The 56,763-nt window shown below is 71.8% G+C and carries 52 protein-coding genes (1 of these 52 running past the window's edge); 25 read left to right on the top strand and 27 right to left on the bottom strand.

All coding sequences use genetic code 11. The annotated features are described in order from the left end of the window. The first annotated feature begins 21 nt into the window (after positions 1–21). Positions 22–387 (top strand): VOC family protein, encoded by a 366-nt coding sequence (locus AB0M02_RS38890; RefSeq protein WP_364236612.1) that lies wholly within the window; start codon positions 22–24, stop codon positions 385–387. Position 388: 1 nt separating this feature from the next. Here AB0M02_RS38890 and AB0M02_RS38885 read toward each other — a convergent pair whose 3' ends face one another. Genes AB0M02_RS38885 through AB0M02_RS38875 form a run of 3 tightly spaced genes read right to left on the bottom strand, consistent with a single transcriptional unit; the run spans position 389 to position 1,737 of the window. After that, positions 389–1,012: a hypothetical protein gene (locus AB0M02_RS38885; RefSeq protein WP_364236611.1), complete on the bottom strand. Its 624-nt coding sequence runs from the start codon at positions 1,010–1,012 to the stop codon at positions 389–391. Continuing rightward, positions 1,009–1,554 (bottom strand): aminoglycoside adenylyltransferase domain-containing protein, encoded by a 546-nt coding sequence (locus tag AB0M02_RS38880; protein ID WP_364236609.1) that lies wholly within the window; start codon positions 1,552–1,554, stop codon positions 1,009–1,011. The genes AB0M02_RS38885 and AB0M02_RS38880 overlap by 4 nt, the downstream gene beginning before the upstream one ends. Before the next feature lie 12 nt (positions 1,555–1,566). After that, a complete protein-coding gene (locus AB0M02_RS38875) occupies positions 1,567–1,737 on the bottom strand; it encodes a nucleotidyltransferase domain-containing protein (RefSeq protein ID WP_364236606.1) in 171 nt (56 codons plus the stop codon). Between the two features lie 110 nt (positions 1,738–1,847). On the opposite strand from AB0M02_RS38875, the gene AB0M02_RS38870 reads away from it, so the two are divergent. After that, complete coding sequence (locus AB0M02_RS38870) at positions 1,848–2,273, top strand: DUF1801 domain-containing protein (RefSeq protein ID WP_364236603.1); 426 nt, start codon at positions 1,848–1,850, stop codon at positions 2,271–2,273. Here AB0M02_RS38870 and AB0M02_RS38865 read toward each other — a convergent pair. Together AB0M02_RS38865 and AB0M02_RS38860 are read right to left on the bottom strand one after the other, a co-directional pair. Beyond that, on the bottom strand, positions 2,254–5,946 hold the full coding sequence (locus tag AB0M02_RS38865; RefSeq protein WP_364236601.1) for a PAS domain S-box protein: 3,693 nt from the start codon (positions 5,944–5,946) through the stop codon (positions 2,254–2,256). The two genes, AB0M02_RS38870 and AB0M02_RS38865, sit on opposite strands and share 20 nt — an antisense overlap. A gap of 6 nt (positions 5,947–5,952) precedes the next feature. Continuing rightward, on the bottom strand, positions 5,953–7,089 hold the full coding sequence (locus tag AB0M02_RS38860) for an NAD(P)/FAD-dependent oxidoreductase (RefSeq protein WP_364236599.1): 1,137 nt from the start codon (positions 7,087–7,089) through the stop codon (positions 5,953–5,955). Positions 7,090–7,209: 120 nt separating this feature from the next. Here AB0M02_RS38860 and AB0M02_RS38855 point away from each other — a divergent pair, with 120 nt between their 5' ends. Then, positions 7,210–9,147 carry a GMC family oxidoreductase N-terminal domain-containing protein gene (locus AB0M02_RS38855; RefSeq protein ID WP_364236597.1) on the top strand — a complete coding sequence of 646 codons (1,938 nt, stop codon included), beginning with the start codon at positions 7,210–7,212 and terminating at the stop codon, positions 9,145–9,147. A 26-nt stretch (positions 9,148–9,173) separates the two neighbouring features. Here AB0M02_RS38855 and AB0M02_RS38850 read toward each other — a convergent pair whose 3' ends face one another. Together AB0M02_RS38850 and AB0M02_RS38845 are read right to left on the bottom strand one after the other, a co-directional pair. Then, entirely contained in the window at positions 9,174–11,168 is a 1,995-nt protein-coding gene (locus tag AB0M02_RS38850; RefSeq protein WP_364236595.1) for a tetratricopeptide repeat protein, read from the bottom strand. A gap of 29 nt (positions 11,169–11,197) precedes the next feature. Then, positions 11,198–12,379, bottom strand: a complete 1,182-nt coding sequence (locus AB0M02_RS38845; protein ID WP_364236593.1) for an MFS transporter — start codon at positions 12,377–12,379, stop codon at positions 11,198–11,200. Between the two features lie 78 nt (positions 12,380–12,457). On the opposite strand from AB0M02_RS38845, the gene AB0M02_RS38840 reads away from it, so the two are divergent. Next, positions 12,458–13,201, top strand: a complete 744-nt coding sequence (locus tag AB0M02_RS38840; protein ID WP_364236592.1) for a class I SAM-dependent methyltransferase — start codon at positions 12,458–12,460, stop codon at positions 13,199–13,201. On the opposite strand, the gene AB0M02_RS38835 is transcribed toward AB0M02_RS38840, so the two are convergent. Then, positions 13,111–13,707: a hypothetical protein gene (locus tag AB0M02_RS38835; RefSeq protein ID WP_364236590.1), complete on the bottom strand. Its 597-nt coding sequence runs from the start codon at positions 13,705–13,707 to the stop codon at positions 13,111–13,113. The two genes, AB0M02_RS38840 and AB0M02_RS38835, sit on opposite strands and share 91 nt — an antisense overlap. 239 nt (positions 13,708–13,946) lie before the next feature. Here AB0M02_RS38835 and AB0M02_RS38830 point away from each other — a divergent pair, with 239 nt between their 5' ends. After that, complete coding sequence (locus AB0M02_RS38830; RefSeq protein ID WP_364236589.1) at positions 13,947–14,615, top strand: GntR family transcriptional regulator; 669 nt, start codon at positions 13,947–13,949, stop codon at positions 14,613–14,615. Here the strand turns inward: AB0M02_RS38830 and AB0M02_RS38825 are convergent. From AB0M02_RS38825 to AB0M02_RS38815, 3 genes are read right to left on the bottom strand one after another with little or no spacing between them, the layout of a single operon-like run. Continuing rightward, complete coding sequence (locus AB0M02_RS38825; protein ID WP_364236587.1) at positions 14,581–16,527, bottom strand: PAS domain S-box protein; 1,947 nt, start codon at positions 16,525–16,527, stop codon at positions 14,581–14,583. The genes AB0M02_RS38830 and AB0M02_RS38825 overlap by 35 nt on opposite strands. Positions 16,528–16,558: 31 nt before the next feature. Next, positions 16,559–18,022 (bottom strand): diguanylate cyclase, encoded by a 1,464-nt coding sequence (locus AB0M02_RS38820; protein WP_364236586.1) that lies wholly within the window; start codon positions 18,020–18,022, stop codon positions 16,559–16,561. Positions 18,023–18,041: 19 nt separating this feature from the next. Next, entirely contained in the window at positions 18,042–19,061 is a 1,020-nt protein-coding gene (locus AB0M02_RS38815; protein WP_364236585.1) for a LacI family DNA-binding transcriptional regulator, read from the bottom strand. Positions 19,062–19,269: 208 nt separating this feature from the next. On the opposite strand from AB0M02_RS38815, the gene AB0M02_RS38810 reads away from it, so the two are divergent. From AB0M02_RS38810 to AB0M02_RS38800, 3 genes are all read left to right on the top strand, one after another. Continuing rightward, positions 19,270–19,947 (top strand): DivIVA domain-containing protein, encoded by a 678-nt coding sequence (locus AB0M02_RS38810; protein ID WP_364236583.1) that lies wholly within the window; start codon positions 19,270–19,272, stop codon positions 19,945–19,947. A 62-nt stretch (positions 19,948–20,009) separates the two neighbouring features. After that, a complete protein-coding gene (locus AB0M02_RS38805) occupies positions 20,010–21,254 on the top strand; it encodes a DUF1800 domain-containing protein (protein WP_364236581.1) in 1,245 nt (414 codons plus the stop codon). A 10-nt stretch (positions 21,255–21,264) separates the two neighbouring features. Beyond that, complete coding sequence (locus AB0M02_RS38800; RefSeq protein WP_364236579.1) at positions 21,265–22,476, top strand: DUF1501 domain-containing protein; 1,212 nt, start codon at positions 21,265–21,267, stop codon at positions 22,474–22,476. On the opposite strand, the gene AB0M02_RS38795 is transcribed toward AB0M02_RS38800, so the two are convergent. From AB0M02_RS38795 to AB0M02_RS38765, 7 genes are all read right to left on the bottom strand, one after another. Beyond that, positions 22,473–22,877 carry an SHOCT domain-containing protein gene (locus AB0M02_RS38795; RefSeq protein ID WP_364236578.1) on the bottom strand — a complete coding sequence of 135 codons (405 nt, stop codon included), beginning with the start codon at positions 22,875–22,877 and terminating at the stop codon, positions 22,473–22,475. The two genes, AB0M02_RS38800 and AB0M02_RS38795, sit on opposite strands and share 4 nt — an antisense overlap. Before the next feature lie 82 nt (positions 22,878–22,959). Further along, entirely contained in the window at positions 22,960–24,267 is a 1,308-nt protein-coding gene (locus tag AB0M02_RS38790; RefSeq protein WP_364236576.1) for a hypothetical protein, read from the bottom strand. 54 nt (positions 24,268–24,321) lie between these two features. Further along, a complete protein-coding gene (locus AB0M02_RS38785) occupies positions 24,322–25,284 on the bottom strand; it encodes a zinc-binding dehydrogenase (protein WP_364236574.1) in 963 nt (320 codons plus the stop codon). Continuing rightward, the gene (locus AB0M02_RS38780; RefSeq protein WP_364236571.1) at positions 25,281–25,643 is read right to left on the bottom strand and encodes a hypothetical protein; all 363 of its coding nucleotides are present in this window, start codon (positions 25,641–25,643) and stop codon (positions 25,281–25,283) included. Before AB0M02_RS38780 ends, AB0M02_RS38785 begins: the two co-directional genes overlap by 4 nt. Beyond that, the gene (locus tag AB0M02_RS38775) at positions 25,640–26,503 is read right to left on the bottom strand and encodes an extradiol ring-cleavage dioxygenase (RefSeq protein ID WP_364236569.1); all 864 of its coding nucleotides are present in this window, start codon (positions 26,501–26,503) and stop codon (positions 25,640–25,642) included. The genes AB0M02_RS38780 and AB0M02_RS38775 overlap by 4 nt, the downstream gene beginning before the upstream one ends. A gap of 18 nt (positions 26,504–26,521) precedes the next feature. Further along, a complete protein-coding gene (locus AB0M02_RS38770; protein WP_364236567.1) occupies positions 26,522–27,292 on the bottom strand; it encodes a citryl-CoA lyase in 771 nt (256 codons plus the stop codon). Beyond that, the gene (locus AB0M02_RS38765) at positions 27,277–28,410 is read right to left on the bottom strand and encodes a CoA transferase (RefSeq protein ID WP_364236565.1); all 1,134 of its coding nucleotides are present in this window, start codon (positions 28,408–28,410) and stop codon (positions 27,277–27,279) included. The genes AB0M02_RS38770 and AB0M02_RS38765 overlap by 16 nt, the downstream gene beginning before the upstream one ends. 153 nt (positions 28,411–28,563) lie before the next feature. Between AB0M02_RS38765 and AB0M02_RS38760 the strand changes: the two genes are divergently transcribed. From AB0M02_RS38760 to AB0M02_RS38750, 3 genes are read left to right on the top strand one after another with little or no spacing between them, the layout of a single operon-like run. After that, entirely contained in the window at positions 28,564–30,000 is a 1,437-nt protein-coding gene (locus tag AB0M02_RS38760; RefSeq protein ID WP_364236562.1) for an amidohydrolase family protein, read from the top strand. A gap of 4 nt (positions 30,001–30,004) precedes the next feature. Continuing rightward, positions 30,005–30,808 (top strand): IclR family transcriptional regulator C-terminal domain-containing protein, encoded by an 804-nt coding sequence (locus AB0M02_RS38755; protein ID WP_364236559.1) that lies wholly within the window; start codon positions 30,005–30,007, stop codon positions 30,806–30,808. 43 nt (positions 30,809–30,851) lie between these two features. After that, positions 30,852–31,544 (top strand): hypothetical protein, encoded by a 693-nt coding sequence (locus AB0M02_RS38750; RefSeq protein ID WP_364236557.1) that lies wholly within the window; start codon positions 30,852–30,854, stop codon positions 31,542–31,544. Here the strand turns inward: AB0M02_RS38750 and AB0M02_RS38745 are convergent. After that, a complete protein-coding gene (locus AB0M02_RS38745) occupies positions 31,508–31,855 on the bottom strand; it encodes a CU044_2847 family protein (protein WP_364236554.1) in 348 nt (115 codons plus the stop codon). The two genes, AB0M02_RS38750 and AB0M02_RS38745, sit on opposite strands and share 37 nt — an antisense overlap. 116 nt (positions 31,856–31,971) lie before the next feature. Here AB0M02_RS38745 and AB0M02_RS38740 point away from each other — a divergent pair, with 116 nt between their 5' ends. From AB0M02_RS38740 to AB0M02_RS38730, 3 genes are read left to right on the top strand one after another with little or no spacing between them, the layout of a single operon-like run. Next, the gene (locus AB0M02_RS38740; RefSeq protein WP_364236551.1) at positions 31,972–32,256 is read left to right on the top strand and encodes an antibiotic biosynthesis monooxygenase; all 285 of its coding nucleotides are present in this window, start codon (positions 31,972–31,974) and stop codon (positions 32,254–32,256) included. A 10-nt stretch (positions 32,257–32,266) separates the two neighbouring features. Next, entirely contained in the window at positions 32,267–32,851 is a 585-nt protein-coding gene (locus AB0M02_RS38735; RefSeq protein WP_364236550.1) for an HAD family phosphatase, read from the top strand. Next, positions 32,851–35,133 (top strand): SDR family NAD(P)-dependent oxidoreductase, encoded by a 2,283-nt coding sequence (locus AB0M02_RS38730; protein WP_364236548.1) that lies wholly within the window; start codon positions 32,851–32,853, stop codon positions 35,131–35,133. The genes AB0M02_RS38735 and AB0M02_RS38730 overlap by 1 nt, the downstream gene beginning before the upstream one ends. A 384-nt stretch (positions 35,134–35,517) precedes the next feature. Here AB0M02_RS38730 and AB0M02_RS38725 read toward each other — a convergent pair whose 3' ends face one another. From AB0M02_RS38725 to AB0M02_RS38705, 5 genes are all read right to left on the bottom strand, one after another. Further along, the gene (locus AB0M02_RS38725) at positions 35,518–36,483 is read right to left on the bottom strand and encodes a hypothetical protein (protein ID WP_364236545.1); all 966 of its coding nucleotides are present in this window, start codon (positions 36,481–36,483) and stop codon (positions 35,518–35,520) included. A gap of 2 nt (positions 36,484–36,485) precedes the next feature. Next, a complete protein-coding gene (locus AB0M02_RS38720; RefSeq protein WP_364236543.1) occupies positions 36,486–37,226 on the bottom strand; it encodes a VOC family protein in 741 nt (246 codons plus the stop codon). Between the two features lie 13 nt (positions 37,227–37,239). Continuing rightward, a complete protein-coding gene (locus tag AB0M02_RS38715; RefSeq protein ID WP_364236540.1) occupies positions 37,240–37,746 on the bottom strand; it encodes a GerMN domain-containing protein in 507 nt (168 codons plus the stop codon). 75 nt (positions 37,747–37,821) lie between these two features. Next, positions 37,822–39,162, bottom strand: a complete 1,341-nt coding sequence (locus AB0M02_RS38710; RefSeq protein ID WP_364236538.1) for a HAMP domain-containing sensor histidine kinase — start codon at positions 39,160–39,162, stop codon at positions 37,822–37,824. Then, the gene (locus AB0M02_RS38705; protein WP_364236535.1) at positions 39,159–39,842 is read right to left on the bottom strand and encodes a response regulator transcription factor; all 684 of its coding nucleotides are present in this window, start codon (positions 39,840–39,842) and stop codon (positions 39,159–39,161) included. Before AB0M02_RS38705 ends, AB0M02_RS38710 begins: the two co-directional genes overlap by 4 nt. Before the next feature lie 132 nt (positions 39,843–39,974). Here AB0M02_RS38705 and AB0M02_RS38700 point away from each other — a divergent pair, with 132 nt between their 5' ends. From AB0M02_RS38700 to AB0M02_RS38660, 9 genes are all read left to right on the top strand, one after another. Beyond that, complete coding sequence (locus AB0M02_RS38700; protein ID WP_364236533.1) at positions 39,975–40,244, top strand: GlsB/YeaQ/YmgE family stress response membrane protein; 270 nt, start codon at positions 39,975–39,977, stop codon at positions 40,242–40,244. Continuing rightward, positions 40,241–40,561 (top strand): STAS domain-containing protein, encoded by a 321-nt coding sequence (locus AB0M02_RS38695; protein WP_364236531.1) that lies wholly within the window; start codon positions 40,241–40,243, stop codon positions 40,559–40,561. Before AB0M02_RS38700 ends, AB0M02_RS38695 begins: the two co-directional genes overlap by 4 nt. Before the next feature lie 213 nt (positions 40,562–40,774). Further along, on the top strand, positions 40,775–41,644 hold the full coding sequence (locus AB0M02_RS38690) for a hypothetical protein (RefSeq protein ID WP_364236528.1): 870 nt from the start codon (positions 40,775–40,777) through the stop codon (positions 41,642–41,644). Then, positions 41,641–42,186: a DUF4129 domain-containing protein gene (locus AB0M02_RS38685; protein WP_364236526.1), complete on the top strand. Its 546-nt coding sequence runs from the start codon at positions 41,641–41,643 to the stop codon at positions 42,184–42,186. The genes AB0M02_RS38690 and AB0M02_RS38685 overlap by 4 nt, the downstream gene beginning before the upstream one ends. Beyond that, positions 42,183–43,460: a DUF4350 domain-containing protein gene (locus AB0M02_RS38680; RefSeq protein ID WP_364236524.1), complete on the top strand. Its 1,278-nt coding sequence runs from the start codon at positions 42,183–42,185 to the stop codon at positions 43,458–43,460. The genes AB0M02_RS38685 and AB0M02_RS38680 overlap by 4 nt, the downstream gene beginning before the upstream one ends. Next, entirely contained in the window at positions 43,457–44,419 is a 963-nt protein-coding gene (locus AB0M02_RS38675) for a MoxR family ATPase (RefSeq protein WP_364236522.1), read from the top strand. Before AB0M02_RS38680 ends, AB0M02_RS38675 begins: the two co-directional genes overlap by 4 nt. Before the next feature lies 1 nt (position 44,420). Next, positions 44,421–45,737, top strand: coding sequence for a DUF58 domain-containing protein (locus AB0M02_RS38670; RefSeq protein ID WP_364236520.1), 1,317 nt, complete (start codon positions 44,421–44,423; stop codon positions 45,735–45,737). A gap of 212 nt (positions 45,738–45,949) precedes the next feature. Next, on the top strand, positions 45,950–46,738 hold the full coding sequence (locus AB0M02_RS38665) for a hypothetical protein (RefSeq protein WP_364236518.1): 789 nt from the start codon (positions 45,950–45,952) through the stop codon (positions 46,736–46,738). Then, positions 46,735–47,790: a hypothetical protein gene (locus tag AB0M02_RS38660; RefSeq protein WP_364236516.1), complete on the top strand. Its 1,056-nt coding sequence runs from the start codon at positions 46,735–46,737 to the stop codon at positions 47,788–47,790. The genes AB0M02_RS38665 and AB0M02_RS38660 overlap by 4 nt, the downstream gene beginning before the upstream one ends. Here AB0M02_RS38660 and AB0M02_RS38655 read toward each other — a convergent pair. Then, positions 47,751–48,734, bottom strand: a complete 984-nt coding sequence (locus tag AB0M02_RS38655; protein ID WP_364236513.1) for a stage II sporulation protein M — start codon at positions 48,732–48,734, stop codon at positions 47,751–47,753. The two genes, AB0M02_RS38660 and AB0M02_RS38655, sit on opposite strands and share 40 nt — an antisense overlap. A gap of 63 nt (positions 48,735–48,797) precedes the next feature. Here AB0M02_RS38655 and AB0M02_RS38650 point away from each other — a divergent pair, with 63 nt between their 5' ends. Further along, positions 48,798–49,595: an RDD family protein gene (locus AB0M02_RS38650; protein ID WP_364236511.1), complete on the top strand. Its 798-nt coding sequence runs from the start codon at positions 48,798–48,800 to the stop codon at positions 49,593–49,595. Here the strand turns inward: AB0M02_RS38650 and AB0M02_RS38645 are convergent. Further along, a complete protein-coding gene (locus tag AB0M02_RS38645) occupies positions 49,592–49,993 on the bottom strand; it encodes a lamin tail domain-containing protein (RefSeq protein ID WP_364236508.1) in 402 nt (133 codons plus the stop codon). The genes AB0M02_RS38650 and AB0M02_RS38645 overlap by 4 nt on opposite strands. Positions 49,994–50,128: 135 nt before the next feature. On the opposite strand from AB0M02_RS38645, the gene AB0M02_RS38640 reads away from it, so the two are divergent. Further along, on the top strand, positions 50,129–51,733 hold the full coding sequence (locus AB0M02_RS38640) for a methyl-accepting chemotaxis protein (RefSeq protein ID WP_364236506.1): 1,605 nt from the start codon (positions 50,129–50,131) through the stop codon (positions 51,731–51,733). 231 nt (positions 51,734–51,964) lie between these two features. On the opposite strand, the gene AB0M02_RS38635 is transcribed toward AB0M02_RS38640, so the two are convergent. Then, positions 51,965–56,763: the 3' portion of a family 43 glycosylhydrolase gene (locus AB0M02_RS38635; protein ID WP_364236504.1), read on the bottom strand. It continues 91 nt past the right edge of the window; the window shows 4,799 of its 4,890 coding nt (coding positions 92–4,890); the start codon falls outside the window, past its right edge — the gene reads right to left on this strand; its stop codon occupies positions 51,965–51,967.

The following is a 56,763-nucleotide window of genomic DNA, read 5'->3' as shown; positions in this document are numbered from 1 at the left end:
TCGGCATGACACTCTGGGGGTATGAGCTTTGAGTCGGTGTCGCCCGTGCTGCCTGTCGGTGATCTGGACGCGGCTCTCGACCGCTACCGGCGGCTCGGGTTTCAGGTGCGCGCGTTCGACGGCCCGGAGCGGTACGGGTTCGCCGACCGTGACGGCGTGTCGCTGCACCTGTCCGAGTCGGACGGGCACGACCCGCTGAGCACCGCGGCCATGGTGTACCTGTACGTCTCCGACGCCGACGAGGTGCACCGGGAGTGGTTGCGGGCCGAGGTCGGCGGCCGGCTGCGCGAGCCCTGGGACACCGGTTACGGGCTGCGCGAGTTCTCCTACGTGGACCCCGACGGCACACTGCACCGGGTGGGCTCGCCGCTGCCCGGCCGAGGCTAGCTCAGCCTTCCGTGGGCCAGAGCTCCACCGCCCGCGCTGCCGCGTCGCGGATCAGCTGCCCGTCCACCTCGGCGGTCGCCTCGGTGATGCCGTGCGCCGGCCACTGGCACACGAAGGTGACCGGCCCGGCCGGGGGAAGCGGCCACACCCAGTAGCTCATGTCGTAGCGCCGGCCGCCCCCGCCACCGCCGTCCCGGGTCAGGATCGGCCCGGTCCGTTCCTCCTCCGGAAAGTCGGACGGAAAGTCGGACGGAAAGCCGGACGGAGAGTCGAACGGGTGGTCGCCGAAGTTGGCGGCGGCGCTCCCGTCGGCGAACTGCACACCCAGCCGCAGGAACTCCGGCCCGGGTGACTCCTCGTCGAGAAGCTCGGGGTGGAAGGCGAGGTGGAACAGCCGTCCCCGCCGGTCCTCCTCCCGCATCAGCATCGTGAGCGTGAGGCAGAACCCGTTCGGGTACGCGATGATCCCGCCCAGCCCCACCGCGGTCGTCTCGCTGCGGGCCAGCAGGACCTCCGCGGGCACCGCCGCCCCGAGCGTCGTCTCCGGCTTCATCCACCGGGGGCGCGTGTGCGCCGGGGCGGGCTCGGGCGTCCTCGGCGGCGGAAATCGATCGAAGAAGTTCACGCCCGGAAGCCTGCCACCCCGGTCTCCCGCAGCGCCAGGGCCAGCAGGTCCGCCAGCCCGCGCTCGTCCACCTCGTCCCCGGCCACCGCCTGCCGCACGACGTCCAGCGACGGCTCCCGCCGGAGCGCCCACGCCGCCGCCTCGCCCTTGGAGCAGTGCACGCCCTCGACCGCGAACCGCCACATCCGGCACGCCGTGACGACCATGAAGACGGCGTGCTCACGGTCGTCGGTGAGCCCCTGCCACACGGTCAGCCAGTGCCGTCCCCGCTCGGCGACCCACTCGTGCGGCACCGGCCCGATCACCCCGGCGGGGTCCGCTCCTCGCAGCGCGCGCCCCTGCGCCCGCGCCATGGACAGCTCGGCGAGCAGGTCCGGCTCGGCCGGGACCGACCGCGAGACCTCGAAGTCATGCGAGGCGCCGTCGTGCCGTCCGATGTGCAGCTCAAGGGCGGGCGCGCGGCCCGGCGTGCGAGCCACCTCGGCCGTCACCACGTGCAGGTCGATGGCGGCCGCCTCGCCGGGGTCCGCCTCCCGGACCACCCGCGCCAGGGACTAGGCCTGGTCGTCGTCGATGCCGCCGTCGACCACGACGAGCAGGTCGATGTCACTGGACCCGGGCCGGAACCCACCGGCGGCGAGGGACCCGTGCAGGATCACCGCCCGGGTCCGCGCGCCGAGCACCCCGGCGATCCGGTCCGCGAGCCGCTCAGCCGCCTCGATCACCCGGCAAGGCTATCCGTGGCCGGTTCCGTGGTGAGCACGGATGTGGTCCGTACCGCGGATCGGCGACGCTGGAGCGGCAACCGGGAACGACCGCGAGAGAGGGAACCGAGATGACCGACACGAACTTCACCGCTGAGGAACGCGCCGCCATGAAGGAGCGCGCCAAGGAGGTCCGGTCCGCCCGGCGCGGTGCGAAGGCCGGTGACGGTGAGGCCGAGATCCTGGCGAAGATCGCCGAGATGGCCGAGCCGGACCGGGCGATCGCCGAGCGGATCCACGCTCTCGTCAAGGAGAACGCGCCGGGTCTGACGTTCCGCCTCTGGTACGGGATGCCCGCGTACGCCGGCAAGGGCGGCAAGGTCGTCTGCTTCCTCCAGCCCGCCGGGAAGTTCAAGGCCCGGTACGCCACGCTCGGCTTCAACGACGACGCGCAGCTCGACGAGGGCACCGTGTGGCCCACCGCGTACGCGATCACGCGCCTCACCGCCGACGACGAGGCCCGGCTCGCCGAGGTGATCAGGAAGGCGGCGGGCTGACCGTCTCCTCGACGTCGAGCACGAACCGCGACCCGCCCGCCGGGCCGGGCTCGTGGTGGATGTCGGCCCGGTTGGCCTGGGCGAGCCCGCGCACGATGTACAGCCCGAGACCGGTGCCCTTCACGGTCCCGGCGTCCCGGTCGGCGCGGGCCAGGCGCTCGAACAGCCGGTCCCGGAACTCCTCGGGCACGCCTGGGCCGCCGTCCTCGACGGTGATCTGCACCCGGCCGCCGTCGCAGGTCACGTGGATCGCGGTCGCCCCGCCGCCGTACTTGGCCGCGTTGGAGAGCAGGTTGACCAGGATCTGCTGGAGGTGGCCGGGGTGGAACAGGATCGTGGCGTCCGGCCCGTACACCGGCAGGGTCTCGCGGTCCACCGCGGCGAGCGCGTTGAGGATCTCGTCCCGGACGGCCAGCTCCCGCCGTTCGGCGCCGGTCAGCCCGGCGTCGATGGTCACCATCGCCAGGACCTCGCGGACGATCTCGTCGAGCCGCCCGGCCTGCCGGACGATCGCGTCGACCACCCGCGTGCGGTGGTTGTCACTGAGCGCCGTCCAGTCCTCGGCCAGGATCTCCGCGTTGCCCTGGATGGTGGTCAGCGGGTTGCCGATCTCGTGGCCGAGCATCCCGATGATGTCGAGTTTGAGCTGGTTGGCCGCCTCCAGCTCGCGGTTGCGGTCGGTAAGGGCGGCCGACACGGCGTCCCGGGCGCGCTCGGCCGCCCGCCGCGCGGAGATGTCGGAGGTCACCACGATCAGGTGCCGGGGCCGGTCCTCGCTGTCGCGCACCAGCGAGACGGTGGCCTCGATGTCGAGCCAGTGCCCGTCGGCGTGCTGCACCCGTGCCTCGTGCAGGTACGACTCGGCGTCACCGGCAAACAGCGCGGCCACCAGGTGCCGGCTCCCGGCCAGTTCGGCGGAGGAGGGCAGCGCGGTGAGCTCGGTGACGGTGCGGCCGACCATCCGGGCGTACGCCGGGTTGGCGTCGATGATGCGCCCGTCCAGGGCGCAGACCAGCTGGCCGACCGCGGAGTTGACGAACTGGGCGCGGAACCGCTGCTCGCTCTCGGCCAGGGCGATCTCGGCGGCCCGGGCCGCGGTCACGTCCGTGTTGATCTCCAGGACCCGGGCCTCGCCGGGCTCGGTGTGGTGCAGCACCTGGCGGCTGAGCACGCTGACGGTACGGCCGCCGGCGGTGAGGTGCCGCAGCCGCCCGCTCCAGTGGCCCTCGCGGATCAGGGCGTCGCGCTGGTCCGCGCTGGTCGTGCTGTCCGGGAACCCGGTGGCGAACAACCGATGGGTGATCTTGCCGAGTGCGGCGTCCAGCGGCCAGCCGTACAGGTCGCCGGCGCCGCGGTTCCACCACAGGATGGTGCCGCACAGGTCCCGGACGATGACCGCGGCCGGGATCAGCTCGAGCAGCCGGGCCTGCTGGCGCAGCTGTGCCTCGGCTGCCCGGCGCGCGGTGATGTCCTCGACCTGGTTGACCGCGTACCGGGCGGCGCCGCCCTGATCGCGGACCACGGCGACGCGCACCGCCACCCAGATCAGGTGGCCGTCCTTGTGCCGGTAGCGGCGCTCCGCGCTCACCGTGTCCCGGTCACCGGCGATCACCTGCTTGATGTACCCGGCCGTGGACGCGCTGTCGTCCGGATGCTGCAGGTCCGCGAACGTCATCGAGGTCAGCTCGTCGGCGCTGTACCCGGTGATCGCGGTCATCGCCGGGTTGGCCTGCAGGTACCGGCCGACGTCGCCGGGTTTGAGGCTGAGCAGCGTCACGCCCAGCGGCGAGTTCTCGAACGTGAGCCGGAACCGGTTCTCGCTGTTCTCCAGCGCGGCCAGGGCACGGGTGGTCTGATCCAGCAGGCCGGCCATGTCCGCCGCGTCGTCGGCGTGCCGCAGCGCCGAGCTCAGGCTGTCGGCGAGCAGCGCGAGCTGCTGCTCATCGATCTCGTCGAAGCTGTCCGGCTCGGCGGCGGAGATCTTCAAAACGCCGATCACCGTACGCTCGGCGTGCAGCGGCGCCACCATCATCGCGCCGATCCCGAGCCGCCGGCACAGCGCGTTGTCCACCCGCGGGTCGGTACGGGTGTCGGTGCAGTGCGCGGCCTTGTCCTGGCGCAGGACCAGCCCGGACAGTGTCCCGTCCAGCGGCAGCCGGGTGCCGAGCGCCTCCTCCAGCCGGCCCGCCGAGGCGACGTACAGAAGGTGGCCGTCGTCGAGCATCTCCACCGCCGCGCCGTCAGCCGCAGGGAACAGCTCCACCGCACGCCGGGCGACCACCCGCAGGGCGGCGTCGCGGTCGGCCGCCGCCGCGGTCACCTCCCGCTGGACGGCCAGGGTCCCCTTGAGCCGGTCCAGCTCCCGCGCCGCGGCCGCCTGTGCCTTGCGTTCGGCGGTCATGTCGAGCAGCTGGACGATCGCGGTGGCCGGGCCCTGCTCGTCGGCGACGACCGAGGTCTGTGACAGCGCGATGACGTGCGTGCCGTCCGCCCGTATCAGCGTCGACTCGCGGACCGCGCGGGGGTGCTCCCCGCCGGCCAGCACGGCCAGGCTCTCCTCGATCTCCGCCACCGGCCGGGTGTTGATGTCGCGGATCGTCAGGTCCGGCCCGCGCTCCGTGTCGTACCCGAGCAGCTGGTGGAACGCCGGATTGGCCATCAGGACCCGGCCCCGGTCCGCGCCGCGCAGCCCGACGACGATCTTCGCGATCGGGCTGTGGTCGAACACCTCGGCGAACCGGCGCTCGCTGGAGGCCAGCTGGTCGACGTCCTCGGCGTGCCGCAGCGCTCCGCTCAGCGCGTCGGCCAGCAGCGTGAGCAGGGCCTCGTCGCCGGCGTCGAACGCGAACCGGTCCGCGCTGCCGACCATGAGCGCGCCGAACGGGGTGCCGCCGGGTGCCCGCAGCGGTGCGATGACGAGCGAACCCGTACCCGTGCTCTCCGCCAGCCGCCGGCTGATCCGGGCGTCGTTGCCGGTGTCGACGCAGCGCAGCGTCGTGTTGGCCGCGACCGCGGCACCGGCGAGCGTGCCCGCCAGCGGGATCGCCGCGGTGGTCATGTCGTGCAACCGCCCGGTCTGGGACGCCACCCGCAGCGCTCCGGCCTCGACGTCGATCAGCAGCACCGTGACACGGTCGCCGGCCGGCAGCACCTGCAGGGTGCGCTCGGCCATCAGCCGCAGCACCGCGGCCCGGTCGCCGGCCACCGCGGTGATCTCCCGCTGCACCGCGATCGTGGTACGCAGCCGTTCGGACTCGCGGGCCAGCACGGGCAGCGACAGCGAGGCCGTCCCGGCGCCGGTGCTGTCCAGGATCTCGCCGACCAGGTACGCCCCGCCGTGCTCGTCGCGCACGACGGCGTTGCGGGTGGAGACCCACAGCCGCGTCCCGCCGCGGGACAGCAGCACCCGCTCGGCGGCCGCCTCCTGGATCTCTCCGCGGATCAGCGCGTCGATCAGTTCGGCCGCCGCGGGCCGGTCGTCGTCGGTGAACACCTGCGAGCACCGGCGCCCGATCAGCTCCGCCCGGTCGTACCCCAGCAGGGCGCAGAACGCGTCGTTGACCTCGGCCACCTCACCCGGCCCGCCGGGTACCACCCGCACCACGATCTTCGGCACCGGGCTGCTGGTGAACGCGTGCGCGATCAGCGCCAGCGGGCGGAGCTGGAGGCCCATCACACCTCACCGTTCGGCGGGAAGCCCGGCGATGTGAGCTACATGCGTGACGTCGGGGAACGACCCGTCGCCGAACAGGACGCGCGCGGCCAGAGCTCGCCCGGCCCGGCCGCGCAGCAGTGCCACCGCCGCCTCGGTCGCGGCCACCGACCGCAGCCCGCCGAACGCGCGCCGCATCGCGAGCCGCCCGCGGAACCGCGCCCGCAGGGCCCCGCCGTCATAGCCGCGCAGGACGTCCTGATCGCCGGTACGCAGGTATTCGACGGTCACCGACGCCGCGAGTGCGGACAGCCGCAGGCAGGGATCCAGGCCGCCGGCGGTCAGCGGTGACACCGCGCCGGCCGCGTCGCCGACCAGCAGGCCGTCGGGGCAGGCCAGCCGCCGCAGCACCCCACCGACCGGGATCGGGCCGCCGCGCCGCTCGAGGGGTCCGGCGGCCGCTGTGCGCCCCGGTGCGTCCACCGCGAACCGGTCCAGCAGGTGCCGCACACCGGAACGCATGGCACCCTCGGTGCCGGCGACGCCGACATGGGCGTGCCGGCCGTCATCGATCACCCAGCCCAGATAGCCGGGAGCCACCCGCGGATCGAGCACACAGTGGAACGCGGGAGGTTCGCTGTCCGGCGTGACCGGGTGGACGATCTCCGCGCCGATCAGGAGCCGCCGGTTCACCCCGAGGCCCAGGTCGCGGGCCACCGTCGAGCGGGCGCCGTCCGCGCCGACGACGAAGCGCGTTCTCACCGGTTCGGCGCCGGCAAGACGGAGGAGACCTTTGGTGAAGTGCTCATACCGTACGCCTAAACGCACTTGCGCCCCCGCAGCCGCCGCCGCGTCGCTCGCATGGAGATAGACGGCCGCCATGTCCGCCACCCGGAACTCGTCGCGATCGCTCCGCAGGTGGATCGGCGCCCTGCGCGACGGCGGATACAACAGCACATCCCGGACACCCGGGCCCAGCAGGTGTTCCGGCAGATCGAAGTCGTCCAGCGTGCGCCGCACGAAGATCCCGGTCGTCCGGATCCCCGCCGTCAGGGTCCGCCGGCGGTCCACCACCAGCACGTTCAGGTCCCGCTCGGCCAGCAGGCGAGCCGTGTGCAGCCCGGACAGGCCCGCACCCACCACCACGACGTCGAAACTCCGCATGCCCGCCGACGCTAGGTGCTGATCACGCCGGGAGCGCCGCCGTGCACCGGACCTGCTCGGTACCTGCACACTTCGGCCTTACATTGATGGTTCCACCCCTCCGTCGAAGCAGGGGGAACCGTGACCGAGATCCTCACCCCCGACCAGACACAGACACTGCGGCTGCTCTGCGACACCGTCGTGCCCTCGCTGTCGCACCCGGACGACACCGACGGCTTCTGGGCCCGCCGCGCCACCGACGTCGGAGCCGACCACGGCGTGCTCGCCCTGCTCGCCGGCCTGCCCGGCGACCAGCGCGCGGCGATCGGCGGGCTGCTCGACGTCCTCGCCGCGCAGGGCTTCGGCCCGCGGGCGACCCAGGCGACCCGTGAACAGATCCTCAACGCCCTCTCGATCGCCTCCGAGGACGCCGCGGCCGGAATCGCGGCGCTGACCGGGCTCGTCCTGCTGATGACGTACGGCATCACCGACGAGAGCGGCAGCAATCCGAACTGGGCACGCCTCGGCTATCCCGGCCCGGTCACGCCCGCACCCGAGCCGGACCCGCCGCTGATCACGCCGCTGCGCCCGGACGGCGATCTCACCCTGCACGCCGACGCCGTGGTGATCGGCTCGGGGGCCGGCGGTGGCCTGATCGCCGGGCGCCTCGCCGCCCGCGGCGCGCGTGTCGTGGTCCTGGAGGCCGGGCGCTACCGCACCGAGGAGGACTTCCACCAGCTCGAGCTGGCGGCGTACCGCAACTCCTACTGGCGCGGCGGCCCGACACCGACCGGCGACCACAACCTGACGCTGATGGCCGGCGCCGGGCTCGGCGGCGGCACGGTCATCAACTGGACCAACTGCCTGCGCACCAGGGACCGGGTACGCCACGAGTGGGCCACCGAGCACGGCCTGACCGACGTGGACACGCCCGCCTTCGACGAGCACCTGAACACGGTCTGGCGTGAGCTGTCGGTCACCGACCAGTGCTCCGAGTTCAACCGTGTCCACGAGGCCATGCGGCGCGGTGCCGCCGCGCTCGGCTGGTCGTTCGCCACGGTCAACCGCAACTGGGACGTCAAGCGGCACGACCCCGCCGTCGCCGGCCACCTCGGCTTCGGCGACCGCTCCGGCGCCAAGCGCTCCACCCTCAAGGTCTATCTGGAGCCGGCCGTGCTCGACCACGGCGCGCGCGTCGTGGACGGCTGCCGGGTGACCCGGGTCCTGGTGGAGAACGGCCGCGCCGCGGGTGCCGAGGGGCGTACCGAGGCCGGAACGGTCACCGTCCGCGCCCCGATCGTCGTCGTGGCGGCCGGCTCCCTGGAGTCACCCGGCGTGCTGCTGCGTTCCGGCATCGGCGGCCCGGCGGTGGGGGACCACCTGCGGCTGCACCCCTGCACGGTCACCATGGGCGACTACGGCACCGACATGCGGGCGTGGTGGGGACCGCCGCACGCGGCCCTGGTCGACGAGTTCGCCACGGCCGAGGACGGTCACGGGTTCCTGATGGAGAGCGTGCAGTACACAACAGCGCTCGGCGCGTCCTCGGTGCCGTTCACCTCGGCCGCCGAGCACAAGGAGGCGATGGCGGGCTACCGGGACAACGGCTCGTTCATCGGCCTGATCCGCGACCGCGGCCACGGCCGGGTGACGCTCGACGCCGCCGGGCAGACGGTGGCCTGGTACGACCTGGTGGACGATCTCGACGTACGCAACACGCACCGGGCGCTGGCCGCGCAGATCCGGCTGCACCACGCCGCCGGGGCACGGGCCATCCGGGTCCTGGCCCAGGGCATACCGCAGTGGACCGAGGGCGAGGACCTGGACGCCTACATCGCCGAGGCGCAGCGGCTGCCGTTGCGCGCGGGCGGCGCGACCCTGTTCTCCGCGCACCAGATGGGCAGCTGCCGGATGGGCGCCGACCCGGCGACCAGCGTCGCCGGCCCGCACGGCGAGCTGCACGACACGCCGGGCGTGTGGATCGGGGACGGATCCGCGTTCCCGTCCGCCGCCGGCACCAACCCGATGATCACCATCATGGCGCTGGCCTCCCGGACAGCCGCTCACATCCTCTCCTAGAGAGAACGTTCGTTCTCCCTAAGGCCTCACCCGCCGGCCCGGCGCCACCACCGCTCGGCCTGGCGGGTGTCGCCCTGCTTGGCCAGCAGGTCACCGAGGTTGTTCATGGCCGTGAGGCTGCCGTTCTCGGCCGCCGTGCGGTACCAGTGCTCGGCCTCCTCCGCGTCGCCGTGCTCCTCCAGGAAGCAGGCCAGGTTGTTCATGGCCCGGCTGTGGTCCAGGCCGGCGGCGGCGCGGTACCACCGCTCGGCCTCGCCGGCGTCGCCCCGCTTCTCCACCACCAGGGCGAGACCGTTCATCGCGTCGGCGTGTCCCTGCGCGGCGGCGGCGCGGTACCACTGCTCGGCACCGGCGGTGTCGCCGCGCACCTCCTGGATCCAGCCGAGCTCGAACATGGCCGAGGCGTCGCCCGCGTCACCGCCGGGCCGCAGGCCGCGCTCCGCCCGGCGCCACCACCGCTCGGCCTCGCCGGTGTCGCCCCGGTCCGCCAGCACCGCGCCGAAGCAGATCATCGCGCGGGTGTCGCCACGGTCGGCGGCACCGTGGTACCAGCGTTCGGCCTCGGCGAGGTCGCCGCGCTCGGCGGCCGTCCACCCGAGATTCCACATCGCGCCGGCGTGACCGTCCTCGGCGGCGGCGCGCCACCACAGGTCGGCCTCACGCCATTCGGCGCGCTCGGAGAGAAGGAAGGCGACGGTGTGCTTGGCGTCGGCGCTGCCGCGCGCCGCCGCCGCGCGGGCCAGGCTCTCGGCCCGCTCACGGTCGTCGTGGATCAGGTACGCGGTACGCGCGACGGTGTTCAGCTCGCCGGGGGAGTTCCGCAGCTCGGTGGCGATCGCCTCCCAGGACCGCTGCGGCAGCCCCGGCGGGAGACGGCCGGTCAGGCGGTCCAGCACGTAGTCGTGGACGGCGACCGTGCTGTCGTCGGGGCTGCGGGTGAGCAGCCGGGCGCCGGCGACCGGTGCGGGGGAGGCGGGTGCGCAGGCCCAGGCGAGCGCCTCGTCGAAGAGGCCGTCCGGTGCGTGGACCGCGAACAGCTCCCGCGCGAGCCCGGCGGGCATCGGCCGGGCCATCCCGGCGCGGTACCAGTCGGCGCACGCGCGTACCAGCGCCGGCCCGTGCTCCGGGGCGTCGTCGCTGGCGAGCCGGTCGAGGAGTTCCGGGCCGCCGGACAGGTACTCGCCGAGGCCGAGTCCGCGGCGGAGCCCGGCGGCGATGTCGCGGTAGTTCGCGTACAGCTCGGCGGCCTGGTGACGGTCGTTCTCGTCCCAGCCGGTGAACGCGACGAGGCCGCCGGGCTCGGGCAGGTCGAGGACGTCGCGGCCGGGCAGGCACAGCTCGCCGCGCGGTGCGATCTGGTCGTACGCGGCGGTCCGGATGGTGGCGATGACCCGGGTCCGCGGTATCTGCAGGATCCGCCGCAGCAGCGGTGCGGTGACCCCGGCGGCGATGTGCCGGTCCAGGTCGTCGAGCCAGACGATCGCGGCCGGCGGGATCGAGTCCCGGTCCAGCAGGGTGGCCAGCGCGCCGGGCCGCTGCACCGGGATGACGACCGGGTGCTCGCCGTACAGGCGGCGGGCGTGTTCGGCGACCGAACGGGACTTGCCCGCCGCCGAGGGTCCGCGCACCAGGACGAACCGGTGTCCCTGCAGCGCCTCCCGCAGCGGGCGGTCGAGGCGGTGGCGGGTCGCGTACGGCAACTGGCCGGCGACGGCTTTGCGGGGAGTCCGCACACCGAGCCGGGCGACCTCGACGGTGGCCAGGGCCTGCCACCGGTTGCCGGCGGTGCCGTACGCGTACTCCCTTATCGCGTCGAGCCCCGCGGGCCGTCCCCAGCGCCACAGCAGCGCTCCACCGGCGGCGACCATGACCGCCACCGCGGCGGCCGCGCCGAGCATCCGCGACCCGGCGGCCGCGCTGCCGCTCGCCACCATGGCGACGAGCAGAGCGGCACCGGCGAGCACGAGCAGCCATCCGCAGAGCACGGCGACCGGCGACGCCGAGGTTGCGTTGCGGGTCACCCTCCCATCGTGAGCTATCTATAAGATCGTCAGCCAGTCCGCGCCGCGGCCGTCTTGCCGGAGATGCCCGCCCGGGACCGCATGGCGCCGGCGCTCGCGGCGACGAAGACCGCCAGCAGCACCGGGATCCACAGCGCCGCCGGCAGGCCCACCACGGTGGCCGCGGCGCCGATCAGGACCGGGCCGAGCAGGAATCCCACGTACCCGATGCTGACCACTGTCGACAGCGCCCGCCCGGACCGTTTCGGATCCTGGTTGCCGGCGGCCGAGAACACCTGCGGCGCGATGCCCGACAGCCCCGCGCCGAGCAGCCCGAACCCCACCACACCGGCCCACGGGTGGTCGAGCGCCAGCGAGACGCCGAGCCCGGCGGCGGCCAGCAGCCCGCTCCACCGGACGAGGCGGACCGGGCCGAGCGCGACCACGAGACGGTCGCCGAAGATCCGGCCGGCCGTCATCATGATGGCGAAGGCCGCGTAGCCGTACGCCGCGAAACCGGCCGACGTTCCCAGGTCGTCCCGCAGGTAGACCGCGCTCCAGTCGGCCGCCGCGCCCTCGCCGACCAGCGTGCACAGCACCAGCACACCGAGGAACACCAGCAGCAGCGACCGCCGCGCCGGCGCCTCCGCCTCGGGTGCGTCGTCGTCCGGCACCGGCGCGCCCGGCAGCACCCACCACGCCGACCAGGCCGCGAGCGCCAGCACGGCCGCGCCGACGACGAGGAACGTCGGCCCGGCACCGATGCCCAGGTGCGCGAAGACGCTGCCGGTGATCGCGCCGAGGAAGCCGCCGATGCTGTAGATCGCGTGGAACGACGACATGATCGGCCGGCCGAGGGCCCGCTGCACCTCGATCGCGTTGGCGTTCATCGCGATGTTCAGCGTCCCGTGCACCGCGCCGAACGCGAACAGCGCGAGCGACAGGATCACCAGGGTGGGGCTGTATCCGGGAGCGATCAGCAGCAGCCCCTCCAGCAGGGCAGCCGGCACGAGCACCCGGGAGCTGCCGTAGCGGTCGGTGAGCCGGCCGAGCAGCGCCATGCCGAGGATGCACCCGGCCGCGAACGCGAGCAGCGCGAACGTCAGCCGCCCGTCGCTGAGCCCGAGCCTCTCCTTGATCGCGGGGATGCGCGCGGTCCAGGTCCCCAGGGCCGTTCCGAACAGCAGGAACGCCAGTGAGGTGGCGACCCGTCCCCGTCGTATCGCGTCCATCGAGGGGCAACGTATCGCGCCGGGCCGCGCGCCCGCCACGGGGCGGCACGGTTCCGGAACCGCCGGTAACGTCGGGACATGACGCCGACGGCCGCGTACGACGAGATCGCCGACTGGTACGAGTTCGAGTTCCTGCCCCGTGGCTCCTCCGGTGATCCGCTCGGGATCCGCTCCGCGCTCGCCACGCTGCTCGGGCCGGGCAGCGGCCGCTGTCTGGAGATCGGCTGCGGGACCGGCGTGCACGCCGCCCAGATCCGTGACCTCGGCTGGATGCCGCTCGGCCTGGATCTCTCGGCCGGAATGCTGCACCACGCCCGCGACCGGCTGCCCGCCGCTCTCGCCGACGCCACCCGGCTACCGGTCGCCGACGCCTCCGTCGACGCCGTGGTGACCGTTATGGCACACACTGACATGCCCGGTTACCCGGATGTCCTGCACGAGGTCGCCCGCGTGCTGCGCCCCGGCGGGCGGTTCGTCCACATCGGCGTCCATCCGTGCTTCTGCGGCGGGTTCGCCGACCGCGGTGACCCGGAGGCGGTCGTGATCCGGCCGGGATACCGCGACGGACACTGGACCACCGCCTCGTGGACCGATCAGGGTGTCCGCGACAAGGTCGGCGCCAGCCACTGGTCGCTTCCGGCGCTGCTCAACGCGTTCCTCGCCGCCGGGCTGACATTTGAGGAGTTCACCGAGGGCGGCGAGCCGACACCGGTCATGCTGGCCGTCCGGGCTCACTCGTCCACCTCGCGGAACCCGACGCCGCCCTCGGCCGCGACGATGTCGACCCGGCGGGAGTCGTCGAAGCGGTCCTGGACCACGTAGCACCGGGGGCCGTACGGGCGGCCCTTCGGCGCGAGGAAGACATCCGGCAGATCGTCGCAGCGCAGATCGCGCGCGCCCGGGTAGCGGTATGCCAGGTTGGCGTGGACGCTCTCCCCGGTCACGGCGAGGGCGGCGGCGTCGATATGGTACGCGACCAGGATCCGTGTCGAGGTCGTGACCGTGACGGTCCACGCGACCTCGATCCCGCCGAACGTCACCGTGCAGCCCTGATAGCCGGGCCGGCACTCGCTGGTCATCGGCCGGTACGCGCCGGCCGCGTCGAGTGTGCGGCGCTCGACGTCGTACCGCATGTCGTCCTCGTTGTCGAAGCCGGGATGCGGCGACGGGCTCCAGGACGGTGACGGGTTCTGGACGGCCGGGCGGGGGATCGGCGTGCCCCGGTCACCCAGCGGGTCGTGGGTGATCCAGCGGACGCCGGCGACCGCGCAGCCGAGCAGCGTGATGCCCAGCAGCACGGCGAGAAGGCAGCCCGATCGCCGCGTCATCGCGCCACCCCCGGGATCGCCGCCGTCGATGCCGTGTCAGGATCGCATGCGCGGAGAATGAACGCGCGGCGGCCGAAGATCGACCGCCGCGCGCCCGGACTCGAAGAGCATGACCCGGCGTCGCACCCCGTTGCGTGCCGGGTCACCCCCGTTGGGCTCTTCGAGACGAGGATAATCGTATACGATTTCCGGGATGCCATACGATCCGCTCCACGGCGTCCAGAGGGGAGTGACCAAGGGTGCAGCGCCCCCAAGAAGCCCCGTCGAAGCACGAGGCCGTCTACCGCACGATCCGCGAGCGCATCCTGGACGGGCGGTACGGCCCGGGTACACGTCTCGTGCTCAGCGCGATAGCCCGTGATCTCGAGGTCAGCCCGGTTCCGGTACGCGAGGCGATCCGCCGCCTGGAGGCCGAGAACCTGGTCACGTTCGAGCGCAACGTCGGCGCCCGGGTCAACACGCTCGACGACGAGGCCTGGGAGCAACTCGTCGAGATGCTCGCGGTGCTCGACGGTTATGCGACACGTCGCGCGCAGCCGCTCATCCCGGCCGCCGCGATCGCCGAGGCGCAGCGGCTCAACGACGCCCTGCGCCGGTGCGCCGACGGGCCGGCCGACCACGACGAGGTCATGCGGCTGCACCGGGCCTTCCATCGGACGATCTATTCGCACGCCGACAACGAGTACCTGGTGGAGTCCCTGGACCGGGTCTGGGACCGGATCGACGCGTCGCGGGTGCTGGTGTCGAGCTGGCCGGCCCGGCGGCTGTCGAGCGCGGTCGACGAGCACGACGACATCCTGCGCAACCTGCGCGCCGGTGACCTGGAGCCGGCCGAGCTGGAGCGGTGCGCCCGTCAGCACAACCTGAACGCGATCATCGCCATCCAGGGCCGGGGCCGGCTCGGCTGACCGGCGCGCCGTTCAGCACGTCCTGCAGCTTGTGCAGCAGGTCGTGCGCGGTGAACGGCTTCTCGATGAACGCGATGTCGCCGTCGAGCACGTGGGTCGTGCCGAGCAGCCCGTTGCTGTAGCCGGACATGTAGAGCACCGGCAGTTCCGGCCGCCGTTCCCGGAGCACCTCGACCAGGCGGGGCCCGGACATCTCCGGCATGATCACATCGGTGAGCAGCACGTCGCACGGGTGCTTCTCGTCCGCCGCCAGCGCGGCCGGGCCGTTCTCCACGGTGACGACGTGGTACCCGCCGTTGTGCAGGATCCGGGCCACCACCCGGGCCAGCGCGGGCTCGTCCTCGACCACCAGGACGGTACGGCCCTCGCCGCCGCGGGGTGCCGGCCGAGCCCGGGAGGCGCCGAGCCCGGCGGTGCTGTCGGCGAGCGGGAGGTAGATGCGGAACGTCGTGCCGATGCCGGGCTCCGAGTAGAGGTTGATGCTGCCGCCGGCCTCGGTGACGATGCCGTAGACGGTGGCGAGTCCGAGGCCCGTACCCTTGCCGTGGGGTTTGGTGGTGAAGAACGGCTCGAAGATGTGCTCGGCCACCCCGGCCGGCATCCCCTCGCCCGTGTCACTGACCAGCATCCTGGCGTACGTGCCGGCCGGCAGCGGCGGCTGCATGTCCACCTCGTCACCGCCCAGCGCGGCCGTGTTCACCTCCAGCACCAGCGTGCCCCCCTCGGGCATCGCGTCGCGCGCGTTGATCGCTAGGTTGAGCAGCACCTGCTGGATCTGCCCGGGGTCGGCGACCACGCAGACCGGCTCGGCGGACGGCACCGTGATCAGCGAGATGTCCTCGCCGATCGTGCGGGCCAGCATCGCGTGCACCTCGGCGATCGCCGGGTTCAGTTCCATGAGCTGCGGCTGGATGGCGTCGCCGCGGGTGAATGTGAGCAGCTGCCGGGTCAGGTTGGTGGCGCGCTCCGAGGCGGTCCGCACGTGCGAGAGGTCCGCGCGCACCTCCGGCTTGTCCTGGCACTGCTCGTCGGCGAACTCGGTGTAGTTGGTGATGATCGCCAGCAGGTTGTTGAAGTCGTGCGCCACCCCGCCGGCCAGCTTGCCCAGGCTCTCCATCCGCTGCGCCTGGTGGCTGCGCTCGGCCATCGCGCGCTGCTGCTCGGCGGCCTCCATCGCGGCTGTCACGTTGCGGGCCACGGCGGCGATGCCGACCACCTCGCCGGCGCTGCCGTGGATCGGCGCGACGTCGAAGGAGACGTCGACCGAGGCGCCGTCCTTGCGCATCCTCCGGACCACGTAGTGGATGTCGGTCTCCCCGCCGCGGATGCGCGCCAGCACGGACTCCTGGTGCACACGGCCGTCCGCGTCGGCGAGCACCGCGCCGGGCCGGCCGATGATCTCCGCCGCCGTCCAGCCGAACAGCCGCTCCGCGCCCCGGTTCCAGGCCGTGATGATCCCGTCCGGGTCGGCGCCGATGATCGCGTCGTCGATGTGCTCGGCGACCGTGGCCAGGAACGCCCGGCTGCTGGCGCCGTCCTGCTCGGCCTCCTCGATGCGGCGCAGACCCCACGGGTCGACGTAGATGGCGCCGCGTTCGAGCAGCACGCCGTACCCGCGCCGCAGCGTCCAGTAGTAGACCCCGATGGTCGCGGTCAGCGCGTCCCACAGCGGCAGCGCCCACGTCCACGGGCCGGGCTGGTGCATGTCGATGCCGGTCAGCGTCCGGTAGGCGGTCACGGCGTGCAGCCCGTGCCCGACCGAGCAGCTCATGAAGATCAGGGCCGTGGTGGTCGCCAGCTTGTTCGTGCGCAGCTGCCCGGCCCGGGAGACGGGCACCACGATGGCCACCATGATCGCCATGTAGGCGACCATGATCACCAGGTTGCCGAGTAGATAGATCTGATCCGGCACGTCTGTTACATCGGTGGGAAGCTGAGCTGATTTAGGCGACTTTTCGGGCGCGCTTGTTGTCGTACATCGCGGCGTCGGCGGCGGCCAGCAGAGCGTCCGGCGCGATCACGCGGCGTTCGGACCACAGCGTCGCGCCCACGGCCGCGGTCACCCGCAGCGACTGCCCACGCCAGGTCAGTGGGCCGGCGACGGCATCCGCGATGCGATCACCGAGGGCGTACGCGGACGCGGCATCCGTGTCGGGGCAGAAGATGAGGAACTCGTCGCCGCCGATGCGGGCCACCACATCTTTCGTACGCACCGTCGCTTTGATCCGGGCAGCCGTGGAGCGCAGCACGTCGTCGCCCGCCTCGTGGCCGTACCGGTCGTTGATCGGTTTGAAGTCGTTCAGGTCGCAGTAGAGCAGCGCCAGGTCGCCGGCCCGTCCCGCGGCGTGCCGGGCGATCGCCTGCTCCATGACGGCGAACAGCTTCCGGCGGTTGATCAGCCCGGTCAGCTCGTCGTGCGCGGCCTGATGTGCCAGGGCGAGCTGGTCGCGGGCCCGCTGCGCGCTGAGGCGGCCGATCCGGATCAGCACGAGGGGCACGGTCAGCATCGGGGCGAGGGTCAGGAGGAACCCGTCCGGCGGCGCGCCCAGGAACTGGCCGATGGTGCCGACCACCGGCACGATCAGCATCGCCGCGCCGAACATCTCCAGCTGCAGGCGCGGCGCCCGGGACACCGGGACGCTCGGCTCCATCAGCGCGACGACGCTCGGATGCAGGCCCGCCGCGCCCAGGCACAGGTATCCCAGCTCGAAACAGAGCGCCGGGACCGTGGCCTGATGCTCGGCGGCGGACGGCAGCATGTGCACCGCGGCGATGCCGACGACGGTGAAACCCAGGGCCGAGAAGAGGAAACCGAGGCAGGGCCGTCCCGCGCCGCAGGTCCGTGCGACCCGCAGCAGCGCTCCGCAGATCCCGAACAGCACCAGGATCTGGGTCAGCACGATGAGCTGCTGGCCCGCGCCGGCGTGCGCGTGCAGCAACCGCGGCCGGAACAGGAACTCCCACACCGGCGCGGCGACCGCGATGCCCCACACCGCCGCGTCGATCGTCCCGCTGCCGTCCTTCGGCGCGTGCCTCAGCACGATCATAAGGCTGGCGGCGAGCAGCAGCGCGTACCCGCCGATCTGCGGCGGCACGACGAGCAGGTCCGGTGGGCGCTCCCAGCCGGTGTCGGCGACGGTGGGCAGCAGCCACATCCCGTTGGTGAAACTCAGCATCGCCAGGGCGGCGATGACGAGCCGCCAGGGCCGGCGGTCGGTCACCCGGTTCATCCGGATACCGGCCATGACCGCGATGGCGGCGACGACGCCGGAGGAGAGGAGCAGAGTCAGGCGTATGGTTGCCGTGCCGGTCAGATGCCCGGCCGCGAACGACACCGCCACCAGCGCGAACAGCACCGAGACCACGGCCGGGCGGGGCCCGGTGCCGGGCTTGGGTGGCGGGTGCACGCCAGCACTATCGCCACGGTCACCCCACTCTTGAGGAACCCCGGGCCGGTGGCGGCAGTTCGCCGGACCCGCGCGCGATGAGCCGCGTGGAGATCCAGAACTCGGTGGGCGGCCCGCCCTCGCCCTCGATCCGGCGGAACAGCGCCTCCGCCGCCGTCCGGCCCATCGTCGCCGGGTCCTGGGCGACCACGCTCACCCCCGGATCCAGGAGATCGGCCAGCGGGAAGTCGTCGAAGCCGACCAGCGCGACCCGCCGGTGCAGGCCGAGCCGATGCAGGGCCCGGACCGCCCCGACCGTCACCATGTTCTGGCTGGTGAACAGGGCCGTGGGCGGATCCGGTCGCCGGAACAGCGCCAGCACCGCCTCCTCGGCCGCCGCCGCGGTGTGCAGACCGGGCAGCAGCAGCGACACCTCCGGTGCGATGCCCGCCGCCCGCAGCGCGCTCGTGAACCCGTCGCGGCGGCGCTGCGCGGTGGCGATCCGTACGTGATCCCCGAGACACGCGATCCGCCGATGCCCGTGGGCGATCAGATGCCGGGTCGCGTCCGCGGCACCCAGCGCGTTCGTCGCCAGCACCGTGTCCGCCGGTATCCCGTGCCCCGGCCGGTCCACGAACACCACCGGTGTGTCCGCCCGGATCTCCCCGGCGAGGTAGCTCTGGTCCGGCCCCGCGGGGACAATGATCAAACCGTCGGCGCGGCGCATGGTGAACGCGCGGGCCAGTTCACCCTCCCGGCGCGGGGAGCCGTCGATGCTGCCGATCAGCACGTGCACGTCGTGCTCGCGGGCCACGTCCTCGACCGCGCGGTGCAGCGCGGCCGAGAACGGGTTGCCCACGTCCTCCAGCAGCAGGCCGATCGTGGCGCTGCGCCGATCCGTGCGCCGCAGGGTGCTCGCGTGCAGGTCAGGCCGATATCCCAGGGTGTCCACGGCGTTGCGCACCCGGGCAGCGAGCGGCGCCGAGACGTGCCGTTCTCCGTTGACCACCCGCGACACCGACTTGAGACTGACGCCGGCCAGCCGCGCGACGTCGTTCATGGTGGGTCGTCCGTCGACAGTCACCGTGCCCCCTCGCAGAATCGGCTGACCATCAATACGGAAGGGTGCGGCCGAAAGACGGGTGCGATCACTGACAGCAATCCTTCAAAATACGTGGTGTTGACATTGAGAGTCGGAACGCGTTCACTCCATGACAACGTTGTCTGGACGCCTCCGAAGGCCACGGTTCAGGGGGAAAGCGAAGCTCATGCCACTCACGCCAGCCGATGTCGACAACGTCGAGTTCCGCGTTCCCCAGGCGGGTGCACGGGGATACGACGAGGTCGAGGTCGACGCGTTCCTGGACGCGATTGCCGCGGAGATGCGCCGGCTGACGGCGGAGAATCAGGCGTTGAGCGAGCAGGCCGGCCGGGCGGAGGCGACCGAGCTCTCCGTTCTCGCCGAGCGGCTCCAGCGTCTGCGCGAGAGCTGCGCCCGCGCCGAGAACGAGGCCCGCGCCGTCCAGTCCGAGCTGGAGCAGGCCCGCGCCGAGGCCGCCGCCCGGCCGCCGGCCGCCGTCCCGGCGATCGCCGGCGTGCTGGAGCTGGCCCAGCGCACGGCGGACGAGCACCTCACCGAGGCCCGGCAGGAGGCCGACACGGTCCTGCGGCAGGCCACGACCAAGGCGGCCCAGCTGACCAGCGACGCCGAACTGCGCGCCTCGACGCTGATCGCGGACGCCCGGCACGGCCACTCCGAGCGGCTCGCCGGCATCACGGCGAAGCGCGCCGCCGCCCTCGAGGAGATCGAGGACCTGACGAAGTTCGCGCAGCGTTACCGCGAGGGGCTGTCCAACCTGGTGACCGACCGGCTGGACGAGCTGACCGGCAAGTCCCGCAAGGACGAGCGCAAGGCGATCGAGGCACCCAAGGCCCGCACCGCCTGAGCCTTACCCCGGCCCGACGGCGTCCTTACGCGATCTTTACACGGGGCGATTAGCTTCGCCGCATGCCCGACAGACGAGAGGTGGCGCACCTGCTGCGCCGGCTCACCTTCGGACCGACAGCGGCCGAGGTGGACGCCGCCGAACGCGCCGGCCTCGAGACCACCCTGAGCGCACTGCTCGTCAGAGCGCCGTTCGAGGAGCCCGCCGGCCTGGACGAGGCCGACCCGGTTACCGCGCTCGGACCGGATGCCACCCGGGAACAGCGGCTCAGCGCCCGGAAACAGCAGCGCGAGCAGGCCACCGAGCTGACCCGCTGGTGGCTGACCCGGATGGCCACGCGCAACGACGACAAGCTGACGTTCTTCTGGCACGGTCACTGGGCCACCAGCGTCCGCAAGGTCCGCTCGGCGCACCTGATGCTCGCCCAACTGCGGACCCTGAACCGGTACGGCACGGGTGACACCGGCCCCCTGGTCCGGGCCATGCTCCGCGACCCCGCGCTGATCCTCTGGCTGGACGGCCAGAAGAACACCCGCAAGGCACCGAACGAGAACCTGGCCCGAGAGGTCATGGAGCTGTTCACGCTGGGTGTCGGCGCGTACACCGAGGACGATGTCAAGGCGGCCGCGCGCGTGCTGACCGGCTGGCAGGTCGACCGGGCCACCGGCACCGCGAGGCTCGCCGCGAAACGGCACGACGACCGGCCGGTCACCCTTCTGGGCCGCACCGCCGCCTTCGATGTGGACTCCTTCGCCGACCTCCTCGTCGGCCACCGGGCGCACGTCCCGTTTCTGGTCTCCCGGCTCTGGGCGCGTTACGCGGCCACCACGCCACCGTCCGCCGAGGCGGCCGCACGGATCGCCGCCGCGGGACGTGACACGACGGCGCTGCTCGGTGCGCTCTGCCGCGAGCCCGAGTTCGCCGCAACCGCCGGTCAGCTGGTCAAACAGCCGGTGGAGTGGCTCGTCGGCGCCGCGCGCCAGCTGGGCGTACCCGTCAAGGACGCGATGCTGCGCCCGCTGGGCCAGGTGCCGCTGCGCCCGCCCTCGGTGGGTGGCTGGCCGTCCGGCGCGGCCTGGCTGACCACCTCGTCGTCGCTGGCCAGGCTGGACGCGGGCCGCAAGCTCGCGGCGGCGGCGCCGGCCGCGGTGGAGAAGATCTCCGCGGGGGACCGGCTGGGTGCGCTGGCGGACCTTCTGGTCATCGAAACCTGGAGCAACCGTACGCGTACCGCACTCCGAGACGTGAAGGATCCCCGTCTTCTGCTCGCTCTCGGCCTGGCCAGTCCCGAATACGCGGTTCACTGAGAGGACCCCCATGGACGCCCTCACTCGGCGCCGTTTTCTGATCGCAAGTGGTGTGACCGGAGGTGCGGCTCTCGCCGCGTACAGCCTCCGCGACGTGCTCGCCACCGCCGGCGATCGTGACCCGGCCGCGAAGACCCTGGTCCTGGTCACCCTCTACGGCGGCAACGACGGCCTGAACACGGTCATCCCGTACGCCGATCCCGCGTACGCCGCCGCCCGTCCCGGCATGGCCTACGACCCGGCGGAGATCCTCGACCTGGACGGCAGCGCCGGCCTCAACCCGGGCCTGTCCGGCCTGCACCGGCTCTACCAGCAGGACAAACTCGCGATCGTGCGTGGCGTCGGCTATCCGCGTCCCAACCGGAGCCATTTCGCCTCGATGGACATCTGGCAGACCGCCCAGCCGGAACGCCCGGGCACCACCGGCTGGGTGGGCCGCTGGCTGGACACGGCGGGCCGCGACCCACGGCTGGCGATCTCCTTCGAGCCCGCCCTGCCGCCGCTGCTGGCCGGGGCGGAGAGTGCCGGCGCGACCGTGCCCGGCGGCGTGCTGACCCTGCCCGGCAAGGTGACCCCCGAGCTGCTCGGCGGGCTCGGCGCCGCCGAACCGGGCGAGTCACCGGCCGTCGCGCGCGCCGCCGCCTGCTTCGCCGACCTGGTCCGGGTGCGTGACCTGATGGATCAGGTGGGTGCGGACACCGCTGACGACGAGGACGACGGCGACACCCCGCCGGCCACCGCGACCGGCGGCGCCGCGCCACCGCTGGACCGTCAGCTGGCGCTGGTGGCGAAGTGCATCGAGGCGGGCGCGGCCACCCGGGTCTACTCGGTGTCGCTCGGCGGCTTCGACCTGCACGCCGACGGCAAGGACGCGCAGCGCTCGCTGCTGACCAAGCTCGACGGGCCGCTGACCGCGTTCGCCGAGCGGATGGCCGGCCGTGGCGTGGTGGTCGCGGTCTACTCCGAGTTCGGCCGGCGGGTCCGTGCCAACGCCTCCGACGGCACCGACCACGGCACGGCCTCCGACATGTTCCTGCTCGGTGACGGTGTCCGCGGCGGGCTGCACGGCGAGCAGCCCAGCCTGACCGATCTCGACGACGGCGACCTGAAGTTCACCGTCGACTTCCGAGACGTCTACGCCACGCTGCTCGCCGAGGTGCTCGGCACCGACCCGGAACGCGTCCTGGACGGCTGGACCGGCCGCATCCCTGAGCTGTTCTAGGCCGACGCGAGCGCCTTCGCCTTGAGCTGCTCGAACTCGGTCGCGTCGATGGCGCCGGAGTCGAGCAGCGCCTTGGCCGACGCGATCTGGTCGGTGGCGCTGCCGCCTCCACCACCGTTGGATCCGGCGACTGATCGGATGTACGCGTCCTGCCGCTGCCGTGCCTCGGCCTGCGCGGCCATCGCCCGATCGCTCATCCCGTTGCCGCGGGCGATCACGTAGACCAGCATGCCCAGAATCGGCAGGAAGATGAGGAACAGCACCCACATCGTCTTGGCGAATCCGCCGAGGTCGCTGCTGCGGAAGATGTCACCGAACACCCAGAACAGGCACATCAGCCAGGCGAAGAAGATGAAGAACTCGAGCATGGCGAGCAGGAACGAACCGTTGTCGTCGAACACTGGACACCCCTTCCGGGATCGTTTCGCACAGTGCACCGCCAACCGCGCTCCCTGACCTCATCCGTAACGGATTACTTCTTGTTCAATGCCCGCGCTGCCGCCCCTGGCTGGTCGAATCCGGCGGGGAGACCTCGCTGTGACGTGGACTCACCCCGGTGGCGAGCATCGAGGTGAGATAGACGAACGCGGCTGCCGCGATCGGGCCGACGATCTCCGGTTCGAGCAGGCTCGACCTGGGATAGTTGCGGTACAGCAGGATCAGCCCGGCGAAGACCAGCAGCACCGGGGCCAGCCGCAGCATCGTCGCGCCGGGCAGCCGGGTGCGCCGCCTCGGCGTGTGCGCGGGCTCCGGCACGGTACGGGACTCCCACGCTCCCCAGTGGCCGCGAGCGGCGTGGACCAGCAGCTCCGACACGTCGTCGCGGAGCGCGTCGTGCGTGCCGGGCCCGGGCAGCAGGCAGCGCTGCGCGAGCGCCCGCGTGTGGTTGGCCGCACCGGTCAGGCCGGGCAGCACGACCGCGCTCAGGGCCGGCTTCTCGGCCAGGCCCATGGCTCGCGGCAGGTACCGCTCCATGCAGTCGGCCACGTGGTTCAGCGACAGCCCGGCGTTGATCTGGTGGTAGACCGCGCTGGGGAAGTCCTCCGGATCGCGGAAGGAGGCCGTTGCCTGGTCCAGGTCGGTGAGGGTCATCGCCAGGCTCTGGACGATCTCCTCGGCCGGGAAACGTGACCAGGTGTAGCGGTACATCATGCCGACCGTGACGCGCGCGATCTGGGCGCCGACGGCCAGCAGGAACAGGCATCCGGTGGCCGAGGCGGCACCGGTGAAGACCGCGTCGCTCCAGAACGAGTCCTCCTGGTAGAGGTAGGCCAGCAGGATGCCGGCGGCGCCGAAGAAGATCGCGCCGAGCGCGTTGCGCATCCGCTTGCTGCCCGGCACCCGCGACTCGCTCGCGGCGATGGCCAGCCCGAAGACGAACGCCGCCGTCACGACCGCGATGCCCGCGAAGACGGCAGCCGGCACGAGCCGGGTCCAGGAGGGGTCCTGCCAGACGAAGTGCGCCGCGCCCAGCAGGCAGCCGGTGGCGATGGACAGCACCGCGCGGGCCAGGACGTTGTCGACGTTCTCCTGATCGGTCAGGACCAGCCGCCACACCTGGTAGGAGTTGATGCCGATGACGGCGTTGCGCGCCGCGCCCTCCGCCACGGCGTCGCCCTCGGTGCCCCGGAACGCCGTCCGGGCCCGCGCGAACTCCGACTCCACGGTCTGCCGTAACAGGCGCTGATAGACGCCGCGCGCGCCGAGCAGCCAGGCGGCGAACCGGGCCCGGGCGACCCGGTCCAGGTCGGCATCGGTGACGGGTGGGGCGGTCACGGACTCCTGTAGCATGGGCCCACCTCACTGGGCCCGCGCCGGGTACTGCCGGACAGCGTGTCCGTGGGGTCAGAACGTGAGCACGATACGCCCGGTCGCGGCGCCGCTGGCCTGGCGTGTCCAGGCCGTCGCCACCTGTTCGAACGGCACCACCTCGTGGGCCACCGACAGTTTTCCGGCCGCTGCGAATCCCGCGATGACACCGAGTGACTCATCGCGCTCCACGATCGACAGCGCGTTGTTGGTGTATCCCAGGATCCGCAGCGACCCGCTCCGCAGCGACGCCGAGTCGAACGGTGCCGTCGGTGACGCCGAGCCGCCGAGGTTCACCAGCCTGCCGCCCGGTCCCAGCACGCGCAGCGCCGCCGCGGCCGGCACGCCGAAGACCGGGTCGAGGACGAGGTCCACCGGGCCGTCCGCCGCCTCCTTCAGCCGGGCCGCCAGCCCGGCCACGTCGTCGTCCGGTTCGAGGGTCACCGCGGCCGCCGCGCCCAGCTCCCGGGCCCGCACGCAGGCTTCCCGCGAGCGGGCCACGGCGATGACCCGCCGGGCGCCGCAGAGCAGGGCGAGCTGCACCGCGGCCTGCCCGACCACGCCACCGGCTCCGAGGACCAGGACCTGCTCACCGGCGACCAGGCCACCGGTCCGGGTGAGAGCCGAGTGGGCGGCCACGGCCGACAGGCCGAGCGCGGCGAGACCCGCGAGGGGCACCCGCTCGGGCAGCGGAACAACATCTTCGGACGGTACGGCGACCGCGCTCGCCATGCTGCCGTCTCCCGGGCGCATCCCGGCCGGGGTCGCGAACCAGACCGGCGTCCCGTCGACCCGGTGCCCGACTCCCTGTACTCCCGGGATGTAGGGAGTCGCCGGCGTACCGAAATAGCTCGTACCCGATGCGCAGAGCAGGTCCAGCGGAGTGATCGGCGCGGCAGCGACCGTGACCAGCTCCTGGCCCGCGCCCGCGATCGGCACGGGGCGCGCGGTGACCGCCGGCGGCTCGCCGCAGACGGTGAGGACGGCCGCCCGGATCACGTCGCGATGTCCGGGTACGGGAGGTCGAAGTGCTGAAGACGCGCGCCGAACGCCTTCTGGTATTCGAGCGGCTCGGTGTTGTCCCGCTCGAACATCGCGATGAACAACGTCAGCGTCAGGAACGGGTGCGAACCGAGCTCGAACAACCGTACATGATCATGGTTGGCCAGCGCCTGGCGTTCGTCGTCCGTGAAGCGCAACCACGTGCTGGCCTCGCCGGTGTGGCAGTTGAGCACCGCGTTGGCCTGGTTCTCCTCCCACCAGGTCACGAACGTGGCCGGCTCGGACCGGTAGCGCTCGACCAGGTCGGGGTCCCGGTCCACCGTGTACAGGAACTTGTTCAGCAGGTACTTGCTCATGCCGGCGCTCCGTTCGGGTACCAGGTGAAGTACGCCTCCATGGTGTGGAACAGGTCGAGCGTGTCCACGTGGTCGGCCTTCGCGCCGGCGCCGGCCACGCCCATCATCAGCATGAAGTCCATGAAGCCGTGTGTGGCGTTGCCGGGGGAGTGCAGGCTGTCCAGTGTCACCTCGCGCAGGCAGTTGTCGAGGTCGCCGGTGGCGATCCACTCGACGGCCCGGCGGTCGAACTCGGGGTCCGGCCCGTGCGGGCCGAACTGGCGCGGGCCGCCCAGCTCGAGCGAGAGGTGACCGGTTCCGATGATCGCGACACGCAGGTGCGACGGCCACGACTCGACGATGGTGCGGATGGTCTCGCCGAGCTTGACGAAGCGGGACGGCTGCGGCAGCGGCGGCGCGAAGATGTTTGTGTAGATCGGCACGATCGGCAGGTCCGCCTCGGGCCGCAGCGTGATGATCGGGCAGGTGATGCTGTGGTCGATCCGCAGCTCGTTGCTGAACGCCAGGTCGAAACCTTCGTCCAGCCCGGCCCGCAGGATGTGCGACGACAGGTCCTCCTGGCCCTTGAGCAGCATCTTCGGCAGGCCGAACTCGCGCTCCTCGTTGTACCAGTTGGCGTCGTAGAACGGCGCCTTGCCGACCAGGAACTGCGGCATGTTGTCCAGCCACAGCTGGTGGAAGTGGTCCGAGCCGACCATGACGAGCACGTCCGGGTTGGCGCGGGTCAGCGTCTCCCGGAACGCCAGGATCTTGCGGGTCCACTCGTCGGCGAACGGGGGCCGGTCCGCACCGGTGGCGGTGCTGGCCCGGTAGTAGAAGGGGTGATGTGTGGAGGCGATGACCGCGACGATGCTGGCCATGGAGGGTCCTCTCGGTGATCAGGGTTCGTATACCGCGTTGCGGTCGACGGTGAGGTACACGTCCATGCCGAGGGGCCGGCGGCGTTCCTCGGCCAGGTGGCCGAGCAGCCCGGCGGCGCGGGCCAGCAGCGCGAACCCCCGCAGCAGGTCGACGGGGAGGCCGAGGTCGGCCAGGGCGGCGCCGCACACGCCGGCGCCGTTGAGCGGCAGCCTGCGTTTCAGCACCTGGTCGTGGACCCGCCCGATGGCCTCGAACAGCGCCAGGTGCGGGCCGTAACAGCCCTCCTCCTTGGCGATCCGGATGAGCACCGGGGTGCGCGGGTCCTGCGTCTTGTGCACCGGGTGGCCGAGTCCGGGCACGAACCGGCCCTGCGCGCGGGCGGCCCGCACGGCGTCGAGGGCGAGGTCGTCGAAGTTCTCGACCGTGCCCGCCTCTTCGAGCGTCTCCGCCAGGAACCGGCCGCAGTCCTCGGTCACCCCGAGGAACCGGGAGCCGCCACCGAGCAGGCCGGCGGCGAGCGCGCCCTGCAGGGCTTCCGGGGCGGAGAGGTACGTCAGCCGCGCCGCGATCGCGGTCGGGGTGAACCCGTGGTCGGCCAGGGCGACCAGCACCGCCTCGAACACCCGGCACTGTCCCGGTGTCGGCCGTCGCCGCGCCACGAGCCAGAACGCCAGCTCACCGAACCCGACCTTGCCCATCAGGTCCTCGGTCAGGTCCTGCCCGAGGAGCGAGATCGTCGTCTCGTCCGACGTGCCCAGGCCGGTCGGGAAGGCTAGTTCTTCAGCCACTCGCGGATCTCCTCGCCGTGTTCGCCCAGCCCCGGCGGCGGCAGTTCGTACCGCGCCGGGGTCTCGGAGAAGGTGATGGGGTTGCGGACGCCGGGCACGCCGCCGGTCTCGACCACGGGTTCCAGGCCGAGCTCCTCGGCGAGCGCCACCCCGCCGTCGATGGTGTTGATCGGTGCGCACGGCACCCCGGCCGCGATCAGGTCGCGGAACCACTCGTCGCGGGTGCGTTTGACGAGCTGTTCCACCAGAAGCGGCCGGAGCTGCTCGCGGTTGGCGGTACGGTCCTGGTTGCGGCCGAAGCGCGGGTCCTCCGGCAGCTCCGGAACGCCCAGGACCTGGCACAGCTTGCGGAACTGTCCGTCGTTTCCGGCGATCACGATCAGCTCGCCGTCGGCCACCGGCAGCGGCTCGTACGGGAAGAGGCTCGGGTGCGCGTTGCCCATCCGGTACGGCACGGTGCCGCCGGCCACGTACCCGCTGGAGTGGTTGACCAGGCCGGACAGCGCCGACGACAGCAGGTTGACCTCGACGTGCTGGCCCCGGCCGCTCTGCTCACGGTGGTGCAGCGCGGCCAGGATGCCGATGTTCGCGTGCATCCCGGTCATCACGTCGAACACCGAGATCCCGGCCCGGTACGGCGAGCCGTCCGGGTCGCCGGTGAGGCTCATCAGCCCGGAGATCGCCTGGACCATCAGGTCGTACCCGGGCAGGTCGGCACCCTTGCCGGCGCCGAAGCCGGTGATGCTCGCGTAGATCACCCGCTCGTTGGCCCGCGCCACGGACTCGTAGTCGAGGCCGAACCGGGCCAGCCCGCCCGGCTTGAAGTTCTCGATCAGCACGTCGGCGCGGCGGGCCAGTTCCTGCGCGGCGGCCCGGTCGCCGGGGTCCTTGAGGTCCAGCGCGATCGAGCGCTTGTTGCGGTTGATGCCCAGGTAGTACGTCGAGACGCCGTCACGGACCGGCGGCATCCAGGTGCGGGTGTCGTCCCCGGCGGGGCCCTCCACCTTGATCACCTGGGCGCCGAGGTCGGCCAGGAGCATCGTCGCGTACGGCCCGGCGAGGATCCGGGAGAAGTCCGCCACGAGCAGGCCTTCCAGCGGCCCTCTGTGCTGCGTCATCGTCACCGCCCGTTCTGCGGACACTCGTCCGCTGGATCAGCTTGCGCGCTGAGGAGCGAAGTGTCAACGCATGATTGACAGGATTCGTGACCGGGACCACACTGACGCCACCTCACTGTCCGCACAGCGGACAACTGTCCGAGAGGGGATCTGATGAGCGCGAACGACCGGCCCGTGCTGCTGCGCAACGGCCTGGTTCTGACCATGGACGACTCCCACACGGTGCTTCCCGGCGCCGACGTGCTGGTCGTCGGCGACCGGATCGCGGAGATCGGCCACGGCCTGACCGCACCCGAGGGCGCCGTCGAGATCGACGCCACCGGCGGCATCGTCATGCCCGGCATGATCGACACGCACCGGCACATGTGGCAGACCGCCATGCGCGGCTACGGCGCCGACTGGACACTCACCCAGTATTTCGTCTGGTACTACCTGGAGTCCGGCAAACACTTCCGTCCCGAGGACATCTACGCAGGAAACCTGCTGTCGGCCATCGAGGCGATCGACGCCGGCGTCACCACGACCGTCGACTGGTCGCACGGCCTGCAGAGCGCCGACCACGCCGACGCGGCGGTCGACGCCCTGGAGGCGGTGCCGGGGCGGTTCGTCCTGGCGTACGGCAACATCCAGCAGGGGCCGTGGGAGTGGTCCACCTCCGACGCGTTCCGCGACTTCCACCGGCGGCGGATCGACGGCGGGAAGCTGGCCGGTTTCCAGATGGCCTTCGACGTCACCGGCGACCCGGCGTTCCCGGAGAAGGCGGCGTTCGAGGTGGCCCGCGAACTCGGCGTCACGGTCACCACCCACGCCGGTGTCTGGGGCGCGACCAACGACGACGGCATCCGGCTCATGTACGAGAACGGCTTCATGGCCCCCGGCACCGTCTACGTGCACGCCGCCACCCTCGCGGCTGACTCGTACCAGCGGATCGCGGCGACCGGCGGCTCGGTCTCGGTCTCCACCGAGAGCGAGCAGAGCGCCGGACAGGGCTACCCGCCCACCTGGCAGCTGCGCAACCACGGAATTCCGGTGTCGCTGTCGATGGACACCAGCGTCTGGTGGAGCGGCGACCTGTTCACCGCGATGCGCACCACGCTCAGCGCCGACCGGGTCCGCGAGCACATGGAGGCGCACGGCAAGCAGGAGACCGTCACCCATCACCACCTGCGGGCGGAGCACGTCGTCGACTGGGCCACCCGCGGCGGTGCCAGGGCCCTCGGCATGGACTCGGCCGTCGGCGCGCTCACGCCCGGCCGGCAGGCGGACATCGTGCTGATCAAGAACGACACGTCGCCCGCCATGTTCCCGATCCTGAACCCGTACGGTCACGTCGCCTTCCAGGCCCAGCGCGGCGACGTGCACACCGTGCTGGTCGGCGGCAGGATCGTGAAGCAGGACGGCAAGCTCGTCGGCACGGATCTCGCGGCGGCCCGCGCCAAGGTCGGCGCCACCCTCGACCACCTGCGCGAGACGCTCGGCGAACAGGCCTGGCAGCGCGGCATGAACCCGGACATCCCGGAGACGAGTGTGCTGGAGAATCCCTACCAGTACACCGACTACGACGCCGGTTCGGCCCAATGGAAGCATTGAGCACATGACCGACATCGGAAGGGGCGCGGGTCCCGACTTCATCGAGGCGCTCGCCCGGGGGCTCGACGTCCTGCGCTCCTTCCGCTCCGGGACCCCGGCCATGACGCTGAGCGAGCTGGCGTCGCTCACCGGGCTGGCGCGGCCCACGGTCCGCCGGATCCTGATCACGCTGGAACAACTCGGGTACGTGCGGGCCGACGGCCGCGGATACGCGCTCACGCCCCGGGTGCTCGAGCTGGGCATGGCGTACGTGCACTCGCTGAACATGTGGGACGTGGCGCGCCCGCACATGGAGAGGCTCGTCGCGCAGACGAACGAGTCGTCCTCGATGGCACAGCTGGACGGGAGCGACATCGTCTACGTGGCGCGTGTGGCCGTACCCAAGATCGTGACCTTGGGGGTGAGTATCGGGACCCGCTTTCCCGCACCGCCCACCTCGATGGGAAAGGTCCTGCTGGCGGCCCTGCCGCCGGCGGACCTGGCGGGCACGCTCGCCGAACCCTCCCGCTCCGGCATCACGCCGCGCTGGCAGCCCTCGGCCGCCGAGCTCGGCACCGCCCTGCGAGAGGTACGCGCCAAAGGCTGGGCCCTGGCGGATCAGGACCTCGCACCCGGCATCCGCTCGGTGGCCACCGGCGTCCGCGACGGCGAGGGCCGCGTGATCGCCGCGGTGAACGTGACCGTCCACGCGGCGGAGACCTCGGTGGAGACCCTCCTCGAGGACCACCTGCCCCGCCTCCTGCGAACAGCCGCCGACATCAGCCACGACTGGGCCCTGACCGCCCACATCCCCGCCGTCACGGTCTGATCTGAGGGTTCCCGGCGGACCGTCCGGATCGGATAATCGGCCGGTGTCGTGGAACGAGCTGACTCAGCCGCAAGCCGCCCTCTACGCCGGGATCCTGGGCGCCTCGGGCGCGATCATCGGCGGAATGATCGCCGCGCTCCTCACGCAGTTGCTGGGTGCGCGGTCCCAGCGGCGGCGCCAATGGGATGAGATCCGGCATATCGCTTATGCGCGGGTGGCGGAGACGTTTCATGTGGCGTGGGGGCTCTATGACCAGCACGGCAGGCTCCGGGTGGATCCGGGCGCGGCACGCAAGGCGGGCGACGATCTCTTCACGGCGTATTCGCGGGCGGTCCTGCTGACCCGCAAGAACAAGGCGGCGGTCGCCCTGGAGGCACTGCACGACACCGCCCAGGACCTGTGGGACCGCCGGGGGAGGACGTGGCCCGACGTCGACGAGGCCTGCCGCCAGGCGGAGTGGACCTTCCGCCGCGAGGCCCGAGCCGAACTCGGCCTCTCCCGCCGCCGCGGCATCCCCAAACTCCCACCCGCCCAGACTCAGCCCGCTCAGCCCGCTCAGCCCGCTCAGCCCGCCGCGCCGCCTGCGCCGCCCGCTCAGGCTGCGCCGCCCACTCAGGCCGCGCCGCCCGCTCAGCCCGCGCCGCCCACTCAGGCCGCGCCGCCCGCCCCGCCCGCTGGTCCGGCGCCGTCTGGAGGCACTCAGCCGCCGGCCGCTCCGCCCGGATCGGCGCCCTGAGGGGTGTCGGCGAGCTTCAGGGAGAGCTTCACCTCGAACGTGGCCTCAGCCGGTGACGAGCAGAGATAGACGCCGTCCTCCGGGGCGAAGGCCACATTGAACCCCACCTCCAGTTCGCCGACGGTCAGGCCGGTGGCCGGGGCGTTCCGGACCGCCTGGGACATCGCGCCGAGGACGGAGCGGATCGCGGCCTGGAGGTCCGACTCGCGCTGGGTGAGTTCGGCTGTGCCGTAGCGGCGGGCGGAGATCTGGCGGCCGTCGCTGCCGGACAGCGGGCTGCGCGTCTCCACGCGGACGATCGGTTCGGACATGGGCGGGCGCCTCCCGGCCGTGGGCGTCTGCGGACCAGGTCAACCTAGCGCAGCGCCGCCTGTCACAATTAGTCCAATAACTGGACGGTCATAGAAATGGACTATATGATGATCGCATGACGACCGTTGAACTCACCCGATTCCGGACCCACCCCGGCCGCGCGGACGAACTGCTGCGGGCCCGCCCCGGGATGCTCGCCGCTTTCGGGGCCGACCGGGCCGGCTTCGTCGAGGCGCGCCTGGTCCGCCTCCCGGACGACGAGTGGCTCGACATCGTGGTCTGGGAGTCGCCGGAGGACTTCGCGGCCTCCCGTGCCAAGGGCGCCAACCTCCCCGGGATCGCCGCGTTCTTCGCTCCGATCAGCGATCTCATCGGCTCGGAGGAGGGCGACACCCCCTAGAGTTCCGATCATGGTTCGAGCGGTGGTTTTCGATGTGGGTGGCGTGCTGGCGCTCGTCGAGCCGATGGACCTCGGGGATGTCGATCCGGACGGGACCGTGCTGGCGGACCTCTGGGAGGCCGGCGAGGTCGGGCGGGTCACCGAGGCCGAGGTGCGCCGTGCCATGGGTGAGCGCCTCGAGATGACGCCCGAGCAGGTCGACGGGGTCATGGCGGACATGTGGCGGCAGTACCTGGGTGCCGCCAACACCGAGCTGATCGCGTACGTCCGGACGCTGCGCCCGGGATGCCGGACCGGGATCCTGAGCAACAGCTTCGTCGGGGCGCGGGAGCGGGAGCACGCGGCCTACGGGTTCGGTGACCTGGTCGACGAGCTGATCTACTCGCACGAGGCCGGGATGAACAAGCCCGACCCGCGGCTCTGGGACCTCACCTGCCGCCGCGTGGGAGCCGCGCCCGGCGAGATCGTCTTCGTGGACGACTCGCCCGCGCTCGTCGACAGCGCGCGGGACTACGGCATGCGGGGCGTCCTCTTCGAGCAGACGGCTCAGGTCATCCGCGAGGTCGACGCGCTTCTGCTCCGGGCCCGAGCGTGATGAGGCTGGTCAGGCGGTGGGTGCGGATCGCGGCCGGGATCAGCGGGCGCGGGGTTCGGGAGCGGCGGTTGCGGGCGGCTGTCGGCGGGCGGACGGTGCTGGTGACCGGGGCCTCCGAGGGCATCGGCGAGGCGACCGCGCGGCGTCTGGCGGCGGCCGGTGCCACCGTGCTGCTGGTGGCGCGCACGGTGGAGCGGCTGGAGCGGGTGCGGGAGGAGATCGTTTCGGCGGGTGGGCGCGCGTTCGTACATCAGGCTGATCTTTCTTCTCCGGAAGCGGCCGCGAGGCTGGCCGCCGACCTGGTGGCGCGGTACCCGCGAATCGACGTCGTGGTGAACAACGCTGGACGGTCGATCCGGCGCTCCGTCGCGGACACCGCCGACCGGTTCCATGACGTCGAGCGCACGATGGGCGTCAACCACCTCGGGCCGGTCCAGTTGCTGCTGGTCCTGCTGCCGGCGATGCGGGCGGCCGGGGGAGGGCACATCGTCAACGTGTCCACGGCCGGGCTGTCCATGCACACGCCGAACTGGTCGGCATATCACTCGTCCAAGGCCGCGTTCGACACCTGGCTGCGCGGCGCCGCCGTCGAGATGCGGCGGGACCGGGTGACGGTCAGCGCCGCGTACCTCGGTCTGGTCCGCACCCGGATGAGCGCGCCCACGCCGCAGTATGAGCGAGCCCCGATGATGACCGCGGCCGAGGCTGCCGAGATCGTGTGCCGTTCGGTGGCGCACCGCCGGTCCTGGTGGCCGTGGTGGGCCCGCCTCGGTGGCGTCGTCTCGGCGATGATGCCACGCACCGTCGAACGTGTCCTGTCACTCGGGATGAGCGTCGCTGACGTGGTCCTGCCACTGCGAGGGCTCCTGCGTCCCGGCCGGCTGGTCCGGCTCGCCCGCGCCGCCCGCCAGGGGCGCAGCCTCGCCACCGCCCTCGCCGCCGGACCGGCCACCGGGATCGCGCTGGTGGACGCGGACGGTCCGGTCACCTACCCCGCGCTGGACGCCCTCGCCGGCACGGTCGCGGCGAACGCTGTCGTCAAGATCGGCCTGCGGGCGGGTGACCGGGTGGGGCTCGCCTGTGACGGCCATCGCGGGTTCGTCGCGGCGGCGATCGGGCTGGCCCGGCTCGGCACCGACGTGGTCCTGCTGCCGCCGGATCTCACACCCGCCCGCCTCACCGAAGTGCTGCACCGGGAGCGGGCCGCCGCCCACGTCCACGAGCCGGGCGCGACCGTGACCGACGTTCCGTCGATCGCCTGGCCGGAGCTGCTCGCCCCCGCCGAACCGCACAGGCCGCGGCCGCTGCCGGGCCGCATGTTCGTGCTGACCTCCGGCACGACCGGGACACCCCGCAGCGTGTCGCGGCCCCTGCCGGTCGGCATGCTGCTCGGCCCGGTGACCACCCACCTGCGCCTCACCCCGGTCCGCCCCGGCGAGCCGATCGTCGTGGCGACACCACCGCATCACGGGTACGGCCTGACCTACCTCTCGGCCGGCCTGGCCCTCGGCGCGCCGGTGGTCCTCGTGCCCGGCGGCGACCCGGCCCGCATCCTCAACGCGATCGCCGAACACCGCGCCGGCCTGCTGTTCGCGCTGCCCATCCAGCTGCGCCGGATCTGCGACCTGCCACCCGTGCCGCTGCCCACCCTGCGAGCCGTGGTCAGCGGCGCCGCCGCGCTCACCCCGGACCTCTGCGAGCGGCTGCGGGAGCGCTTCGGAGACCTGACCTTCAACATGTACGCGACAACGGAGGCGGGCTGGGCCGCGATGGCCACACCGGCGGATCTGCGGGCGGCACCGGGTACGGTCGGCCGCGCTCCACGGGGCGTCCGCGTCCGCGTCGCCGGTCCGGACGGCACCCCGCTGCCGCCCGGCCGGACCGGGGAGATCCAGGTCAACGGCTGGCACCCGGACGGCGACTGGCTCGGCACCGGCGACCTGGGCCATCTCGACCTGGCCGGCCGCCTCTTCGTCGACGGCCGCCTCGACGACATGATCGTGTCGGGTGGCGAGAACGTCTATCCCGCACCGGTGGGCGCCGCCATCACCAGCCACCCGGATGTTTCGGATGTCCTGCTGGAACCGGTCCCGGACGCGGAGTTCGGCCACCGCCTGCGGGCAACCGTGGAGCTCCTTCCCGGCCGCACCCTGACCCCCGACCAGCTCCGCGCCTGGCTCAGCACCCGCCTCTCCCCGGCAGAACGCCCCCGCGACATCACCGTCGTCCCCGAACTCCCAAGAACAGCAACCGGCAAACCGCTACGCTCCCCGCCGATCTGACACAAGCACGGGGTCACACCGCCGATGGCAGCCAGCAGGTCATCAGTTCGAAAAGACGACATTCGAACCGGACGGCTCGAGGCTCACGACCGCATCCCCATCGAAAGCGACATGCACGCCGAGTGGGGCGGCGCGCCGTCAACCTGCTCCGCGAGCGAAGCCTGGTCCACACCGTCCCGCAACGAGGCACCCTCGTCGGCCCGCTGTGAAAATCGGATCTCATTGCTCCCGTCGAGGGTAGTCCGGCCCAGATCTTGGAGAGTTCGGGTGCGAATATGGGCCGAACTCTCCAAGATCTCGTTGCGTGCTACCGCGTCACGGCGGCGACGGCGACGGGTAGCACAGGGTGCACCGGGTCACCGCCGGTGGCTGGCCACGCCAGGGTCACGTCCTGGCCCGCAGGACCGCCAGCGCCGCTGTCGTCACCCACGGGTTCGGGCGGCGAATGCCTGTCCCGCCCCAGTCCACACTGTCGTGATGCAGGCCGATCTCGGTGGACGTCCGATAGAACCGGGCGTGTGCCGGCCACCCGCCGTCCACCCGCATCGACTCCAGCAGGTCGAGGGCGTCCGCGCAGCGCGGGTCGCCGAGCAGGCCCAGTTCGGCCATGCCGCGCAGGCCGCCGAGGATGTCGTAGTGCCAGTACAGCGGGTGATGCAGTTTGAGGAATTCCGGGCGGATCACCTGGCCGGTGCCGGCCCGGAACGCCAGCCGCCGCCGGAGGAACACCTCAGCCGCCGCCTCCCGGGCGGCCGCCCGGGCCTCGGGTGATCCGAACGCCCACAGCCCGCGCATCGGCAACAGCGTCTCGAAGAACGACGACGTGCCGGCCTCCGGGTTCCGGTCGCAGTTCCAGCCGCCGTCGGGCCACCGCCAGTGCAGCAGCCGCTCGGCCAGCCGCTCGCAGCGCTCGTCGGCCAGCCCGAGCGTGACCAGGTACCAGAGCGCGTAGCCCTGCTGGGACGCGTGCGGGCGGGCCCGGCCGCGCATCACCGGCACCCCGGCGTGCCGGTAGCTCGCCGCCTTGGAGGTGACCGCCACCTCGCGATAGAAGTCGTCGTGCAGCCACGCGGCGAGGACCTGCTCGCGGAGTGGGTGCAGGGCTTCGTCGCCGGGCGGGTAGCCGAGGTCGGCCAGCGCGCCGAGCACCCAGTGCGCGCCCTGCCATTTGGCGTAGACGCCGGGCGCGTCCGGCCGGCCGAGCGGCGCCAGCAGGCGGCGCACCAGCGCGGAGTCGCGGATCTCGGCGCGCAGACCGGGTGGGTCCGGCTCGCCCAGCACGCGGGTGCGTACCTGCCAGCGGACGGCCGGTTCGGGGTGGGCGAGCAGCGCCTCGACGACCGCGTCCATCGTCAGTGCGGGCCGAGGACGTGCGGGCCGAGGACGCAGAACTGGTTGCCCTCCGGGTCGGTCAGGACCCGCCAGGGGACGTCGCCCTGACCGACGTCCGCGTCCGACGCGCCCAGGGTCCTCAGCCGCGCCACCTCGGCCTCCTGACCCGGCGACGGCACCAGATCCAGGTGGATGTGGTTGCGCACGCGTGGATCGGACGTGCGGAGGAACTCCAGCCAGGGGCCGCCACCGGGAGACCGCAACCCGGCGTAGTCGTCGTTCACCTCGCGCACGGTCCACCCCGTCGCGGACTGCCAGAACGATGCCAGGACCCGAGGCGACGCGCAGTCGACCACGATCGCCGCGATCGGGCCGGTGTCCTGATAGACCTCTCGGGGTTCCAGGACGCAGAAGACGTTGCCCTCCGGGTCGGCGAGGACCGTCCACGGGACGTCGCGCTGCCCGACATCCGCCGGGACGGCGCCGAGTGACTCGAGGCGTTCCACCAGCGCGGCCTGGTGGGCGAGCGACGTGGTCCCCAGATCGAGGTGCACGCGGTCCGCGACCGCCGGCGGGTCCGTGACCGCGATGAAGTCGAGGGAGACCACGACCGGGTCCGGCCAGGTGAATCCGGCGGGGCCGACCGCCGTGGCGCCCGGCCGTTCGCTGAAGATCTCCCAGTCGAGCGCCGCGGCCCAGAACCGTCCGAGGGCCGCCGCGTCGCGGGCCTTGAAGTTCAGCTGACCGATCCGAAGGGCCACCCCGCGATGATATCTACGAGCGGATCAGCGTCCGGTAGTCCCAGCCGCGCACCGGGCCGGACGTCAGCGAGCCGTCCGCGCGGGGCACGCGCAGCGGTTCGCCGTCCTGGGTGAAGACCACCGAGCCCACGTCCGAGCGGGCCGTGAGCGTGCAGACGATCTGCGCGTAGCCGAGCATCTCGTCGGTCCGGGCGGTGCCCTCGTCCGCCTCGGTGACCTCCACCGTCACGTCGTCCTCGCCGAGTGGCGCGCGCACGATCAGCGACAGCCCGGTCAGCGCCGACGTCAGGCCGGAACGTCTCTCCGCGGCGGTCGGCCCGGCGGAGAGGTCGTCGAGCTGCTGCTGCCGGGTCGGCACGGCACCCACGCGGCGCACGGTCTGCGTGAGGCCACCGTCGCGGACCAGGCACAACACCTCCGCGACCTCACCGGCGGGTCCGGCTACAGGGTGCGCTGACGGGCTGCTGTTGAGCGGCGCACGGGGAAGATCGACCGGGTGCGGCTCACTCTGAGCGGGCACGCCACAGGCCGCCGGCGCAAGGGCAAGAGCCAGCAACGGTACGCGTAAAGCACGCGCTTTCTCCCGTACCCCCATTTAGGACGCACCTCCCGGAAGCTCCACCCGGAAGCGTGCCCCACCACCTGGCCGGTCCCGCACCGACGCCCGGCCCTCGTGTGCGGCGGCATGCTCGGCGACGATGGCCAGCCCCAGGCCGGTGCCGTCCGTGCCACCGCGCGCACCCGCGGCCGGCCCCCGCACGAACCGGTCGAAGATCGTCGGCCGGTGCTCCTCGGCGACACCCGGTCCCTCGTCGTCCACCTCGGCGAAGCACGTCGTCCCGGCGGCACCCAGCCGGACCGCGACCGGGCCGCCGCCGTAACGGACGGCGTTGTCCAGCAGGTTGCCCAGCACCTGCTCGAGGCGGCGCCGGTCGACCTGCCACACCGGCGGTGTCTCCGGCAGCAGCTCGACCAGCGTGTCCGGCAGGTCGCGGGAGCGGCAGACGGCCCTGGCCAGTTCGGCGGCGTCGACGGGTTCGCGGTGGACCGGCTGGTCGCTGCGGGCCAGTTCGAGCAGGTCCTCGACGAGGCTGCGGAACCGCGCCACCTCGGCCGAGATCAGCGTGACCGCCGCCGCGGAGCGTTCGTCCAGGCCGTCGCGGCGGCGTTCGACGACGCTGACCGCGGCCTCCAGGGTCTGCAGTGGCGACCGCAGTTCGTGGCTGACGTCGGCGGCGAACCGGCGGTCGCGCTCCAGCCGGCCCGCCAGCCGGTCGGCCATGTCGTTGAAGGCGTGCGACAGCGGCGCCAGGTCGGGTTCGGTGTCCGGGTTCAGGCGGGTCGCGAGGTCGCCGACCGCTATCCCGTGCGCGGCTCCGGCCACCCGGGCGAGGGGGCGCAGGGCGTGGCGGGTGACGTACCAGCCGACCGCGGCACCGCCGGCCGCGATCATGATGGCGACGGCGGCCAGGACCAGGGCGAGCAGCTGCAGCGTACGGTCGAGCTCGCGCAGGGAGACCACCTCGTAGAGCGTGGAACCGCCCGCGAGCGGGATGCCGACCACCAGGGCCGGTTCACCGTCGCGGCGGATGCGCTGGGCTCCGGCCTGACCGTCCGCGGTGAGCTTCTGCAGGGTGGCGGGGACCGCGGAGCCGGCGCCCTGTTCGGCGGTCCGCGCGAACCACCGGCCGCCGGCGTGCAGCAGGACGTAGCGCTCGGCGCCGGTCTCCAGGGACCGCAGCGCCTCCGCGGGGGCCATGCTCGTGTTGACCACGGCCGCGTCGAAGTAGGCGGTGCGGACCGCGGTGCGCTCCCGTTCGGCGAACAGGGTGGTGCGGATCAGCTCGTACGAGACGAGGCTGACCAGCGAGGACAACAGCAGGGCGCCGAGCGCGAACGCGGCGCTGACCTTGGTACGCAGGCCGACGGGTCTCACGGCGCCTGGAGTTTGTAGCCCAGGCCACGAACCGTGACCAGGTACCGCGGACTGCCGCTGTCCTTCTCGATCTTGTGACGGAGACGGCCCACGTGCACGTCGACCACCCGCTCGTCACCGAACTCGTATCCCCAGACCCGCTGCAGCAACTGCTGGCGCGACAGCACCTGGCCGGGGTGGTCGGCGAGCTCGCACAGCAGGCGGAACTCGGTGCGCGTCACCGGGACCGGGGTGCCGTTCATCCGTACCTCCCCTGCCTGGGGCCTGATCTGCAGCTCGCCGAATGTCAGCTCGGTGATCGCCGGCGCCGCCGAGGCCGCCCGGGCCCGGCGCCGCAACGCCCGCAGGCGCGCCGCCAGCTCCTTCACCGCGACCGGCTTCACCACGTAGTCGTCGGCGCCCGCCTCCAGCGCCGCCACGATGTCGTGCGTGTCGTCGCGGGCGCTCACCACGATGATCGGCACCTCGTCGTCGCGCCGCAGCCGCCGGATGCACTCGTAGCCGTCCATCCCCGGCAGCATCAGGTCCACCAGCACCGTGTCGGCCCGCAGCCGCCGCTGCTCGGCCAGGCCCTCCTCGGCGGTGGCGGCCGAATACGCGGTGTAGCCCTCGTCCTCCAGCGCCATCGTGAGGGAGAGGCGGATCCGGTCGTCGTCCTCGATCAGCAGCACGGCGGTCATAACCGGAGTCTGACGTGCGGGAACGGTCGCGACCACTTTGTCACGGAACTGTCATCAAGCCGGGCCGGGTTCGCAGAGACCGCGAGCTTTGCTGTTGACCTGCCGATGTTTCGTTCCGGAAGGGGTCGTCGCATGACAGCGGGCAGCATCGCCGCCGGGGTCGCGGTCGGCCTCCTCGCCGGCCTCGCCGGTCACCTCGTGGCCCGGCGCCGCGGCCTGCCGTTCTGGCTCGCCCCGTCGGTGGGCGTCGGCGCCGCCCTGCTCGCGACGATCGTCATCCGGCTGGCCAACCCCGGCCGCCCCGGCCTCAGCACCACCGACGTCCTGCTGCAGGTCCTCTTCGCCACCGCCGCCGTCGGCCTGGTCACCGCCACCGCCGGGCGCACCCGGGAGCTGCGATGACCGCCTTCCAACTCCGGGAGGAGCAGGACCGCGTCGTCCTCTCTCCCCTCGCCGACCTGGCCGACGACGTGGCCGAGGCCCTCCGCCCGGCCCTCATGTCCGCCGCCGCGGCGGGCCGCCACGTGGTCGTCGACCTGCACGCCGTGCACACCATCGAACCGGCCGCCCTGAGCCTGCTGGTCCGCGCCCACCGCGAGGCACGCCAGCACGGCGGCACGGTCTCACTGGCGGCACCGTCGCGCTTCGTACAGACCGTCCTGCACACGATGCGCCTCGACGGCGTCTTCCCGGTCCTGGGAGAGTCACCCGCCACCTGAACCCGCAGCCCGGCCGCCGTCGTCCGAACCCACCCCGGCGGCCGATCCGGGGCCGGGCCGCCACCATTGCCCCCGATGGCAGCCCGGCCCCACCACTCAGCACCGTCCGGAGGCGAAATTGGCCGAAGCTCGCGGTGGCACTGCCCGGGGCGCGGGAGGGAGGGCGCCGCACCCGGGCCGCGGGGGTGGGGGTGATCACCTAGGATCGCCGGAATGCGGGGTGGCGCGGGTGGTGACGAGACGCGGACCCCGCCCGCCCTGCCGCTGCGGGCGATGACGGCAGGTGAGGTGCTCGACGCGGCGGCCGCGCTGTTGCGGGAGCGTGCTCTGCCGCTGCTGTCGATCGCGGTGGTGCTGTCGGCGCTGGAGCAGGTGGTGCTCGGGGTGATGCGGGATCAGGCCGGGCTGGTCACGCCCGCCTACCTGCCGGGATGGGACGACGACATCGGGCCGTGGTGGCTGATCGTCGCCACCGGCGTCACGATCGAGACGGTCGTGATCGCGGTGCTCGGGGCGTTCACGGGAGCCGCCGTCGGGCCGGCGCTGCTCGGGCGCAAGGTGCCACACGGCGCGCTGCTGAGGCGTACCCGGCCCCTTCCGGTCCTGGTCATCGCCCTGATCCTGGCCGTGCTCGCCTGGCCGGCCGCGCTGTTCGGGTTCGCGCCGTGGCTGGTCCTCTACGGACTGTGGGGGCTGGCCACCCCGGTGCTCACGCTGGACCGGGTGCGGGGGCCGTTCCGCGCGCTGGCCCGCGCCACGGCACTGGCCGCCCGGGACGGCGGCCGGGCGTTCTGGATCCGGCTGCTCGGATACTTCGTCTGGTTCGCGGTGCGGCTCGCCCTCGGCGCCGGCTGGCTCGCGGTGGCCACGGCGTTCAGCGGCGCGGTGCGCGGTGACTGGGTGACCTGGGCGGTCCCGGTCGCGTGGGGACTGGCGAACGCGGTGGCGTACGCGGCCCTGGCCTGCCTCGACGCGGTGCTGCTGGTGGAGACGCGGATCCGCACGGAAGGCCTCGACATAGCGATCAACCGGAGCCGCAGCCGGGGCGAGGACGACGCGGCGGTGCTGGTGGCGCCGCGGTGAGGTGGTACGACGAACGGGTGGCGTCCGTCCTGGACGTGGTGCCACCACGGGTGATGCTGCTGCTCCTGTTCGCGGTGACCTTGCTGACCTCGGTGCTGTGGTACTCGTACCCGAGATGGTTGAAGGTGCGCTTGCGCATGCCGCGACTCAGGCTGCCCAAGCGCCCAAAGCGGCCGAAACGCGCGGCGAGGAAGCCTGAGCCGGCGGTCATCGGCACCCCGGCCGGCGCCGCGCGTGATCTGGCGCTGGCCGACCGGCTGGCCGCGGAGGGCCGCTACGCCGAGGCGATCCGGGAGCGGCTGCGGGACACCGTGACCGATCTTGCCCACGCCGGGGTCATCGAGCCGCAGCCCGGCTGGACCGCCGCCGAGCTCAGCGCGATCGCCGCCGCCGAACTCCCGCCGCTCGGTCCCGCACTCGGCGGCGCCACCGACCTGTTCTCGCAGGTCTGGTACGGGCGGCTGCCCGCACGCGCCGACGAGGACGAACGGATGCGCGCGCTGACCGGCGAGGTGCGCTCGGCGCTGGGAGGTGACCGGTGAGGTCGCGGCGGATGCGCGCCACCCTGCCGTTCCTGGTGCTGGCCGGGGTGCTCGGGTTCACGCTGACGGTCCACGCGCTCCAGCAGGCCGACCCGGGAGATCCGGCGTTCCTGGCGCCGGGCAGCCGGGCGGACATCGGCGGGTCCCGGGTGGCGGAGGCGCTGCGGGACCGCGGTGTTCAGGTGTCGGTGCTGACATCGACCGGTGACGCGGTCTCGGCGTTGCGCGACGGGTCGGCGCCGGCGACGGTGTTCATCCCCGCGCCGGAGTTCGCGCACCTTCCCACGCTGACCGAGGCGGCGGGGATCCCGGCGGGGACGCGGCTGGTGCTGGTGGCGCCGGACCAGGACATTCTGGACTCGCGGGGGTGGCCGGGGGAGGTTGCCCGGACCCGGTGGGCCGCCGGCGTGACCGACTCAGCCTGCACGGAGGTGGTCGCGGGGCGTGCCGCGGTCCTGCGGCGGGTCTATGCGGACGACGGGGCGCTGATCTGTTACTCCGGCGGGGTGATGCGGTTCCAGCGAGACGGGTACGCGGTGACGCTCGCGGGCGCGGCGGATCCCTTCCGGAACGACCGGGTGGGGGAGTATTCGAACCTGGATCTGGCGGTCGGGCTGCTCGGGGGGAATTCCCGGGTGATCTGGCTGGACCTGCACTCGGTGGAGGAGCCGCCGGCGCCCTCTTTCGAACCCGAACCGGAACCGACGTTCGGCCCGGAAGCGGAGGCGACGGCCTCGCCGTATCCGTGGTCGACGGGCTATCCAGGCGTTCCGGGTGAACCCGGTGAACCCGGCGAAACCGGCGCCCCGACTCCCGGGGAGCAGGAGGGGGACGGCCAGTCGCTCCAGGACAGTCCCCTCGCCCAGGCCTTCCCACCCGCCTTCTGGGCCACCGCCATCCTCATCGTCCTGGCCGCGATCGCCTTCGCCGCCGCAGCCGCCCGCCGCCTCGGCACCCCCGTCCCCGAACCCCTGCCCTCCCGGATACCCGCGCACGAGACGATGCTCGGCCACGGCCGCCTCTACGCCCGTGCCCGTGCCCGCGGCCGCTCCCTGGCGATCCTGCGCGAGGCCGCCCGCACCCGGATCACCGCGCACCTCAACCTGCCCCACGACGCCCCCGCCGACCGGATCGCCGCGTACGCCGGGCTGCCCGCCGCCCACGTCCACGACGTCCTCGACGGCGGCGACCCGCCCCGCACCGACGAAGAACTCGTGGCCGCCGCCCGCGCGGTACAGGACCTGATTCGCCGCTTCGAAGGAGACAACCCGTGACGTCCGAATCCGAACAGGCCCGCCTCGCGCTGAGCCGCCTGCGCGCCGAGGTCGGCAAGGCCGTCGTCGGACAGGACGCGGTGATCGGCGGTGTCGTGGTGGCGCTGCTCTGCGGCGGGCATGTGCTGCTCGAAGGCGTACCCGGTGTCGCCAAGACCCTGATGGTCCGGGCCGTGGCGGCGGCGCTCAGCCTGGACACCAAGCGCGTCCAGTTCACGCCCGACCTGATGCCCGGCGACGTGACCGGTTCGCTGGTCTACGACGCGCGGACGGCGGCGTTCAACTTCCGGGCCGGTCCGGTCTTCACGAACCTGCTGCTCGCCGACGAGATCAACCGGACGCCGCCGAAGACGCAGGCCGCGCTGCTCGAGGCGATGGAGGAGCGCCAGGTCAGCGTCGACGGCACCCCGCGGCCGCTTCCGCAGCCGTTTCTGGTCGCGGCCACACAGAACCCCATCGAGTACGAGGGAACGTACCCGCTTCCGGAAGCCCAGTTGGACCGCTTCCTGCTGAAACTGTCCGTGCCGCTGCCGGAGCGCGACGACGAGCTGAACGTGCTGCGGGCGCACCACCACGGTTTCGACCCGCGTGACCTGAAGGCGGCGGGAGTGACCCCGGTGGCCGGCCCGGCGGAACTGGCCGCGGGACGGGCGGCGGTGCAGCGGGTCGGGGTGGCGGAGCCGGTGCTCGCGTACATCGTGGACCTGTGCCGGGCCACCCGCACGATGCCCGCCCTGGAGCTGGGGGCGTCGCCTCGTGGGGCCACGGCGCTGCTGGCGGTGTCGAAGGCGTACGCGTGGCTGAACGGCCGGGACTATGTCATTCCGGACGACGTGAAGGCTTTCGCCGTACCCGTGTTGCGGCACCGTGTCCGTCTGCGAGCCGACGCCGAACTCGACGGGGTGACCGTCGAGGCGACGCTGGCCGGCGTCCTGGCCACCGTCCCGGCCCCGCGCTGAGATGGTCACCCGGCGCTTCGCCGCCCTGCTCGCCGTCGGCGTCCCGGTGCCGGCGCTGCTGCCCTGGCCCTGGCTGGGGCTGCTCGGCGTCCTGATCTTCGCTGTCGCCTGCGCCGCGGCTGATTTCGCCGTCGCCGGGCCGCTGACCCGGCTGAAGCTGCGTCGCGACGGCGACCGGACGGTGTGGCTCGGCGCAACGGCCACGGTGACACTCACCCTGGTCAACACGGCGAAGCGGCCGGTGCGCCTGCAGGTCCGCGACAGCTGGGTGCCGTCCGCAGGCGCGTGGCCGCAGCGCCACGACCTGTGGCTGGGCCGGGGCTCGACCCGTCAGGTCACCACCACGCTCAACCCGGTGCGGCACGGTGACCGGCCCGCTGTCCGGGTCACCCTGCGATCGTACGGTCCTCTCGGCCTCGCCTACCGCCAGCGCCGCCGCTCGTGGAACGATAGTGTGACCCCACCGTGGACACTCCGGGTGCTGCCCCGGTTCCCGTCCCGGCGCATCCTGCCCGAGAAACTGGCCCGGATGCGCGTCATCGACGGCTCGGTCGTCGCCCGCGGCCGAGGTCACGGCACCGAGTTCGACGTGCTCCGCGAGTACGTGATCGGCGACGACGTCCGCTCGATCGACTGGCGAGCCAGCGCCCGCCACAACGACGTCGTGGTCCGCACCTGGCGCCCGGAACGCGACCGCCGCCTCGTCTGCGTCCTGGACACCGGCCGCACCTCCGCCGTCCGCATCGGCGACACCCCCCGCCTCGACGCCGCGATCGACGCCGCCCTGCTCCTGGCCGTGCTGGCCGCCCGAGCCGACGACCGCGTAGACCTGCTCGCCCTCGACGACACGATCCGCACCCGGGTGGAGGGAGGCAGCCACCGCACGAAAGTGAACCGCCTGATCGACGCGATGGCCTCCCTGGAACCGGCACCGGCGGAGACGGACTACACACTACTGGCCCGCGACCTGCTCCGCCGCGACCGCAAACGATCGCTGGTGGTCATCTTCACCGCCCTGGAACCAGCCCCGATGATCGAAGGGCTGCTGCCGCTGTTGCCGAGCCTGGCCGCGCGGCACAGGGTGCTGGTGGCCGGGGTCAGGGATCCGGCTCTGTCCGAGTTGTCCCGGATCCCGTGGGCAGCCACCGCGTCCGACGTCCACACGGCAGCGGCCGCACAGCGCGCCCTGCTCGAACGCGACCGGGTCCACGAAGTATTGGCCCGCTTCGGCGCGACGGTGGTGGACGCGGACGCGAGGTCCTTCGCCAGCCGGGTGGCGGACGTCTATCTGCTGTTGAAGGCCACCGGCCGCCTCTGATCAGCCGATGGGCCTGCGGCGCCGCGCCGATACATTGACGATGTAGGTCGGAACCAGCGCGCGGGGGGTGGGTCCGCTTGGTGCACGAGGACGTCGGAAGGCCGTCACAACCGCCATCCGTTGTCGTTCCCTCACCGGTGCGATCCTCCAGCCTGTCCTGGGCCGCACCGGTCGGGTTACCGCTGTTGTGGAGTTTTCCCACCCCGGGCCAATTGAGGCTGCTCCTGCTGTTCTTCGGTGAGGTCGCCCTTCTCGGCGCCCCGGATGTGCCGTCCTGGATGACCCCCGATCTGGCGAACATGATCGATTTCGTTGAGATCGATGAGCTGGTACCTGACCCGGGCCAGGATGTCGTTCGCCAGCTGCTGAAACTGCGGGGTTGGACATCGAGCGACGGTTACGTCCGGCTGTCCGGCTCCGCGCCGCATCGTCGATATCTGAGGGAGTGCGCCGGACTGCCGATGGCTGAGGTGAGGCCGGCCTGGGACCGGAGTCACGGTTCGGTGATGCGCGCTGCGCTCGCGCAAGTCCTTCGCACCGTCGCCGAACGCATGGGCCGAACGCTGGAGCCGATCGCCTTTCACATCGCTGACGTGCGGACCCTCCGGAGCTTGACCAGCGCGGGCTGGGAGGCTTTCGAACCGTACAGTGTCGCGCCGGACCTGACCGGCCTGCCGATGGCTGAGTTCCTCGCGTTCCGTTGCGACCACGGAGCTGCCTTCGGCCGGCACCTGCGCCTGTTGAGGCGGCATCTGACCGAGTCCGTCATGGACCGGGACAACGATGATCACGAGTGGGCCGATCGGCGAGACGAGCTGGCGGAGAGTGCGGATCGGCTCCGCAGGATGGCCCGGACAGAGCTCGGGGCACCCCACGCCTGGGACCTGGGGATCGCCGGATGCGTCATGCATGACGACGAGATCCCCGGTCCGGTCGACGGGATTCGGTATGCCTACCTGTACATGGCGCGGGAACGTGCCCACTTCAAGGGCGACCGATGACAGCTGAGTTCGCGTTGTTCTACCCATGGCCACCGGTCGAGCGCCGCTCCCTCAGCGGGTGGATGAAGAACGTCCTGCTGTTCTTCGACGGTGTGGCCCTGCTCGCGCCGCCAGAGGCGCTCGACAGGGTGTTCGAGGGTCAGGAGGAGACCGTTGTGCCGCTGCTCGAGAGCGGTGCTCTGCGCCTCCTGGACCCGCACCGCCTCATCGACGACGATGTGGCGCAGCAATTGCTGGATTTCCTGCTGCAGTCGGCGGCCGGGATTTTCGACAGATACTTTCTCGCCCAGGGCGAGCACGCGCGATTGATGAGCGTTCTCGAAGAGACCGGCGGCGTCATCTACGAGAGCAGGCAGTTGGGGATGTACGCGCGCCGGAGCGTCGCTGAGGCCGCGGAAATGCTCTGGGAGGAACTGCGGCGGCGTGGTCTCGTCTCGGAGCTGAGCGCGGACAATTCACTGCGCGCCAACCCGCTGTTCTGGATGGTCTACCAGGCGCTGCTCGCCCACCTCGTCCGGGCGTCCGGCCGGCGTTTCGGCCTCGACCTGCATCCGGTCACCGACGACGGGACCCTCCTGCGGCGTACCACCGCGATCCTGACCATGCCCGGTCAGCCCTCCACCGGCCACGTCGTCCAGTTCGACCTGGACAACATCGCCCTCGACCTCACCGACGCCCCACTCGACGAGGTGCTCGCCTTCCGGGACGAGCACGGGGAGGCGTTCCGCCGCTACCGCGCCGACCTGCGGCTCTTCACCCTCGAACTGGCCGGAATGGACGAACACGAGCGTGCCGCCGCCTTCGTGCGGCGTCGTGAGGAACTCGCCGACGCGGCCGAGGATCTGCGGCGGCTGGGTCACCGGCGTTGGCGGCGTCCCGCCGCGTCGATCGCGCTGGGCTGTGCCGGTGCCGCCTGGTACGGCAACAAGGGCGTCTGGGACGACAGCATCATCACGTTCCTCGCCGGCATGATCGGCGCGTCGGGGCCGCCCGCGTTCGACAGCGCCTTCTCCTACCTGTTCGCGGCACGGGACAGCCTGCGAACGCCATGACCGGCCGCGCGGCGGTCGGCCGCCCGGCCCTGCACGAGCGCGTACAGAAGGAACAGCCCCCACACGCCCGCTCCCGCCGCGACCCGCCATGTCGGGGGGACCGGTGCCGGCGTCACATAGGCCTCCAGCACCCCCGCCACCAGCAGAACCGGGACCAGCCCGACCGCGACGATCATTCCGCTCCGGGTCCGGGCGACCAGCACCTCCCGCCGTGTCCGCTCCGGTCCCGGCGCGATCCAGCCCCACCCGATCCGCAGCCCCACACCCGCGCCCACGAACACACAGGTCAGCTCCAGCAGCCCGTGCGGAGCCAGATACCCCAGGAACGTGTCCAGCGACCCGGCCCCGGCCAGCACACCCCCGGTCACGCCCACGTTGAGCAGGTTCGCCCCGAGCAGGTACACGACCGGGACGACCAGGACCCCGGAGGCGATGCACTGCGCCGTGAGCAACGCGTTGTTCGTCCACACCCGAGCCGCGAAGTTCGACGCCCGGTACTCGCTGTAGTACGAGACGAAGTCCTCCTCCAACCCCTCGATCTGGTCCGGTGACAGGAACAGGGCGGCCACCGGCGGGTTGTCCGCCACGTACCAGACAAGACCGGCCGTCAGGACCGTCAGGAGAACGGCCAGGCTGAGCCACCAGTGCCGCGCCCGGTACAGCTCCGCCGGGAACGCGTCGGTGAGGAAGTGGCCGATCGACTGCCAGGAGAAGCGGCGGCCCCGGTTGATGGCGGCGCGGCCGGCGAGCAGCTGGCGGGAGAGGTCGGCGATGACGACCGGGTCCGGGACGCGGCTGCGGATCACCGACAGGTGGGTGGTGGCCCGGTGGTAGAGCACCACCAGCTCGTCGGCCTCCTCGGCGGAGAGGCGCCGTCGCCGTGCCAGTTCCTCCATCCGGTCCCACTCGCCGGCGCGCTCCAGCACGTACGCGTCGAGATCCACAGCGGCAGCCTATCCGCCGATGTCCGACAGATGCGCATCGTGTTGACTGGTCGGGTGCGCCTGGTGAACGCGGAAGCCGTCGAGATCGACGTGAGGCCCGCGCGCCTCGGTTCCCGTGCGCTGGCACTGATGGTCGACATCGTCATGCAGGTGCTTCTCGGGCTCGTGCTGCTGATCCTGTCCCAGGTCGCGCTCTCCGCCCTGCCTCCGTGGATGCGGGACGCGGCCCTGTCCGACACGGTGCTGCGGGTGGTGCTGGTCGCCGTGGTGCTGCTCTACCCGGCGCTGATCGAGACGTTCACCAACGGGCGCAGTGTCGGCAAGCTGGCGGTCGGCCTGCGCGTGATCCGCGAGGACGGCGGCCCGATCCGGTTCCGGCACTCGTTCACCCGTGCACTGGTCGGGCTGACCGTGGAGTGGCCCGGCCTGCTGCTGCCGCTGGTCACCTGGGTGGTGAGTCTCGGCACGATGCTGTCGTCGCGCCGCGGCCGGCGGATCGGTGACCTGGCGGCGGGCACGCTCGTGGTGCACGTACGCCGACCCGACCCGTGGCGCCCCGTCCCACCGATGCCGATACACCTCGCCGAGTGGGCCGCCGTGGCCGACCTGTCCGCAATGGACGACGAGCTCGGCCTGGCCGTCCGGCAGTACCTGTCCCGCGAGTTCCGGTTCCGCGAACCGCACCGCGCCTCCCTCGGCGCCGCACTGGCCGCCGAGGTGACGGCGCGTGTCAGCCCGGCACCGCCACCCGGCACGCAGCCGTGGTTCATGATGGTGGCGGTGACCGCCGAGCGGCGGCGCCGAGCCGAGTTGCAGGTGACAGCCGGTCGCGCGCTGACCGGCCGGATCTGGAGCGGCTAGCAGGCCACCCAGGTGCGGTTCGCCTTCTGCTTCCACGTGCACGTGTCGACGACCCGCCCGGCGGCGTCCCGGAGCGTCGCGGTGTCGCCGGTGTTGTTCCAGATGTAGTTGCCGCTGTTCCAGTACAGATCCGTGGCCGTGTTCCGGCCCTTGCCGGTGTGCAGGCGGATGACACCCTTTGCCGGGATCGTGACCTTCCCGAACGTGTATCCCACCCGCGACGCGTCCCGGACCGTCCAGTCCGCCACGCTCAGCGGCGCCGTGCCGTCGTTCACGATCGTGATCCACTCGGCGTTGAGGCTGGCCGGGCTGCGGCCGTCGGGTCCCGGAGAGTCATACTGCGCGCCTTGGAAATGGACAGGAACAACGACTGCGGCTACGAGCGCCAATCCCAGCATTCTCACCCCTAGAAGACGATATTTTGCGACAAATCGGACCACGGTGAGAGCCGCCCTGTCACCTTCTTTGCGTTTTATGGCCGCATTGTGCGTCCCCTCGGTGTTCGCTGGTCTCATCACCAGTGAGGGGGAGTGGTGGACCAGAAACGCAACCCGTGGGGTGATCTGCCGGTTCTCGGCAAGGTCCTCGCCGCGGTTCTGCTCGCCGTGATCGCGGCCGTGATCGCCGGCGTCGTCGGCATCGTCAAGCTCGGCACGATGGACGACGTGGGCGGCGGCATCTACGAGCGCAACCTGCAGCCCATCGCGCTGCTCGGCGAACTCGACGGCAACGTCAACGAGGCCCGCGCCATCGTGCTGCGGCACATCCTCAGCACCGGCGACGCGGACATGAAGGAGCTCGACGCGGCGATCGCCGACTTCCACGCGCAGATCGACGAGGGGTGGAGCGAGTACTCCTCGGGCGAGGCCACGGCCGAGGAGCAGACCGCCCGGGACACGTTCGCGTCGACCCTTGCCGCGATGTTCCAGGTCATCGACGAGCAGGTGCTGCCGCTGAGCCGGGAAAACCGGACGGCGCAGGCCACCGCGGCCGCCAACGAGAAGCTGGATCCCGCCTTCTTCGCCGTCCGCGACGCCCTGGGCAAACTCGACGAGCTGGAGACCAAGCAGGCCGCCGACAGTGCCCAGCAGGCCGAGGACACCTATCGCGACGCCCGTACCCTTTTGTTGATCGTGTTGGTCCTCGGCGTGACCGTCGCGATGTCCGCCGGTGCCTACGTCGCCCGCTCGATCGCCTCCGCGCTCACCGGCGTGGTCGGCGCCCTGCGCCGCGTCGAGCAGGGCGACCTCACCGCCACCGCCCCGGTGCGTTCCGGCGACGAGCTCGGCCAGCTCGGCACCGCGCTGAACGCCACCACCGCACACCTGCGGGAGATCATCGGCGGCCGCATGTCCCAGACCGCCGTAAGCCTGGCCGCCTCCGCCGAGGAACTGTCCGCGGTCAGCTCCCAGCTCCAGTCCGGTGCCACCGACGTCTCCGAGAAGGCCGTCACCGCCACCCAGGCGTCCGAGGTGGTCAACAGCGGCGTACAGGCCATCGCCGCCGGCGCCGACGAGATGAGCGCCTCGATCACCGAGATCGCCGCCAACGCCGGCCGCGCCGCCGAGGTCGCGCAGAAGGCCATGACGGTGGCCGAGCGCACCAACGCCCAGGTCGCCGAACTGGGCTCGGCGAGCGCCGAGATCGGCGAGGTGGTCAAACTGATCACCACGATTGCCGAGCAGACGAACCTGCTCGCCCTCAACGCGACCATCGAGGCGGCCCGCGCGGGCGAACTGGGCAAGGGCTTCGCCGTGGTGGCCGGCGAGGTCAAGGAACTCGCCCAGCAGACCGCCCGCGCCACCGAGGAGATCACCGCCCGCATCGGGGCCATCCAGACCTCCAGCGCGGCCGCCGCCTCGGCCATCGAGGAGATCACCGACGTGATCGGCAACATCGGCGACTACACCACCACGATCGCCTCCGCGGTGGAGGAACAAACCGCCACGACAGCCGAGATGAGCCGCTCGGTCGCGGAGGCGGCAGACAACAGCGGCGACGTGGCCCGTACCGTCTCCGGCGTGGCCGACGTCGCCGCCTCCACCGCCGAGGGCGCCCGCACCACCCAGTTGGCCGCCGACGAATTGACCCGCCTGGCCACCGACCTGACCGACATAGTGGGCAGCTTCCGCCACTGAGCGCCGTGCTGCGTTTCCTCCAGCGCCGTCGCTGGTCACCTTTTAGAGCAAACAGCAGACGTACGCTCGCCAACTCCTTCAAAAGCGACAACGGCAGCCCCGCGGAGTCCGCGCGACGCACTGCCGGGTCAATGCCGCAGCGCGCCCGCCGGGACACCTGCATGGTCCCGCCCCGTTGCGTGTGGAGTTCGGCCGCTATACGCGCCCGAACTCCACACGCAATTGGTTGGGTCAGAGCTGGCCGGGGTGGAGGCGTGAGGTGACTATGAGGCCGCCGCCGGAGGGTTTGGTGGACAGGTTGTAGACGAGTTTTCCGGTTCGGCTGTCCCAGATCGTGACGGTGAAGTGGTCGGTTCGGGCGTCGAGGGCGGTCAGCAGGAAGCGGTACCTGCCGGCGCCGTTGACCGTCCCGGTTCCCGTGTAGGTGGCGGCCGGGCCCAGCACCACCGCGGGCCCCTGCGACGTCGACTCGAAGAGCAGGTCGCCGGCGGGGAAGTGCAGCCAGGTGCTACCGCCGGTCGCGCCGCCACGGGCCGTGAACGCGAAGTCCACACTGCCCGCGGTGGACCGGCCCGGCAGAGCCCAGCCGCTGCCCGCCACCTGGCCCGTGCCCGGGGCGTAGGTCACGACGTAGGGCATGGTCACCCCTGCCGTGGCACCGTCGTCGTCCGCGACCGTGATGCGCGGGCGATACGCCCCGGCCGCCGCGTAACTGTGCTGGACAGTGCACTTGGACGCGGCGACCGTACCGTTGCTGCTCGTGCCGTCGCCCCAGTCCGCGGTGCAGGTCAGGGCATCGTTGCGGCCGTCGTCGCTGACCGGGAGGGTCAGCGACACCGGCGTGCGGGTGGCGATCGGCGCGTTCGGGGCGGGCCGGCCGGAAGGCGCCGTCGCGACCGGCGCGGCGTTGCCGACGGTGACCACCGCCGTGTCGCTGGTGCCGCCGGCGGTCAGCTTGACCGTGTACACCCCGTCGTCCGTGCACGTGATGGTCGTGGTGGCCGCGTGCGGATCGCCGAAGGCGCACGCCGCGCCGGCGTCCGCGTCGCCCGTGAATGACCACGACGGACGCCGCGCATCGTTGGAAACCGAACCAGAAAGAACGATCGTTCTGCCCTCGGCCCCGGCAACATCCACCCCGGCGTGCGCGACGGTCACCGGATCGACGCTCTCCAACGTGGGTACCACCGGCAGCAACGACCCGTCCCCCGCGAACGAAAGCCGATCAACAGTGGTCTCCCGGTGCGTACCGTCCCCGCCCGGAATCGCGAACCGGTGATACGCCACATACCACTCATCACTGTTGGGCACCCGCACCACCGAGTGATGCCCGGTCCCGAGGATCCCGAGCGACGCGTCCTTCTGCAGGATGACACCCACCCGCTCACTCCACGGCCCGAGCGGCGTGGACCCGGTCGCATACGCCACCCGGTAGTCCACACTGCGCGTGTCGTTCTCCGACCACATGAAGTAGTAGGTCCCACCGCGCTTGACGACGAAACTGCCCTCGTTGTAGTTCGCGGGCTTGTAGGTCCGCACCAGCGAGGCGTCGAAGGAGGTCATGTCGTCGTTCAGCGGTACCTGGTACGAGTTGCCGTTGCCCCAGTACAGGTAGGACTTCCCGTCGTCGTCGGTGAACACCGCCGGGTCGATCATCTGACCGCTGTAGGTGCCGCCCGCCACCAGCGGCTTGCCGAGCGCGTCGGTGAACGGCCCCGCAGGGGAGTCCGCCACGGCCACTCCCAGGTGCTTGACCGTGTTCCCGGTGGCCAGACCGCCGCTGAAGTAGAAGTAGTACTTCCCGTCGCGGTGCGCGATCGCCGGTGCCCACGCGCTGTTGTCCGCCCACGTCACGTCCGGCCCGAGGTCGAGGATCACCCCGTGGTCGGTCCAGTTGACCAGGTCCGTCGAGGAGAACGCGTGGAACTGGGTGCCGGACCATCCGGCGAAGCCGTCCGTTGTCGCGTACATCCAGAAGGTGTCTCCGAAAGCCGTGATGTTCGGATCGGCATAGAGGCCGGGCAAAACCGGGCTTTTCATCACCAGGGCTGAGACGGTCCAGGTGCGCTTGGTGCCATCCAAACCCACTATTTCGTACGTGACAGGAGCACGGAAATCCCGCACCGTCCCCGACGCCGGCGTGATCGTCGCGCCCTTCGCGAGGGTGAACGACGGAGCCAGCGCCTCCAGTGACGTCCCCGGCTTGACCGGCAGCTTGATCGTTCCGGCCGCGTCGTCGACGATCGCGTCCACCTTGAGCTCGGGCAGCGTCACCCCGGCGACCGATGTCGACTTCCCGGCCAGCTCCAGGATCTCCGGTGCGGTGAGCGCCGTGTTGTAGATCCGGAAGTCGTCCACCTCACCGCTGTAGTAGGGGTCAGCCGAGTACAGCGACCGTCCCACATAGCCGCTGTACGACTTCGACGCGTCGTATAGGTCGGACGGCTTCGCGCTCACCCCGGTGGCCGACGCGACGCGGGTGCCGTTGAGATACATCGCCGCCGTCCTGGCCTTGCCGTCGACGGTGACCGCGAGATGCTGCCACGTCCCGCCCGGCAGCGCGGCGGTGTTCGCCAGCTTCGACTCCGCCGACCAGGAGCCGGTGGTGATCGCCGAGTACAGCACGTTGCCGCCGTTGCGCGGGCTGCTGAACAGGTACTTGTTGCTGTCCGGCCCGAGCGCGTAGATCCACTGGTTGACCGTCGTCGACGCGTTCCACTTCGCCCACACCGCGACTGTCGCGCTCTCGGCCTGCTTCAGCACACCGTTCGGGATCGTCACGTAGGACGAGTTCGATCCGCCCGCCATCGCGTACGAGGAGCCCCGCACGCCGGTGCCCCACGCCGGAGCCCGGTTGTAGACCCCGTCGAAACCGTTGCCCGACGAGTCCCGCGCGACAGTCCCGGCACCCTCGTCGAAGTCGTACCGCAGTCGTAGTCCCGGCGCCGGGGCCGGCTCCTCGTACTTCGCGGAGATCCGCTGGTACTCGGCCGCGGTGACCGGCAGGACGGTGCCGTGGCGCGGGCGCGACGGCAGGCTGTACGTCGTCTCCGGCGTCCAGACGCCCGAGTCCAGGTCGGTCGTCGAGAACGGGACGTAGCCGCGGCCGCCGTACTCGTCGATGAACAGGTACCACTTCTCCTCGGTGTTCGACTTGAACACCAGCGGGCCCTCACCGCGGCTCAGCGCGCCGGAGCCGATGCACTCGGCCACGAAGTCCCAGTTCAGGTCGCGCAGCTCGGTCGCCTTCTCCTGGATCAGGAACTTGCTGCACGGCGAGGTGGACGAGTTGTTCCGCTCGTCCTTGGTGATCCGGTGGTAGACGCCCTCGTGCTCGACGATCGTGGAGTCGATCACCGAGTAGCCGGGGTCCTTCCACACCTGCGGCTCGCTGAACGTGTGGAAGTCGCGGGTGGTCGCGTACATCATCCGGTTGTAGGTGCTGCCGGTGTGGTTCGGATCCGACGGCTCGTAGAGCTTCGAGGCCCAGAACACGACGTACGCGCCGAGCGACTCGTCGTAGAACGCCTCCGGAGCCCACGTGTTGCCGGCGGTGTCGGGGGAGACCTTCACGAGGCGCTGGTCGGTCCAGTTGACCAGGTCGGTCGACTCCCACACCATGATCGACTTGCTGCCGGAACGCTGCGAGGCGTCCCAGTCACCATTGCCGTAGATCTTGAGGTCGGTGGCGATCTGGTAGAACTTGTCGCCCTCCGGCGAGCGGATGATGAACGGGTCACGCAGCCCGGTGGTGCCGAGCGTGGACGTCAGCACCGGCTGCCCGTTGTTGACCTCGCGCCAGCTCAGCGGGTCGTTGCCGTTGCTCAGCGCGTTGTAGACCTGCTCACCGTTGCTGTATCCCTCGCCGGTGAAGTAGCTGAACAGGTAACCCTGGTACGGCTCCCGCTCCGGAAGCGCGGGTACGGTCGCCTCGAAGTCGCGCGTGGCCGTGGCGGTGCCGTACGTGACGGTCGCCGTCAGCGTGACCTTCCGGGTGCCACTGGCGGGCCGGTGCACGACGCCGGTCGGCGAGATCACGTCGGGGTGCGACGAGGACCAGGTTGCCGAGTTGGGGAGGGTGAGGTTTCCGCGTACGTCAGCAAGGTTGTGAACGACGAGAGCCCGAGCCGCCGCAGCCGCGTTGTCCGCGTCGGAGAACGCGGCCCTGACCGAAACGGTGAATGTCTTCGACCCGGTTGACGCACCCCGCCGCAGGTTCGCCGTGAGTGTGGCTGTCGCATCCGGCTGCCCCTGAGCCGGCCGGGTGATCCGGCCGGAGTCAGTGATCACCGAGGCGTCGCTCGTGGCCCACGTGACCGCACTCCCGCTCGGTGCCGTCGCGGGTAGCGTGAGGTCCGCGACCAGCCCGGTGGTGTCGCCCAGGTCGAGCGCCGCCGAGTCCGCCGCCACCGCCTCCGCGTTCGAGGGCGCCGCGAGCGTGGCCGCCTCATCCGCGCTGATCGCCCGGTCATAGACGCGGACGTCGCGCATCCGGCCCTGGAAGTACCGGTCACCGTTGTAGAGCGAACGACCGAAATAGTTCGCCGTCGTCGCGCCGCCGCCGATCGCGCTGGGCAGGATGCTGATCGCTGTGTTGGTGGCCACCGCGACGCCGTCCTCATAGAGCGTCCCGGTGGTGCCGCTCTGCGTGTAGGTCACGTGCTTCCACGCACCGCGAGCCAGATTGCGCCCGTCGGCGGGCCGCGTGTTCTGCTCCCCGGTCCAGTTGCTCAGCGACACCGAGTTACGGAAGCCGTTGCCGGTGGCGAACAGGTACCCGTTGCCGTACCCGGTGCCCGCGTCGGTGTTGCCGAAGCCGTAGAGGAAGTACGGCGTCGCCTGCGCCGCGTCGATCTTGACATCGAACGCCACGGTCACGTCACTGACGCCGGCCAGGATGTTGTCCGGCACCTTCACGTACGTATTGGTCCCGTTGAATCCGAGCCCCTGCGCCCCGGACCAGCCGGCGGTCCCCCCAACCGTCCCGTCCCGCCCGTTCCCGGACGAGTCGGCGGCGGTGGTGCCGGCGG

This window comes from Actinoplanes sp. NPDC051861 (assembly GCF_040681145.1).
GTDB lineage: Bacteria > Actinomycetota > Actinomycetes > Mycobacteriales > Micromonosporaceae > Actinoplanes.
Note: the sequence above shows the minus strand (reverse complement) of the source record. Positions and strands in the feature narration are given on the sequence as shown.

What these genes read in the sequence shown, in the direction of transcription:
- AB0M02_RS38890 (WP_364236612.1), top strand. Translation starts at nt 22, where the DNA reads ATGAGCTTTGAGTCGGTGTCGCCCGTGCTGCCTGTCGGTGATCTGGAC.
- AB0M02_RS38870 (WP_364236603.1), top strand. Translation starts at nt 1,848, where the DNA reads ATGACCGACACGAACTTCACCGCTGAGGAACGCGCCGCCATGAAGGAG.
- AB0M02_RS38865 (WP_364236601.1), bottom strand. Translation starts at nt 5,946, where the DNA reads ATGGGCCTCCAGCTCCGCCCGCTGGCGCTGATCGCGCACGCGTTCACC.
- AB0M02_RS38860 (WP_364236599.1), bottom strand. Translation starts at nt 7,089, where the DNA reads ATGCGGAGTTTCGACGTCGTGGTGGTGGGTGCGGGCCTGTCCGGGCTG.
- AB0M02_RS38845 (WP_364236593.1), bottom strand. Translation starts at nt 12,379, where the DNA reads ATGGACGCGATACGACGGGGACGGGTCGCCACCTCACTGGCGTTCCTG.
- AB0M02_RS38840 (WP_364236592.1), top strand. Translation starts at nt 12,458, where the DNA reads ATGACGCCGACGGCCGCGTACGACGAGATCGCCGACTGGTACGAGTTC.
- AB0M02_RS38835 (WP_364236590.1), bottom strand. Translation starts at nt 13,707, where the DNA reads ATGACGCGGCGATCGGGCTGCCTTCTCGCCGTGCTGCTGGGCATCACG.
- AB0M02_RS38815 (WP_364236585.1), bottom strand. Translation starts at nt 19,061, where the DNA reads ATGAACGACGTCGCGCGGCTGGCCGGCGTCAGTCTCAAGTCGGTGTCG.
- AB0M02_RS38810 (WP_364236583.1), top strand. Translation starts at nt 19,270, where the DNA reads ATGCCACTCACGCCAGCCGATGTCGACAACGTCGAGTTCCGCGTTCCC.
- AB0M02_RS38805 (WP_364236581.1), top strand. Translation starts at nt 20,010, where the DNA reads ATGCCCGACAGACGAGAGGTGGCGCACCTGCTGCGCCGGCTCACCTTC.
- AB0M02_RS38800 (WP_364236579.1), top strand. Translation starts at nt 21,265, where the DNA reads ATGGACGCCCTCACTCGGCGCCGTTTTCTGATCGCAAGTGGTGTGACC.
- AB0M02_RS38790 (WP_364236576.1), bottom strand. Translation starts at nt 24,267, where the DNA reads ATGCTACAGGAGTCCGTGACCGCCCCACCCGTCACCGATGCCGACCTG.
- AB0M02_RS38780 (WP_364236571.1), bottom strand. Translation starts at nt 25,643, where the DNA reads ATGAGCAAGTACCTGCTGAACAAGTTCCTGTACACGGTGGACCGGGAC.
- AB0M02_RS38775 (WP_364236569.1), bottom strand. Translation starts at nt 26,503, where the DNA reads ATGGCCAGCATCGTCGCGGTCATCGCCTCCACACATCACCCCTTCTAC.
- AB0M02_RS38765 (WP_364236565.1), bottom strand. Translation starts at nt 28,410, where the DNA reads ATGACGCAGCACAGAGGGCCGCTGGAAGGCCTGCTCGTGGCGGACTTC.
- AB0M02_RS38760 (WP_364236562.1), top strand. Translation starts at nt 28,564, where the DNA reads ATGAGCGCGAACGACCGGCCCGTGCTGCTGCGCAACGGCCTGGTTCTG.
- AB0M02_RS38755 (WP_364236559.1), top strand. Translation starts at nt 30,005, where the DNA reads ATGACCGACATCGGAAGGGGCGCGGGTCCCGACTTCATCGAGGCGCTC.
- AB0M02_RS38745 (WP_364236554.1), bottom strand. Translation starts at nt 31,855, where the DNA reads ATGTCCGAACCGATCGTCCGCGTGGAGACGCGCAGCCCGCTGTCCGGC.
- AB0M02_RS38740 (WP_364236551.1), top strand. Translation starts at nt 31,972, where the DNA reads ATGACGACCGTTGAACTCACCCGATTCCGGACCCACCCCGGCCGCGCG.
- AB0M02_RS38735 (WP_364236550.1), top strand. Translation starts at nt 32,267, where the DNA reads ATGGTTCGAGCGGTGGTTTTCGATGTGGGTGGCGTGCTGGCGCTCGTC.
- AB0M02_RS38730 (WP_364236548.1), top strand. Translation starts at nt 32,851, where the DNA reads ATGAGGCTGGTCAGGCGGTGGGTGCGGATCGCGGCCGGGATCAGCGGG.
- AB0M02_RS38725 (WP_364236545.1), bottom strand. Translation starts at nt 36,483, where the DNA reads ATGGACGCGGTCGTCGAGGCGCTGCTCGCCCACCCCGAACCGGCCGTC.
- AB0M02_RS38705 (WP_364236535.1), bottom strand. Translation starts at nt 39,842, where the DNA reads ATGACCGCCGTGCTGCTGATCGAGGACGACGACCGGATCCGCCTCTCC.
- AB0M02_RS38700 (WP_364236533.1), top strand. Translation starts at nt 39,975, where the DNA reads ATGACAGCGGGCAGCATCGCCGCCGGGGTCGCGGTCGGCCTCCTCGCC.
- AB0M02_RS38695 (WP_364236531.1), top strand. Translation starts at nt 40,241, where the DNA reads ATGACCGCCTTCCAACTCCGGGAGGAGCAGGACCGCGTCGTCCTCTCT.
- AB0M02_RS38690 (WP_364236528.1), top strand. Translation starts at nt 40,775, where the DNA reads ATGCGGGGTGGCGCGGGTGGTGACGAGACGCGGACCCCGCCCGCCCTG.
- AB0M02_RS38670 (WP_364236520.1), top strand. Translation starts at nt 44,421, where the DNA reads ATGGTCACCCGGCGCTTCGCCGCCCTGCTCGCCGTCGGCGTCCCGGTG.
- AB0M02_RS38660 (WP_364236516.1), top strand. Translation starts at nt 46,735, where the DNA reads ATGACAGCTGAGTTCGCGTTGTTCTACCCATGGCCACCGGTCGAGCGC.
- AB0M02_RS38645 (WP_364236508.1), bottom strand. Translation starts at nt 49,993, where the DNA reads ATGCTGGGATTGGCGCTCGTAGCCGCAGTCGTTGTTCCTGTCCATTTC.